At 61.8% G+C, this 43,407-nt stretch carries 43 protein-coding genes, 1 tRNA gene, 1 pseudogene and 1 riboswitch; of the genes and pseudogenes, 11 read left to right on the top strand and 34 right to left on the bottom strand.

Features of this window, described 5'->3' with window-relative positions; translation table 11 throughout:
• Positions 1–373: 373 nt before the first annotated feature.
• The 3 genes from J2Y41_RS22255 to J2Y41_RS22245 are packed head-to-tail and all read right to left on the bottom strand — an operon-like array spanning position 374 to position 2,517.
• Positions 374–814 (bottom strand): cupin domain-containing protein, encoded by a 441-nt coding sequence (locus J2Y41_RS22255; RefSeq protein ID WP_309931765.1) that lies wholly within the window; start codon positions 812–814, stop codon positions 374–376.
• Complete coding sequence (locus J2Y41_RS22250; protein ID WP_309931763.1) at positions 811–1,719, bottom strand: fumarylacetoacetate hydrolase family protein; 909 nt, start codon at positions 1,717–1,719, stop codon at positions 811–813. Before J2Y41_RS22250 ends, J2Y41_RS22255 begins: the two co-directional genes overlap by 4 nt.
• A 9-nt stretch (positions 1,720–1,728) precedes the next feature.
• Positions 1,729–2,517, bottom strand: coding sequence for a glucose 1-dehydrogenase (locus J2Y41_RS22245; RefSeq protein WP_309931761.1), 789 nt, complete (start codon positions 2,515–2,517; stop codon positions 1,729–1,731).
• A gap of 502 nt (positions 2,518–3,019) precedes the next feature.
• Between J2Y41_RS22245 and J2Y41_RS22240 the strand changes: the two genes are divergently transcribed.
• Positions 3,020–3,163 carry a hypothetical protein gene (locus J2Y41_RS22240; RefSeq protein ID WP_309931759.1) on the top strand — a complete coding sequence of 48 codons (144 nt, stop codon included), beginning with the start codon at positions 3,020–3,022 and terminating at the stop codon, positions 3,161–3,163.
• Positions 3,164–3,587: 424 nt separating this feature from the next.
• On the opposite strand, the gene J2Y41_RS22235 is transcribed toward J2Y41_RS22240, so the two are convergent.
• Together J2Y41_RS22235 and J2Y41_RS22230 are read right to left on the bottom strand one after the other, a co-directional pair.
• Positions 3,588–3,812: a hypothetical protein gene (locus J2Y41_RS22235; protein WP_309931757.1), complete on the bottom strand. Its 225-nt coding sequence runs from the start codon at positions 3,810–3,812 to the stop codon at positions 3,588–3,590.
• A gap of 9 nt (positions 3,813–3,821) precedes the next feature.
• Positions 3,822–4,025, bottom strand: coding sequence for an SOS response-associated peptidase family protein (locus tag J2Y41_RS22230; protein ID WP_309931771.1), 204 nt, complete (start codon positions 4,023–4,025; stop codon positions 3,822–3,824).
• On the opposite strand from J2Y41_RS22230, the gene J2Y41_RS22225 reads away from it, so the two are divergent.
• Positions 3,927–4,163 (top strand): hypothetical protein, encoded by a 237-nt coding sequence (locus tag J2Y41_RS22225; protein WP_309931772.1) that lies wholly within the window; start codon positions 3,927–3,929, stop codon positions 4,161–4,163. The genes J2Y41_RS22230 and J2Y41_RS22225 overlap by 99 nt on opposite strands.
• Here J2Y41_RS22225 and J2Y41_RS22220 read toward each other — a convergent pair.
• Both J2Y41_RS22220 and J2Y41_RS22215 read right to left on the bottom strand, forming a co-directional pair.
• Positions 4,061–4,339 (bottom strand): annotated as a pseudogene (locus J2Y41_RS22220) (SOS response-associated peptidase). The gene J2Y41_RS22225 and the pseudogene J2Y41_RS22220 overlap by 103 nt on opposite strands.
• A gap of 861 nt (positions 4,340–5,200) precedes the next feature.
• Positions 5,201–5,905, bottom strand: coding sequence for a helix-turn-helix domain-containing protein (locus J2Y41_RS22215; protein ID WP_309931755.1), 705 nt, complete (start codon positions 5,903–5,905; stop codon positions 5,201–5,203).
• Positions 5,906–6,084: 179 nt separating this feature from the next.
• Between J2Y41_RS22215 and J2Y41_RS22210 the strand changes: the two genes are divergently transcribed.
• The 7 genes from J2Y41_RS22210 to J2Y41_RS22180 all read left to right on the top strand — a co-directional run bounded on the left by J2Y41_RS22210 (position 6,085) and on the right by J2Y41_RS22180 (position 13,260).
• Positions 6,085–8,637, top strand: coding sequence for a hypothetical protein (locus J2Y41_RS22210; RefSeq protein WP_309931754.1), 2,553 nt, complete (start codon positions 6,085–6,087; stop codon positions 8,635–8,637).
• A 32-nt stretch (positions 8,638–8,669) separates the two neighbouring features.
• Entirely contained in the window at positions 8,670–9,653 is a 984-nt protein-coding gene (locus J2Y41_RS22205; RefSeq protein ID WP_309931752.1) for a membrane dipeptidase, read from the top strand.
• 26 nt (positions 9,654–9,679) lie between these two features.
• Positions 9,680–10,477, top strand: coding sequence for an amino acid ABC transporter ATP-binding protein (locus tag J2Y41_RS22200; RefSeq protein ID WP_309931750.1), 798 nt, complete (start codon positions 9,680–9,682; stop codon positions 10,475–10,477).
• A 1-nt stretch (position 10,478) separates the two neighbouring features.
• Positions 10,479–11,123, top strand: coding sequence for an ABC transporter permease subunit (locus J2Y41_RS22195; RefSeq protein WP_309931748.1), 645 nt, complete (start codon positions 10,479–10,481; stop codon positions 11,121–11,123).
• Positions 11,120–11,848, top strand: a complete 729-nt coding sequence (locus J2Y41_RS22190) for an amino acid ABC transporter permease (RefSeq protein WP_309931746.1) — start codon at positions 11,120–11,122, stop codon at positions 11,846–11,848. Before J2Y41_RS22195 ends, J2Y41_RS22190 begins: the two co-directional genes overlap by 4 nt.
• Positions 11,849–11,875: 27 nt before the next feature.
• Complete coding sequence (locus J2Y41_RS22185; RefSeq protein WP_309931744.1) at positions 11,876–12,733, top strand: transporter substrate-binding domain-containing protein; 858 nt, start codon at positions 11,876–11,878, stop codon at positions 12,731–12,733.
• 134 nt (positions 12,734–12,867) lie between these two features.
• The gene (locus tag J2Y41_RS22180; protein WP_309931743.1) at positions 12,868–13,260 is read left to right on the top strand and encodes a RidA family protein; all 393 of its coding nucleotides are present in this window, start codon (positions 12,868–12,870) and stop codon (positions 13,258–13,260) included.
• 848 nt (positions 13,261–14,108) lie between these two features.
• On the opposite strand, the gene J2Y41_RS22175 is transcribed toward J2Y41_RS22180, so the two are convergent.
• Positions 14,109–14,190: transfer RNA gene (locus J2Y41_RS22175), tRNA-Leu, on the bottom strand.
• A 198-nt stretch (positions 14,191–14,388) separates the two neighbouring features.
• On the opposite strand from J2Y41_RS22175, the gene J2Y41_RS22170 reads away from it, so the two are divergent.
• The gene (locus J2Y41_RS22170; protein ID WP_216923235.1) at positions 14,389–14,994 is read left to right on the top strand and encodes an ANTAR domain-containing response regulator; all 606 of its coding nucleotides are present in this window, start codon (positions 14,389–14,391) and stop codon (positions 14,992–14,994) included.
• 133 nt (positions 14,995–15,127) lie between these two features.
• Here J2Y41_RS22170 and pyk read toward each other — a convergent pair whose 3' ends face one another.
• The 11 genes from pyk to hisI all read right to left on the bottom strand — a co-directional run bounded on the left by pyk (position 15,128) and on the right by hisI (position 30,359).
• Entirely contained in the window at positions 15,128–16,618 is a 1,491-nt protein-coding gene (gene pyk / locus J2Y41_RS22165; protein ID WP_309931740.1) for a pyruvate kinase, read from the bottom strand.
• A 55-nt stretch (positions 16,619–16,673) separates the two neighbouring features.
• Entirely contained in the window at positions 16,674–18,131 is a 1,458-nt protein-coding gene (locus J2Y41_RS22160) for a glutamate synthase subunit beta (RefSeq protein WP_224089680.1), read from the bottom strand.
• Positions 18,124–22,737: a glutamate synthase large subunit gene (gene gltB, locus J2Y41_RS22155; protein ID WP_309931737.1), complete on the bottom strand. Its 4,614-nt coding sequence runs from the start codon at positions 22,735–22,737 to the stop codon at positions 18,124–18,126. Before gltB ends, J2Y41_RS22160 begins: the two co-directional genes overlap by 8 nt.
• Before the next feature lie 260 nt (positions 22,738–22,997).
• Positions 22,998–24,152: a prolipoprotein diacylglyceryl transferase gene (gene lgt / locus J2Y41_RS22150; RefSeq protein WP_309931735.1), complete on the bottom strand. Its 1,155-nt coding sequence runs from the start codon at positions 24,150–24,152 to the stop codon at positions 22,998–23,000.
• A 23-nt stretch (positions 24,153–24,175) separates the two neighbouring features.
• Positions 24,176–24,988: a tryptophan synthase subunit alpha gene (gene trpA, locus J2Y41_RS22145; RefSeq protein WP_216923226.1), complete on the bottom strand. Its 813-nt coding sequence runs from the start codon at positions 24,986–24,988 to the stop codon at positions 24,176–24,178.
• On the bottom strand, positions 24,988–26,364 hold the full coding sequence (gene trpB, locus J2Y41_RS22140) for a tryptophan synthase subunit beta (RefSeq protein ID WP_224089676.1): 1,377 nt from the start codon (positions 26,362–26,364) through the stop codon (positions 24,988–24,990). The genes trpA and trpB overlap by 1 nt, the downstream gene beginning before the upstream one ends.
• A gap of 113 nt (positions 26,365–26,477) precedes the next feature.
• Entirely contained in the window at positions 26,478–27,296 is an 819-nt protein-coding gene (trpC, locus tag J2Y41_RS22135) for an indole-3-glycerol phosphate synthase TrpC (RefSeq protein WP_224089674.1), read from the bottom strand.
• Between the two features lie 2 nt (positions 27,297–27,298).
• Positions 27,299–27,571, bottom strand: coding sequence for an HGxxPAAW family protein (locus J2Y41_RS22130; RefSeq protein WP_216923214.1), 273 nt, complete (start codon positions 27,569–27,571; stop codon positions 27,299–27,301).
• Between the two features lie 131 nt (positions 27,572–27,702).
• A complete protein-coding gene (locus tag J2Y41_RS22125; protein WP_224089672.1) occupies positions 27,703–28,305 on the bottom strand; it encodes a Trp biosynthesis-associated membrane protein in 603 nt (200 codons plus the stop codon).
• A complete protein-coding gene (locus J2Y41_RS22120; RefSeq protein WP_309931728.1) occupies positions 28,302–29,885 on the bottom strand; it encodes an anthranilate synthase component I in 1,584 nt (527 codons plus the stop codon). Before J2Y41_RS22120 ends, J2Y41_RS22125 begins: the two co-directional genes overlap by 4 nt.
• Before the next feature lie 57 nt (positions 29,886–29,942).
• Positions 29,943–30,359 (bottom strand): phosphoribosyl-AMP cyclohydrolase, encoded by a 417-nt coding sequence (gene hisI / locus J2Y41_RS22115; protein WP_224089670.1) that lies wholly within the window; start codon positions 30,357–30,359, stop codon positions 29,943–29,945.
• Between the two features lie 89 nt (positions 30,360–30,448).
• Here hisI and J2Y41_RS22110 point away from each other — a divergent pair, with 89 nt between their 5' ends.
• Positions 30,449–31,093 (top strand): TIGR03085 family metal-binding protein, encoded by a 645-nt coding sequence (locus J2Y41_RS22110; RefSeq protein WP_224090954.1) that lies wholly within the window; start codon positions 30,449–30,451, stop codon positions 31,091–31,093.
• An 84-nt stretch (positions 31,094–31,177) separates the two neighbouring features.
• Here J2Y41_RS22110 and hisF read toward each other — a convergent pair whose 3' ends face one another.
• The 15 genes from hisF to J2Y41_RS22035 all read right to left on the bottom strand — a co-directional run bounded on the left by hisF (position 31,178) and on the right by J2Y41_RS22035 (position 43,100).
• A complete protein-coding gene (hisF, locus tag J2Y41_RS22105) occupies positions 31,178–31,954 on the bottom strand; it encodes an imidazole glycerol phosphate synthase subunit HisF (RefSeq protein ID WP_309931726.1) in 777 nt (258 codons plus the stop codon).
• Between the two features lie 44 nt (positions 31,955–31,998).
• Positions 31,999–32,859: an ATP phosphoribosyltransferase gene (hisG, locus tag J2Y41_RS22100; RefSeq protein ID WP_224089667.1), complete on the bottom strand. Its 861-nt coding sequence runs from the start codon at positions 32,857–32,859 to the stop codon at positions 31,999–32,001.
• A gap of 84 nt (positions 32,860–32,943) precedes the next feature.
• Complete coding sequence (locus J2Y41_RS22095; RefSeq protein ID WP_018778638.1) at positions 32,944–33,207, bottom strand: phosphoribosyl-ATP diphosphatase; 264 nt, start codon at positions 33,205–33,207, stop codon at positions 32,944–32,946.
• A 131-nt stretch (positions 33,208–33,338) separates the two neighbouring features.
• Positions 33,339–33,824, bottom strand: coding sequence for a 6,7-dimethyl-8-ribityllumazine synthase (ribH, locus tag J2Y41_RS22090; protein WP_223948696.1), 486 nt, complete (start codon positions 33,822–33,824; stop codon positions 33,339–33,341).
• 18 nt (positions 33,825–33,842) lie between these two features.
• Positions 33,843–34,547, bottom strand: coding sequence for a GTP cyclohydrolase II (gene ribA / locus J2Y41_RS22085; protein WP_309931717.1), 705 nt, complete (start codon positions 34,545–34,547; stop codon positions 33,843–33,845).
• Positions 34,544–35,239 carry a 3,4-dihydroxy-2-butanone-4-phosphate synthase gene (ribB, locus tag J2Y41_RS22080; protein WP_309931716.1) on the bottom strand — a complete coding sequence of 232 codons (696 nt, stop codon included), beginning with the start codon at positions 35,237–35,239 and terminating at the stop codon, positions 34,544–34,546. The genes ribA and ribB overlap by 4 nt, the downstream gene beginning before the upstream one ends.
• Entirely contained in the window at positions 35,236–35,919 is a 684-nt protein-coding gene (locus J2Y41_RS22075) for a riboflavin synthase (protein ID WP_309931715.1), read from the bottom strand. The genes ribB and J2Y41_RS22075 overlap by 4 nt, the downstream gene beginning before the upstream one ends.
• Complete coding sequence (gene ribD, locus J2Y41_RS22070) at positions 35,919–37,010, bottom strand: bifunctional diaminohydroxyphosphoribosylaminopyrimidine deaminase/5-amino-6-(5-phosphoribosylamino)uracil reductase RibD (RefSeq protein ID WP_309931767.1); 1,092 nt, start codon at positions 37,008–37,010, stop codon at positions 35,919–35,921. The genes J2Y41_RS22075 and ribD overlap by 1 nt, the downstream gene beginning before the upstream one ends.
• Positions 37,011–37,051: 41 nt before the next feature.
• A complete protein-coding gene (gene pnuC, locus J2Y41_RS22065) occupies positions 37,052–37,744 on the bottom strand; it encodes a nicotinamide riboside transporter PnuC (protein WP_309931714.1) in 693 nt (230 codons plus the stop codon).
• 87 nt (positions 37,745–37,831) lie between these two features.
• A riboswitch (FMN riboswitch) is annotated at positions 37,832–37,986 on the bottom strand.
• 77 nt (positions 37,987–38,063) lie between these two features.
• Positions 38,064–38,750, bottom strand: coding sequence for a ribulose-phosphate 3-epimerase (gene rpe, locus J2Y41_RS22060; protein ID WP_224089664.1), 687 nt, complete (start codon positions 38,748–38,750; stop codon positions 38,064–38,066).
• A 92-nt stretch (positions 38,751–38,842) separates the two neighbouring features.
• Positions 38,843–40,393 (bottom strand): transcription antitermination factor NusB, encoded by a 1,551-nt coding sequence (locus J2Y41_RS22055; RefSeq protein ID WP_309931713.1) that lies wholly within the window; start codon positions 40,391–40,393, stop codon positions 38,843–38,845.
• Positions 40,390–41,310, bottom strand: a complete 921-nt coding sequence (gene fmt / locus J2Y41_RS22050) for a methionyl-tRNA formyltransferase (protein ID WP_309931712.1) — start codon at positions 41,308–41,310, stop codon at positions 40,390–40,392. The genes J2Y41_RS22055 and fmt overlap by 4 nt, the downstream gene beginning before the upstream one ends.
• A complete protein-coding gene (def, locus tag J2Y41_RS22045) occupies positions 41,307–41,879 on the bottom strand; it encodes a peptide deformylase (RefSeq protein ID WP_224089662.1) in 573 nt (190 codons plus the stop codon). Before def ends, fmt begins: the two co-directional genes overlap by 4 nt.
• A 50-nt stretch (positions 41,880–41,929) precedes the next feature.
• Positions 41,930–42,883, bottom strand: a complete 954-nt coding sequence (locus J2Y41_RS22040; RefSeq protein WP_309931711.1) for a cytochrome — start codon at positions 42,881–42,883, stop codon at positions 41,930–41,932.
• 37 nt (positions 42,884–42,920) lie between these two features.
• Positions 42,921–43,100 carry a hypothetical protein gene (locus tag J2Y41_RS22035; protein WP_309931710.1) on the bottom strand — a complete coding sequence of 60 codons (180 nt, stop codon included), beginning with the start codon at positions 43,098–43,100 and terminating at the stop codon, positions 42,921–42,923.
• Positions 43,101–43,407: the final 307 nt, after the last annotated feature.

Raw genomic sequence — 43,407 nt, 5'->3', positions numbered from 1 at the left:
GGCTCCATGCCTACAATCACCACCGAGCCCACACTGCCCTCAAGGGTCAGACACCGGCCAGCCGCGTCACCAACCTCTCAGGTCAATACACCTAGGTCGGGCCGGACCTGCAGGTCAAGCAAGCCTGGTATCCGGCCGCTCTCTAGTTTCCGCAGTTCTGCCTGAGCTAGTGTTGACTGCCGGCCTTTGCCCTCGGCGTCCTCCGCGCTCAAGCGGAACGCCACGACGTGCTGGATCATCAGTTTCTCCTAGTTTTCCAAGTGGGATGCTGCTTGGCTGCGCAGGCCCCGACGCGCGGGAGCCTGGCACTCATGGCAGCGCCCCCCTGCCTGGTTGCGAAGCCAGGCAGAGGGCGCGTGGACCGTCCAAGGGATCAGTCGCGGTAGTCGATTTTTATGTCGGCGACGTCTTGGTCTTTGAGGTTGACCACGATGTTGTCCGGCTGCCTGGTGGTGAGCCAGATCAGCTCCTTGGTCTTGCTGGCGTTTCCTTCGATGTGTGGCATGTGCGGGGGAACGAAGATGAAGTCTCCCTCGTCTGCGTAGATGATCTCCTCAAAGCGTTCGCCGAAACGGAGGAACGCGCTGCCCTGCAGAACGTAGCCGCCGGTTTCGGCGATGCCGTGGTGATGCGGATCCGATGCCTCGCCCACCGCTGTGTAGACCTTGCCGAACCAGAGGTGTTCGACTTCGGTGTTCCTGGGCGTGACACCGGCGAAACGGCGGGCTTGTGAGGTTTGATCCTGGTCCATGAATGGAAGAGCATCAGCCTTGGTTACGCTGGGGCGCTTGTATTCAATGCGCTGTTCGGTCATTGTCGTGATTCCTTTCGTGCTGTCCGCCGCAGAGCAGACATTTCAAGTTGTTTGGAGCTGTTTCTTGCGGGACCGTCCGACTGGTCGTTCCCGATTTGGATGGTGTTGCAAAGCTCGCCGATACCTTCGATGCGGGTACGAAGGACGTCGCCTGTTTGGAGGAAGCATGGAGGCTTCTGGACGAATCCGACGCCTCCCGGGGTGCCGGTCGCAATGATGTCGCCTGGTTCCAAGGTCAGAACCTGGCTGATGTAGCGCACGAGCTCCGTGACACTGAAGATGAGATCCGAAGTAGTACCGGATTGTTCGATCTGGTCGTTGACCAAAGTTTCAACCCTCAGCCCGGATTCAGGGTCGATTTCATCGGGACTGACGATGACAGGGCCCACTGGGGTGGAGTGGTCGAAGTTCTTGCCCTGGAACCACTCCGAGGTGCGGCGTTGCCAGTCTCTGATGCTCAGGTCGTTGATGATCGTGTAGCCGGCTACGGCTTCACGGGCCTGAGCCTCGTCAGCTCGGGTCGTACGTTTGCCAATAACGACCGCCAGTTCAGCTTCCCAGTCAACCTCCATACTTAGGCCCGGAAGGCGGATATCATTCCGTGGCCCGGTCAAGGCCGTGGATACCTTACTGAAGAGCGCTGGTACCTCCGGTGCTGCCTTCCCGACTTCCGCAGCATGGTCGAAATAGTTAAGACCCACGCAGATGGTTTTCCCGGGACGGGCAACGGGGGCCAGCAGGTCAGCGGGCGCAGGTGGTTCGCCTTCCCGGGAGGGCAGACGTTCCCAGTCCGGGATGTTGAGGAGGCTGCCTACATCTTCGAGGTCATAATAAAACGTCCTGCCGCTGCCGTCTTGCCGGAACGCGCGACTCTGCTCGCCGGACCGGACAGTGCCGAGCTTCATGGACTACTCCTAAACAAGGGTCATTCCGCCATCGATCATGATGCACTGTGCGGTCATGTAGTCGGAGTCACCCGATGCCAGGAACAGAGCAGTGCCCACGATGTCCTTCGGGTACGCTTTCCGGCCTCGGATAATGCCCTTTTCAAACTCGTTCAAAGCAGTGCCGGGCTTTTCGATGTCACCGATCGCGTACAGGTCTTCATCGAGCTTGTCCCACAGTGGTGTGGCGACGACACCTGGAGCGAACGCGTTAACGGTGATCTCGTGCTTGGCCAAGGCCTTTGCGCCGGACTGGGTCAGCGAAATCACGGCCGCCTTCGACGCGCTGTAAGGAGCGAAGGTGGGGAAGCCCTCGCGGCCTGCGATGGAGGACGTGTTAATGACCTTTCCACCGCGGCCTTGCTCAATCATCTGCTTGGCAGCCTCCTGGGTTCCGATCAGAATGCCCAATGCGTTGATGTCCAGCACCTTCCGGAAGTTGTCTTCCGTGATGTCCAAGAACTGCATCGGAGCATTGAAACCGGCGTTGTTGAACCACACGTCAAGGTGTCCAAACTCGGTTACAGCCGTCTGAATGGCCGCCTTCACCTGCACCCGGTCCACGACGTCCGCTACGGCATACGCGGCCGAACCGCCAGCATCGATGATGCCTTCGACAGCTTTTTTCGCCGCGTCTTCATTCAAGTCAACGACAAGAACCTTCGCGCCTTCCCGAGCGAATGCTTCACCGAAGGCCAACCCCATGCCGCTGGCCCCGCCCGTGATGCCAATTACCTTGCCTTCAAGCCTTCCAGCCATGAGAGCCCTTCCTCCTGCGCGTCGCTGCGCCGTTGTTCCGAACGTCAATTGATTGCTAACTAACGTTAGGCAGCAATGTAGCAAAGATCACGTCAAAAAGCAGCCCCATGCCTAAAAATTGGTCCCACCCACGAAGCTTGCAGGTTCCATCCACGGAAATGGGCGTCGAAGATGAGGCGCGGGCGGGTTGCGCCCTCTGGGGTCAGGTGCAGCGCTCCGCGCAGCTCAAGGCTGTCCCCTTTTGGTGTGCAAGGCGTCCATTCCGCCCGTCGGGCGGCCTATAGTGTCGCTCCACTGCAGTAGTCTTAGTGGAACATACATTCGAAAAATGTTTTGTGCGCGTGATAGTTGGCGGCCGCGTGATTGGTGCGGGACTGTCCTTGATGACAGTGCTGGTGGCACCGGTAGCGGTAGCTGCAGACGCCTCGTCTACCTGAGGGACTCCCGGGATCCGGCGCCGCTTCTGGCGGCCTTGGACCACGTGACGGCCTAGTGTGTCGGCGTGAAAGTGATCCTTACGTCGAGGCCAGCGACGGCCCACTACGCCATGTTGAGGCCGACGGCGATACCTACAACCCGGGCCAAAACAGCCGCCGAAGCACTCATCCCGGAAGGATCCAAGGCCACTACCATCCATACCGACTAACCGTCCCCGCAAACATTGAACGGCAGGCTACCGCGCCGTACAGCCTGGGAAGCCACGGAACGAGCCCTCGTCCCGTGGGTCGGACGAAGGGCGCATACCCTTACCGGATCAAGGGAATGAACGCGCGTCTGCCAAGACGGAACCGCGCGCTCTGGCTTACGACGACCTCAGCAGTGGGGCTTGATGGGATCGGGATAAGAATTCTCCCAAGATTGTGTCTACGCCACTCAAGAGGAATTGCCATGAGTCTTCGTTATCTGGCTAGCACTCCGTCAATCCATCGCTGCCAGTCCGCTGGCATGTCCTCTCCATCAGGCGGGCGGCTCTGCGAGAGGTTGCCCAATATTCCGGCGTAGTACGGGGGGTTTACGCGGCCCCCGTTAGGATAGACATTTTCCCATTTGGAGAGCTTCCAAGAGGTCAGCTAAGGATCAGCTCTGGGCGGCAGCCCTTGTCCCGCCAATGCCCTCACCTTGCCCAACGCTTTCTTGGCCGGCAGCCGAACCGGGTCATCGACTTTCAGTGGACCCGGGATATCGTAGGCGTGTTCCTCGATCCTTCCTGCGAAGATCACGATGTCTCCGGGGCCAGGCGCAACCGGGGAGAGGGTTCCGGATCTGACAGTTCGGACATGGCGGCCTTCCAACACGGGGGCTTCTTACTGCTCCGGCTCAATGAGTTCGGGTCCGTTGATGCGGACACTGTTTACGCGGGTGCTGACAATGCGGGGTGTCAGGGTCGACTCCGGCAAGGAATTGAGCAAGTGTTGGACGTCGGCCTTGGCGGTCAGGTCAGGGTCGAGCCATTCCTCGAACCGATCCTTGGGGATGATTACCGGGGACCGGTCGTGGACGTGTCCCAGCGCGTCCTGGGTGGTGGTAGTCAGGACGGTGCAGCTCAGCAGCCACCGTTCAGGTCGTCCTCCGGCAGATCCGGATCAGGCCAAAACTCATACAGGCTCGCGAACCCCAACAACGGCTCCTTCGCGGAGTACACGTAGTTCGGGATCTTCTTCCCGTCCTCAGTCTTCTGCCATTCGTAGTAGCCCTAGGCGGGAACAATAGCCCTGCGTTTGACTGCAGCTGACCGGAAAGAGGGCTTCTCCAGGATTGATTCACTCCTGGCATTTATAAGCTTGGACCCGATCTTGGCGTCCTTCGCCCAAGAAGGAATCAAACTCTAACGGGCGATGAGCAGGCGCCGGTCAATGGTGCCCAATACCTCCAGCCCGCTCACGACGACGACCCCGGCTACCGCTTCGCACGCCTCCCCGACCACATGCTCGGCGCAGGCATCATCGCAGGCTGGAACACCAACAAAACCACAACGCCCTGACTGCGGCCCTCGCAAGCCAGCTTGGCGGAACAAACGGTTATAAGCGGCTCTCTTGGTCCGCGCCTTGCTGGGCGAATCGGTGGCAACCCGCCGCCATGCCGGGCACAAAGACGTGGACGAAAACCGGCCGGATCGTGACGCAGATGGACGACGACGTCGAAGCCGAGTTCGCGCTGCAACAATTAGCCAGCCGAGGTCAGATTCAGGGCCAGCACACGAATGCAGACTGCCCCCTTCAACAGAGGCTGCCCCACGGCCGGCCGCCAACAGGGTCCGCCGTCACACCCGCGTGGGTTCCCCAAGCTGACCAAAGCTAAACAGGCCCAATCTTGAAGAGGCGCGACATGCCGGTAGCCCTTGTCGCGATTTCGAGGGAACCAGCATCGTCCGACCGCATATATCTAGTCGACCTCATAACCGTCTGACAAGGGAAAACCGATACGACGCTACGAGGGTCGCACTTTGCCCTACGGGGTGCTGAAGACTTGCGTGCCAACCAGGTTGGGCGCCCGAAAACCGCTCCTGCACTCTCAGTGAATGGCTGGACGCCCGCTTTCGGCGGCCGCTTTGGAGGACACCAAACGAGTCAGTTGAGCTGCGCCGGCGAGCCCGCCCTATCAAGGGACGAAGGTCGATGGCGGAGCCTTCAGCGCCGGGCACCTGTACGGTCATTTACCGGCTCCGGGCCCTTTTCGAAGCTCATCAGTCTTTGTTCAGTGCCGCCTCGATGTCCTTTCGTGCTTCGAGCAGTGTCTTGGCGGCGTCATCGACGTCCATGCGCCCGTCGGGGGCGACCGCGCTTAGTGCTCCAAGGCATTCGGTGCCCCGCATGATGGGAACGGCGACCGCTTCGACGATGTCGTCCATCCATTCTCCCCTGTGATAGGCAAAGCCTTTGCTGCGAATGGGTTCGAGTTGATCCGCGATTGCGCGGATAAGGTTCTCCGGTGCACGGGAGTCGAAGGCGATCAGCACGCGACCGGAAGCGGACTCGGTGACTTTCATGTGTCGTTCTGCATCCGGTTGAACGGCAAAGGACCGACGGGGTTCGTAACGCTCAATGATGACGGCTTCTTCGCCGTTCAGGACCGCGAAGGAGACGGCTTCGTTCAGCCGGTCCACCAGCGCCGGCATAGCGGAGAGGAGCTGGGTCGGCGCGCCCGCTCTTTCTATGGTGAACCGGCCGAAGAGGGAGGCGTTCCCCGTCAGGAGGTACTTTCGGTCGCTGTCCTGTTGCAACCAGCCGGCCTCGGCAAGGCTGGCCATGTATTGATGCGCAGCAGCCCGCGTCCAGCCGAGTTCCTGTGCGAGCCTGGACGGCCCGACGGCACGCTCATTTATCTGCACCAAGGCTTCCAATACCCGGATCGTCTTCACGACAGTCTGCAATGCGATGTCTCTGGCCATCGGCGCTTCCCTTCTCACTTAAGTCCTGACGCTACCTTCTTGGCCGATGATCCGGCCGTGAAGGCCGACGCGCAAATTAACCCCTTGGCACGTCCACGTCTCCACGCTATATTTGTGTCACACAATACACGACATGCGTCTAACAATGCATGACACGCAAGAATAGAGAACTCAAACTCATGGATGAACTCACTCTCGAGGAGTACTTCGCGCCCGAGCGGATGATGGACCCGCGGAACCTCGGGGCACTCCAGCCGACGCGTATCAGCGCCGCACGCAGTTTCCTGCGCACGATGTCCACTGAACGGTGGAGCATCCGGTGCGACTCACTGAAGCTGGATTCGAGCGGTAACGGAAGTGCCCGGTACACGGTGTCCACCCCCCGGGGTGCGCTGACTTTCGTGGCGTGGCTGCGGGAGCCGAGCGCGGAAAACCGCACCGGCCGGATCATTGGTACGTCTTGGGACATGCTCGGCTCCCTGATCGACGGGATCGCTACCGACGAACAGGTCCGGGTCACCGAGGAAGAGTTGCCGAAACTCTATGAAGGCCGCGCACCATCCGGCACTCTCATCTGGATGCGTTCAAACCAAAGCGTGCGTATGTTCCGCCAAGTCCGCGACAGCCTGGCAGCCGGAAACCAGCCGGACGCCGTTGCACTGAAGCGGGTGGGCTATCTCATGCGCAACACGGGCCTGGATGGAAACGGCACTTTTGGTTCAACACCCTTCGCAGCCCTTCCGGAAGACCACCCGTTGGGCGTGTCCTATCACGCACAGATGCTTTCGGCGTATCTGATGCGCGAACTTTCCGTTGACGTCGTTGAAGAACTGGCACGGATCGATGCGCCCGAAACGGCAGTACGACTCGCCCCCGCCGTGAAGCAGCTTATCGGCGTGGGCAACGGCTCCGCACTGGGCCTGGTCATGTTCGTTTACAACCGCCCATTCCTTATCAACGCCTACATCAACACCTATGTTGATGCGTTGAAGCACGTCCTGACCGCGCCCATTTCTGCCGGGGATCCACGATTCGAACAGCTCGAAAAACTCCTCGAAAGGACCATCCGCTACCGAACCCTCGAAGACACCCAGTACCGGGTATTTACTGGCAGTTACGAACTGGCATCGGACTTGCGGCGGGTCCGTGCAGTGATCCGTACCGCACGGCGCGGGACACTGCCCACCCAGGGCGATGAGACTCTACTCGCGGCCGCGCATCGGGCGGTACGCAGGAAAATCTCGCCGGAGGCCCTGAACTCGCTTCACACCTTGTTGCTCGAACTCGCCCCCGAGTACTGCGATCGGCTGGCTGCCACCCGTCTCAGGTTCGACGAATTTCTTTCCCTTGATCCCCGCACCCCCGTCTCAGCGGTCAGGCAAGCAGCCACAACGACTTTTGCCTGGACCCTTTCGATACCACTGAACGACGAGCACTACCGCGACAGGGTGTGGTACCAGTCGCGGGCAGCGGAAGAACCACGTTCAGGTCCCGGGGAAGAAGTTCCCGAAGCCCACGAAGTAGTACCCGACTACCCCACGGACGTCCGCACACTATTGGAGGCCATTGAGGGCCTGCCCGAAGAAACGCCCATCGGCGCAACCATCGCGGCGCATCCCCACCTTGAGCACACCACACGCCTTGTCCTGTCGTTGCGCGATCACCCCTATGCTGTTCCCCACGCCGATCCCCACGACATCGACTTCGTGCCGGTGTGGCTGGTACGCCTGATGAACGCCTTCGTCCATGGTCTGGACCGCACTGAAGACTACCTGAACCGTGCCGTACTCGGGCTCATCTATGAAGGCGCCCCCTACCGTGATGAACTCGAATCCGCAGACGCGACATCCTGGTGGTGGACCTACCACCCGGCACCATCCACCCCCGTCCCGGCTACAGACCCCGATGCAGCCAAGCATGACCCTGCCCTGACGCCGGGGGGCAAACCAGCCACTCTGACTCCGAAGCAGACCGTGATCCTACCCCCGCCCCACCCGGCCGAAGACCGGGTTACCGTGAAATACAGGGAAATGCGGCTGGCCGCCGGGCGGGCAATGCAAGCCCTGAACATACCGGCAGGTTCGTGGCAGGGCAGCAGGGACTTCTTCCTCACCGCTGTTCTCAGTGATCCGACGGTGATCGGCAGCTTTGGCCAGGTCCTGGCAAAGCTCCTTGACGCCGAGGGCAGCGCACCCTCCTGGAAAAAGCCTGTTCATTCGTTCGAGGGTCAAACCTTGGTGGTGGACTGCAAAGGACAAAGCCTCCTGGCGGTCGGCCATGTCGTTCTCAACCTCATTGCTGGAACGGCAACCCGTGAGGGTATACCGGTGCGACTCAGCGGAGTAAGCGAAGACGCTGCCGCTGGTGGCCTCGAACTCGGGTCGGCGCGATACGGCATCGCCCTTGACCGGCACCCTTCAACAGCAGGCGAATTGAACTTCACCGCAACCCTGGGCAACGGCGAAGCGAACTTGCCCGCAAAGTACCAGGAAGCGCTGGACCGCCTGATGCGCGACGGGGTGGAGGTTGCAGCCCAGGACTGGTGGTCCGTGTACTACCCAAGCAATGCCGGGCTGTACCCCGACACCCCGCTCTCACGCCAACACACCGGAACGGTGAAAGACGTATACGTCCCAGGCCAGCGGCTTACACGGCTTTTTGAAGCGGACGAACTCGAGAGTTTCTCAGACCCCGACCGGGACACTGACGTAGTCGTCGCGGCAGCAGTCTGAGCAGAACAGCAGAACCATCAAAGGACGCAATCATGATCTACGTAGACAGCCTCTTGTGCACACCACTCGAACGCGAACGACGCGACCATCGTCCGGCACTCGAGGAGCTCGCCGCCGGCAGGGTAGGCGCCGTGACCGTAACAGTTGGCTTCTGGGAGGACACCACTGAATCAATGGACCAACTGGTCAAGTGGCGCCACATGGCCGAGGATAACAGCGACCTTGTCGAGATCGCCTACACCGCGGGCGATATCCGACGCATCGCAGAATCCGGCCGCACGGCGATCATTCTGGGCTTCCAAAATGTGGCCTTCCTCAGCGGGCGCCTCGGTTACGTCGAACATTTCGCACGGATGGGAACACGCGTCGGCCAACTTACTTACAACATCCAAAGCGACATCGGAGGCAGCTGCTACGAGCCCACCGACTCCGGACTGTCCAGGTACGGCGCCTACGTCATCAGGGAAATGAACCGTTGCGGAATGGTCATCGACCTCTCACACGTTGGTGAGCAAACATCCCTCGACGCGATCAGCAAGTCGGAGGAACCTGTAGCTGTGACGCACGCCAACCCCTCCCAACTAGCACCCCATCCCCGCAACAAATCTCTGCAAGTACTCGATGCCCTGCGCGACACCGGAGGCATGATCGGTCTTTCGGTCTACACGAATATCGTCGGGGACTACAACACTCCCGAAAAGTGGTCGGAACTTGTGGCCTGGACCGTAGACCGCATCGGCATAGACAAGGTCGGAATCGGAACCGATTTCGACCAGACCGGCGGCAGCGCCTACCTGGAATGGATGAGGCAGGGGCGTTGGTCACGAGAAATCCAATTCGGCGCCGGAAACGCGTCCCACCAAGGGCCCACGGAGGCGGGCTGGTTCAAGACACCCGCTGATTTTCCGCTGGCCGAGCGCTGCCTGCGAGACCGCGGATTCTCGGATACGGAGATCGAGGGCATCATGGGCGCCAACTGGCTCCGCTACTACGACAAAGTTTTCCGAACGCTTTGACACCCCCAAGGAAGAGGCACAACGCCATGGCTACCATCGACACCCGCGTCACAACCTATACCGGGTCCACCACAAAACCATTTCTCCATGCAGATCACATCATCAAGCGCTTCGGCGCGCACCTCGCCATCGACGACGTATCGCTCGCCGTGGGGAAGGGCGAGGTAATCTCCCTTATCGGACCATCCGGGGCAGGCAAGAGCACGTTCCTGCGCTGCCTGAACCTCCTCGAAGTCCCCGAGTCCGGAGCACTCACCATCGGAGACCAAACACTGAACTTCGACGGCCAGACGCCCCGCGCAAACCAACTCATGGAAATGCGCCGCCGCGCCGGCATGGTCTTCCAATCATTCAACCTGTTTCCCCACCTCACAGCCCTGGGAAACGTCGAGTTGGCCCAGATGCGCGTACTGAAACGAACCAAAGACGAAGCCCGTGAACGGGCAATGGTGCTGCTGGACCGAGTGGGCCTCAAAAACAAGGCCAACTCATACCCCAGCCAATGCTCCGGCGGCCAGCAACAACGGATCGCGATCGCACGGGCACTGGCCATGGACCCGGAACTAATGCTCTTTGACGAACCCACTTCCGGACTGGACCCGGAAGTCGGAGCAGATGTCCTGGCAGTGATGCGCGAGCTCGCGGACACCGGCATGACCATGCTCATCGCAACGCACGAAATGGAATTCGCCCGGCGCGTATCAAACCGCGTCATCGTCATGGTCAACGGCGCCGTGATCGAGCAAGGGCAACCCGACCAGATCATGGCCGCACCGGAGCATGAACGAGTACGCACTTTCCTCTCAGCCGTCGTAGGACGCTGACATGGGCGACGCATTCATGGCCATCCTGCTGGCCACGGGAACCACACTGCTGCTCACCGTCTCATCCGCCCTTATCGGCATCATCCTGGGCGCTCCCGTCATGCTCCTGTCCCGGAGCAAAATACCGGTCCTGCGGTGGCTCTACAGCACATTCGTCCACCTTGTCCGGGGAGTTCCGGCCCTTGTATGGCTGTTCATCGCCTTCTTCGGCATTACCCAACTCGGTATCACCCTCAGCCCCATGGTCTCAGCCATAACGACACTAAGCGTGATCGCCGTAGCAAGCATGGCAGAGATCTACCGAGGCGGGATTGCAGCCATTGCAAAAGGGCAATGGGAAGCCAGTGCAGCCCTGGGCCTAGGCCCACTGAACACGGCCCTGGACGTCATCTTCCCGCAGCTCTTGCGGGCAGTAAGCCCCACAGGGGCAACGTTCGTCGTCGGCCTACTGAAAGAATCCGCATTAGCTTCAACAATCGGAGTCGCGGAGATCACCTTCGTTGCAGGCCTCCAGGTGCAGTACTTCGGTAACGGCCTGACGTTCTTCGCCTTTGCAGGACTTATCTACCTACTGCTGAGCCTTCCGTTGGGAATGTTCTCCCGGATGCTCCACACCCGCCTTACCAGGAGGTACGCGGTCCTATGAACAACTTCTCATGGCTGTGGGAATGGCCCACGCTCATCCCCGAACTCCTGCCAGGAGTTGGATCGGCCCTGCTGATTACCGTCGCCGCCTGCGGCATCGGCTACCCCATCGGGTTCGCACTTGCACTGCTAACAGACTCCAGGAACGCCCTGGCGAAGTGGATCTCCATCATTTACGTGGAACTCGGACGCGGCATACCAATCCTCGTGCTGCTCTACCTCGTCTACCGTGGTCTCCCACAGCTGAACATGCTCGTCGACGCGATCCCGTCAGCAATGTTGGCACTGACCATCTCCGCTTCGGCCTACTCCGCCGAAATGATCCGGGCCAGCATCGCAGCAGTGCCCAAGGGGCAGTTCGACGCCTCCGACGCTCTGGGCCTGACACGGGCGGATGCCTTCCGGTTCGTCGTTATCCCTCAAGCAGCAAAGATCTCACTGCCGCCTCTGGTCACGCTGACCATCACGATGTTCCACGTCACCTCACTGGCAAGCCTCATCACCGTCGCCGAGATCATGCACGACGCCTTCATCATAGGATCGGTCACCTTCCAGTACATGACCGCATATACGGCCGCCGCCGTCGTCTACGCAGGAATCGCCATCCCCGGCGCCATATTCGCCGGATGGCTGGAAAAGAAACTCGGGAACAAATCTGGCTCAACAACGACGAAGAAATCCCGTTTCCGCCAAGTCGGCAACCCAATAACACCCCACACCATCTAACCCCAGCATTTCGAACCAGGAGACACCATGAAAGCACTCAAGCGCACCGCGTGCGCGATCCTCGCCGCAGGCATGATCGCGTTGACAGGCTGCTCCTCAACCACCAGCGGGCATCAAACAAATGCAACAAACTGCAAACCAGCACACGACGGAATCCAGACCATCACACCAGGGGTCCTGACAGTTGCCCACTACGAATACCCGCCCTTCGCCTACGTCGAGGACGGCAAACTCAAAGGCCTCGAAGGCGAGGTCCTGCAGAAAATCGCCGACATGGAATGCCTAAAAATCAACGTTGTTCCCGGGGACAGCGCAGCGATGATCACCTCTGTGCAAACCGGACGCGCAGACACCACTCTCGGAAGCTGGTACCGCACCAAAGCCCGTTCCGAAGTTGTACGCCTCAGCGAACCTGTTGTGACCTCACCCCTGGCCCTCGTTTCAAAAACAGGCGCCACCACCGTAGACGACCTCACCAAACTCGGCTCAGTCGGCGCCGGGCAGGCCCTGGTCGGCGTCGGTGAACTCAAAAGCCTCCTCGGGGACCGCCTCAAGCTCTACCCCACGAACGATGCCGAATTTGCGGACTTCCAAGCCGGACGAATCCAAGCCATCGTCCTCGGCTACGGCGCCGCGATCACATCATTGAAAAAGCAACCCGTGGAAGGAGCCGAAATAAAGATCATCGAGGCCGACAGCCGCCTCTCATCCACAGTCAACGTCGGTCAAACCAACTTTCCAACAAAGCTCAACAACAACGGCCTCGGCCAAGCTATAGACGAAGACATCAAGACTCTTAGGAATGACGGTGCCATCGCCGACATCGCCAAAAAATATGGTTTCCAGGCAGAAATCGCTGACCCGGGCACCCCAAATCTTCTTTAGAAAAGCCGGCCCACCCCCACACAGGTGACCTTGGTTGGGTTCGTGTGCCGAATCTCCACCCGCATCCAACCAAGGCCTGTGTTCTTTGCAAGGCAGCAACATTCACCATCAGAGAAAAGGGTTACCCCATCCCAATGCAAGCCACCACGCCCACGGCGACCGTCCGTCGATACCCCCAGCATCCAACGCCAGGACAACTGTCTTCGTCGGTCTCTGGCGCAGGAAACATTCTGGTCACGACTCAAGTACCCATCGGCACCGACGGCGAGGTAGTTCCGGGCGGAATTGAACAGCAATCCCGCCAGGTTCTGCAGAACCTTCAAACCGAACTAGCGGCTGCCGGGTCGGACCTCCAACGCGTCCTGCACCTCACCATCTACCTTGTGAGCATGGATGACCGACCTGCCTTTAACGCCGCCTATTCAAGGTTCTTTTCCCCACCATTCCCCGTAAGAGCAGCGGTTGGAGTCAGAGAACTTGCCCGCCCGGACATGCTTATCGAAGTCACTGCCATAGCCGCCGCCTAGAGGCCCCTGACGTCCCTCGGAGCCGAATCCTGACCACTAACGACGCGACAGCCGTGCTCAGGGCTAAAGACGGTTACAGATCTCAAACCACCAATAGCTTCGGCGCAGGACGGACGAAAAGCCCGCAGCCCGGACCAGGGCTGACCTTTGACTGCGCGCGCAGTCGAAGGTCAGACTTGCTTACACCCCAAACTGACGTCAGAGCCGGCGAGGTTTAGCGTCAGATTTAGGGCCTGTTGAGCCTTTGTCTGACGGCAAACACCCGAGGTCATAGACCTCAACCGGACAGTCCGTCGGACTCGAGACAGCACAGCCCTGTCGCCCCGTCGCTGCAATGCGGCCAGCACCAGGAGAGAGACGAAGCGCCGGTACCGCACTATGGATTTCGCCTAGGTAATGTCGCCGCTGATTGCGGGCGGAATGAACACGTGGCGGCAAGAAAGAGAACAGACCGTGGTTAGAAACAAAACAGACTTAAGTGTGCACGCTGTACACACCCCCTTTGGCCCGACAAAGCGACTTCTCGGCGCCGTTACGGGAGGGAAATCTCTCGGCTCAACCCGACGAAACAGAAATCTCCCGAAGTCATGTCGTACCTAATCCCCTGGCCCATGAACATGTGTAGGCCACTCCAGACCTACCGGACAGAACAGAAAGCAGGAACTCGAATGACCCCAGCTCAGAGCAAGCGGAGCGCCCAACCGCCAGGACGCTGACCCCGCTTCCCTACCCAAATTGAACAGGCCGCACCCGGCGGCCAGGCACCAGCCGGGACTCCCAATCTGAGGGACTTGTCAACGTTTGTCAACAGTTAAAAGCAAAAACCCCTCCGAAGAGGGGTCATGCCGTGCCCGAGGTGGGACTCGAACCCACACACCTTTCGATACCGCATTTTGAGTGCGGCGCGTCTGCCAATTCCGCCACTCGGGCGCGGATTACCGGGAAGTTAATTCTCGCTGACTGCCCTCATTCCTGTGAGCAACGCGATCCTTTCCCAGCACGCGAAACTACTCTACATGCAGATAGGCTAAATCAAAGAACCGGGCACGCGAGTGCAACAAAATCATGTGCCGCAGCGGTCCACACTAAGATGGACATGAACCCGCCGAACCTTTTCAAGGAGATCCCGTGACCGAACAGACGGAGTCCACACCCGCAGCCCAGCCGGCCCGACGCGTCGTCGTAGCCGAGGATGAGACCCTCATCCGCTTGGACATTATTGAGATCCTGAAGGGCGAAGGTTACGACGTCGTCGGCGAGGCAGACAACGGCGAGAAGGCCGTGCAGCTGGCCGAAGAGCTGAAGCCGGACCTTGTCCTCATGGATGTGAAGATGCCCGTCATGGATGGCATCTCGGCGGCAGAGAAGATCGTCAAGGCCCGCATCGCCCCCGTAGTCCTGTTGACTGCTTTCAGCCAGAAGGAACTCGTGGAGCGCGCCCGCGACGCCGGTGCCATGGCCTACGTTGTGAAGCCGTTTACGCCGGCTGACCTCATCCCGGCCATTGAGATCGCGCTTTCCCGCCACGAGGAGATCAAGGCGCTCGAGAACGAGGTGTCCGACCTCCAGGAGCAGTTCGCCACGCGCAAGCTCGTAGAGCGTGCCAAGAGCCTCCTGACTACGAAGATGGGCCTCACCGAGCCGGAGGCCTTCCGCTGGATTCAGAAGACGTCCATGGACCGTCGCCTGAGCATGCGTGAGGTTGCTGAAACGATCATCAACCAGGTCAACTAGCACCAAGCAGCAAACGACGGCGGCCGGTCACCTACGCGAAAGGTGACCGGCCGCCGTTCGTGCCTGCTTAAGAGACGAAACAAGACAAAGCGGGCCCCGCCAACCGGCGGGGCCCGCTTTCAAACCGAGGGGACTATGCCCTGGTCTTGCTCTTCTTTTCGGGCCACGGACCCACAGGTTCCTTGCGCGACGCGTCAACCTTGGACGTGTCGGCGAGGTCGCCCACCTTGTGGACCTTCAGCGAGTTCGTGGAACCGGCCTGTCCGGGAGGGGAACCGGCAGCGATGACAACGAGGTCGCCTTCGTCGACGATCTTCATGTCCAGGAGGCTGCGGTCAACCTGTGCGGTCATTTCATCGGTGTGGCCGACGGAGGGAACCAGCACCGGCTGAATGCCCCAGGTGAGGGCAAGCTGGTTCCACACGTGCTCAACAGGCGTGAACGCGAAGACCGGCTTGACCGGGCGCAGACGCGACAAACGGCGTGCCGAGTCACCGGACTGGGTGAAAGTACAGATGTACTTTGCGTCCAGCTGGTCGGCGATTTCGACGGCGGCACGGGTGATGGCGCCACCACGGGTCTTGGGCTTGGTGCCCAGCGGGGGGACGCGCTCGAGGCCGTGTTCTTCGGTGGACTCGATGATCCGGGCCATGACCTTGACGGTTTCGATGGGGTACTGCCCCACTGAGGTTTCGCCGGACAGCATGACTGCATCGGCGCCGTCGAGAACTGCGTTGGCGCAGTCAGAAGCCTCTGCGCGCGTCGGACGCGGGTTGTCGATCATGGATTCCAGGACCTGCGTTGCCACGATGACGGGCTTGGCCCAGCGGCGTGCCAGTTCAATGGCGCGCTTCTGGACGATCGGCACCTCTTCGAGCGGGAGCTCAACGCCGAGGTCGCCACGGGCAACCATGATGGCGTCGAACGCATCGATGATTTCGTGGAGCTGGTCCACGGCCTGGGGCTTTTCGATTTTGGCGATCACCGGAACGCGGCGGCCTTCTTCGTCCATGATTTCGTGGACGCGCTTGATGTCGGAGGCATCCCGGACGAAGGACAAGGCAACCAGGTCCACGCCACGCTTGAGGGCCCAACGGAGGTCGTCCTCGTCCTTTTCGCTCAGTGCGGGGACGTTGACGGCAACACCGGGCAGGTTGATGCCCTTGTTGTTGGACACCTTGCCACCGACCGTAACGGTGGCGACGACCTTGACGTCGTCAACCTCGATGGCGCGAAGGGCGACCTTGCCGTCGTCGATCAGTAGGGCGTCGCCCACGTTGACGTCTTCGGTGAGGCTCTTCAGCGTGGTGGAGCAGATGTCCTTGGTGCCGGGGACGTCTTCAGTGGTGATGGTGAACGTGTCGCCAACGGCGAGCTCGTGCGGGCCGTCGACAAAACGGCCAAGGCGGATCTTGGGACCCTGGAGGTCAGCCATGATAGCCACGGGCTTGTGCAGTTGCGCCGCAGCCTTGCGGACATTCTCGTAGGTGTTGTCGTGCACGGAGTAGTCGCCGTGGCTCATGTTCATGCGGGCAACGTCAACGCCGGCTTCCAGCACTGCGAGAGTGTTGTCGTAGCTGGAGATTGCCGGGCCGAAAGTTGCCACAATTTTCGCGCGTCTCATATACCTACCCTAAGTAGTGTGCTGCTGATTGAGTTAAAGATCATTCCTACCGGCGTTATAAGACCGCGATTGCCCGGTCAGTGGGGGCGACCGGGGCCGGAAGGATTGTGCTTCCCATGAGGAACTTGTCCACTGCCGCCGCGCATGCACGGCCTTCGGCAATGGCCCACACAATCAGGGACTGGCCACGTCCGGCGTCACCGGCAACAAACACACCCTCGGTGTTCGTCATGTAGTAGCCGTCGCGGGCTACGTTGCCCCGACCGTCGAATTCTGCACTGACCTGCTCGGTGATACCGGACGGCTCAGCACCGGTGAAGCCGAGGCTCAGGAAGACGAGGTCAGCGGGAATGATTCGCTCGGTCCCCGCCTTCGGGAGGCGCTTGCCATCCACGAACTCCGTCTCGGCAACCTTGACTCCGGTGAGCTTGCCATTCTCGCCAACAAACTCCACGGTGGAGGCCAGGTAGGTACGCTCGCCACCTTCTTCGTGGGCGCTGGCGACCTCGAAGAGTGTGGGGAACGTCGGCCACGGCTGGTGCCCGGCGCGCTCAAGAGGCGGCTGCTTGCCGATCGCGAGCGTCGTAACTGAAGCCGCCTGGTGACGGTGCGCTGTACCGATGCAGTCCGCGCCGGTGTCGCCACCACCAAGGATGACTACATGCTTGCCACGGGCGTCGATGTGATTCTCCGGGCTCTCCCCCGCCACTACCCGGTTGGAAGGAACCAGGTAGTCCATGGCGAAGTGGACACCTTCAAGGTCACGGCCCGGAATGGGCAGGTCGCGCGGAACCGTTGCACCGGTGGCGATCACAACGGCGTCGTAACGGCGGCGCAGCTGTTCCCAGGTCACGTCCGTACCGACTGCGACGCCGGTGCGGAAGCGGGTGCCTTCGGCCTTCATCTGCTCCAGGCGGCGGTCAACCTGTTCCTTCTCCATTTTGAAGTCGGGGATGCCGTAGCGGAGCAAGCCGCCGATCTTGTCGTCACGCTCGTACACGGCAACCGTGTGACCAACTCGCGTCAGCTGCTGGGCAACTGCGAGACCTGCAGGACCGGAACCCACCACGGCAACCGTCTTGCCCGTGAGGCGCGTCGGCGGAAGGGGGTGGACCCAGTCGTTGTCGAAGGCTTCATCAATGATGGAAACCTCAACCTGCTTGATGGTCACGGCGGGCTGGTTGATACCGAGCACGCAGGACGCTTCGCAGGGTGCCGGGCACAGACGGCCGGTGAACTCCGGGAAGTTGTTCGTGGCGTGGAGGCGTTCAATCGCTTCCTCACCCTTGTCCCGCCAGACGAGGTCGTTCCACTCAGGAATGAGGTTGCCCAGCGGGCAGCCCTGGTGGCAGAACGGTACGCCACAGTCCATGCAGCGGCCGGCCTGGCTCTTCAGGACGCCCTTTTCCTGGGCTTCGTACACTTCCTTCCAGTCCATGATGCGGACCGGAACGGGACGGCGTGGCTGCGTTTCGCGCTGCCGGACTTTCAGAAATCCGCGTGGATCAGCCACCGGTTACCTCCAGGATTCGAGACCATACTTCTTCGCCGTCGGGGTCAAGGCCCTCTTCGATGGCGTCGAGACGGGTTTGCAGGACTGCGGCGTAGTCGCGCGGCAGTACTTTGGTGATGCGGGCGGCGGTGTCGTCGAAGTTCTCGAGCAGACGGCCGGCCAGGACGGATTCAGTTTCCTCGGCGTGCTTGGTGAGCAGGCCGTGGACGATGTCGCGGTCCTCGGCATCCAGCTCAAGGAGCTGAAGTTCGCCGGAGTCCAGCGCATCCTTGTTGACGCGCTCATGCTGCAGGTCCAGCACGTAAGCGGTACCACCGGACATGCCTGCACCGAAGTTGCGTCCGGTACGGCCAATGATCAGTGTTTGGCCACCGGTCATGTACTCGCATCCGTGATCGCCAATACCTTCGACGACGGCGGTTGCACCGGAGTTACGCACCAGGAAGCGTTCACCGACCTGGCCACGCAGGAACATCTCGCCGCTCGTTGCGCCGTAGCCGATGACGTTGCCGGCAATGACGTTTCGCTCTGCCTGGAACACGTTGGTGCGGTCCGGGCGGACGATGATGCGTCCACCGGAGAGGCCCTTGCCCACGTAGTCGTTGGAGTCACCGTACATGCGCAGCGTGATGCCGGCAGGCAGGAAGGCGCCAAGTGACTGGCCGGCCGTGCCGTTGAGCGTGATGTCGATCGTGTCCGTCGCCAGCACGTCGGTACCGAACGTCTTGGTCACCACATGGCCGAGCATCGTGCCCACGGAACGGTCCGTGTTGATGACGTCCAGGGTGATCTTGACGGGCATGCGGTCGCTGAGCGCTTCGGCGGCCATGGTGATGAGCCGCTGGTCGAAGTGCTTGTCCAGCTCGTGGTTCTGGGTTGTCATGTTGCGCAGCGGCACGTCGTCGTCAAACTCAAGACCGTGCAGGATCGGGTCCAGGTCCAGGCCTTCGGCCTTCCAGTGGTCGATCGCTTCGCGGGTGTCCAGTACCTCGGCGTGGCCGATCGCCTCTTCGAGGCTGCGGAAGCCAAGCTCGGCCAGGATTTCGCGGACTTCTTCTGCGAGGAACTCGAAGAAGTTGACCACGAATTCGGGCTTGCCGTTGAACCGCGCACGCAGTTCCGGGTTCTGGGTAGCAACACCAACGGGGCAGGTGTCCAAGTGGCAGACGCGCATCATGATGCAGCCCGAGACAACCAGCGGAGCCGTTGCGAAACCGAACTCTTCGCCACCCAGGAGGGCGGCAATGACCACGTCACGGCCGGTCTTGAGCTGGCCGTCAACCTGGACAACAACGCGGTCGCGGAGTCCGTTGAGCATGAGGGTCTGCTGGGTCTCGGCCAGGCCGAGTTCCCACGGCACACCCGCGTGCTTGAGCGAGTTCAGCGGCGAGGCGCCGGTACCGCCGTCGTGCCCTGAAACAAGCACGACGTCGGCCTTGGCCTTGGTCACGCCGGAGGCAACCGTGCCGATCCCGACTTCCGAAACCAGCTTCACATGTACACGGGCCGAAGGGTTGGCGCGCTTGGCATCGTAGATGAGCTGCGCGAGGTCTTCGATCGAGTAGATGTCGTGGTGCGGGGGCGGGGAAATGAGCCCGACGCCGGGCGTCGAGTGGCGCGTCCGGGCCACCCACGGGTAGACCTTCTGGGCCATCAACTGGCCACCCTCGCCGGGCTTGGCGCCCTGGGCCATCTTGATTTGGATGTCGTCGGCGTTGGTCAGGTACAGGCTGGTGACACCGAAGCGCCCGGAAGCGATCTGCTTGATGGCAGAGCGGCGCTCCGGATCCAGCAGGCGGTCAACGTCCTCGCCACCTTCACCGGTATTGGACTTGGCGCCCAATCGGTTCATGGCGATGGCGAGGGTCTCGTGGGCTTCCTTGGAGATGGAGCCGTAGCTCATGGCGCCGGTCGAGAAACGCTTGACGATGCTGGAGACGGGCTCCACTTCCTCCAGCGGCACGGCCGGACGGACGTCGCTCTTGAACTTGAGCAACCCACGCAGGGTCATAAGGTTCTCGGACTGATCGTCAACGCCCTTGGTGTAGGCCTTGAAGATGTCGTAGCGACGCTCACGGGTAGCGTGCTGCAGGCGGAACACAGTCTCCGGGTTGAAGAGGTGCGGTTCACCGTCACGGCGCCACTGGTACTCGCCGCCACCCAGGAGCGGACGGTGCGGGTGCTCGATGCCGCCCTCGGGGTACGCCATCTGGTGCCGTGCCGAAACTTCCGCAGCAATAACGTCAAGGCCCACGCCACCCAGTTGGGAGTGCGTACCCGAGAAGAATTCGTCAACGAGTTCCTGCGAAAGGCCCAGTGCCTCGAAAGTCTGGGCGCCGGTGTACGAAGCAACAGTGGAGATGCCCATCTTGGACATGATCTTCAGGACACCCTTGCCGAGGCCCTTGATGAGGTTGTAAACGCCGTCTTCCGGAGTCACGCCCTCGACGTCGCCGTTGGAGATCAGCTGTTCAACCGATTCCATGGCGAGGTAGGGGTTGACTGCCGATGCGCCATAGCCAATGAGCACGGCAACATGGTGCGTCTCACGGACGTCGCCGGCCTCAACCACGAGTGCCGTCTTGGTGCGGTTGGCACTGCGGAGCAAGTGGTGGTGGACAGCGCTGACCAGCAGGAGCGACGGAATGGGTGCCCATTGCGCGTTCGAGTCACGGTCGGACAACACAACGTACTGCACGCCACGGTTGATCGCGCCGGAAACCTGCTCACAGATCTCCGTCAGGCGGGCACGCAGTGCCGCTTCCCCACCCTCCGGGCGGTAAAGGCCGCGTACCTTCATGGCGATGCGGTCGCCGTCGGCGTTTTCGATGTTCGAGATCTTGGCCAGTTGATCGTTGTTGATCACGGGGAACGGCAGGGAGATCTGCGGTTGGCGGACCTGCTTGCCATCCAAGAGGTTGCCGTTGGGGCCGATGGCGCATTTAAGTGACGTCACCAGCTCTTCGCGGATGGCGTCCAGCGGCGGGTTGGTGACCTGGGCGAAGGACTGCACGAAGTAGTCAAACAGCAGGCGCGGACGCTTGGACAGCACGGCAACCGGAGTATCGGAACCCATGGCGCCCAAGGGCTCGGCGCCTGTACGGGCCATCGGGCCGAGCAGAATCTTCAGTTCTTCGGTGGTGTAGCCGAAGGTCCGCTGCCGGATGTTCACCGATGCAGCGGTGTGGCGTACGTGCTCACGCTCGGGGAGCTCGTTGATGTCGATCAGGTTGTCCTTGAGCCATTCGGCCCACGGGTTGGCTGCTGCTACCTCGGCCTTGACCTCGGCGTCGTCGATGATGCGGCCGGCTTCGGTGTCAACCAGGAACATCTTGCCCGGGGCAACGCGACCCTTCTTGACCACGTTGGAAGGCTCGACCTCGATGACGCCCACTTCCGAGGCAAAGACGATCAGGCCGTCTTCAGTGATCCAGTAGCGTCCCGGGCGCAGGCCATTGCGGTCCAGCGTTGCGCCAACGAGGTTGCCGTCAGTGAAGGAGACAGCGGCGGGACCATCCCACGGCTCCATGAGCAGCGAGTGGTACTCGTAGAAGGCGCGGCGTGCAGGATCCATGGTGGCGTGGTTCTCCCACGCCTCCGGGATCATCATCATGATCGAGTGCGTGATCGGCCGGCCGGAGAGCCAAAGGAGCTCGGCTACTTCATCGAAGGAGGCAGAGTCCGAGGCACCCGGGGTGCAGATCGGGTACAGCTCTTCAGGGGTGTCGCCAAGCAGCGGGCTGGCCAGCTGCGACTGGCGTGCACGCATCCAGTTGCGGTTGCCCTTGACCGTGTTGATTTCGCCGTTGTGGGCGATGGTGCGGAACGGCTGTGCCAGCGGCCACGACGGGAAGGTGTTCGTGGAAAAGCGTGAGTGGACGATGGCAAGCTTGGTCTTGAAGCGCTTGTCCGACAGGTCCGGGTAGAACGGCTCCAACTGGGCCGTCGTCAACATGCCCTTGTACACAATGGTGCGCGAGGACAGCGACGGGAAGTAGACGCCGTACTTGTTCTGGGCGCGCTTGCGGATCCGCCAGGCACGGGAGTCAAGTTCGTTGCGCTCAAGCTGCTCGCCGGTAGCGGATGCAAAGAAGGGCTGCGAAAAGTACGGCATACATGCACGCGCCATGGCACCCACCAGGTCTGCGACCACGGGAACCTCGCGCCAGCCAAGGACCGTGAGGCCCTCGTCCGCCGCCAGCGCTTCGATACCGGCCTTGGCCGTAGCTGCTTCGCGCGATTCAGCAGGAAGGAAGGCCGTGCCCACCACGTACTGGCCCGGAGCGGGCAATTCGAATTCGGTGACGGCCCGGAAGAACTCGTCCGGAACCTGCATCAGCAGGCCCGCGCCGTCGCCCGTACCTTCATCGGCGCCCACGGCGCCGCGGTGTTCGAGATTGCGGAGGGCAGTCAGAGCCGCTTCCACGATGTCGTATCCCGGTTCCCCGCGGAGCGTGGCAATAATTGCCAGGCCGCAGGCGTCCTTCTCCTTGTCCGGGTTGTAAAGACCCCGGGCCTCCGGAAGCGCAGCAAAGCGCTTGAATGGAGACATGGCACCCTGCGGTTCGATATTTTCGGACCAACCGGGGTTATGAAGATGGGTCATGGGAGACGTCCTTCCTCGTGATCGTGCGTATGGAAGGGACAACGTTGGCCCCACCTTGCATGCCCTTGTGATGGGCACAACAAAGCGCTAGTTATTGGAATTGTAGGCCAGCCAATCAAGCGCAACTAACAGTTACGCAGACCACTGGCCCCGGCTTGACCAGTGAACATCGGTATGCTGCGATCCGGTTTCCGGGGTGCCACGACGCTGTGGACTGGGCCCTACGAGCGGTGACTCTGTTGCCCCTTTGCCGGAAACGACTACTTGGTGTCGTCAGCTTCCAGCGAGGATCCGGGGGCCTTCCTTGCGGCAGTCGCAGCAGATTCGGACTCCGCCTTGGACGTGCCGTCCTTAAGGGAATCCCCTGCTGCATCCTGCGGCTCGTCAACGTGGCCCGGATCGCTTTGGTTATCTGGGAGATTACCACGGGAACCACTATCCGAGACAGATGGGTCCACATCATGACTGGTGACGCTCGTCACGGATGCCTCATCTTTGGCAGGTGTGGATTCCGGGTCGCGACCCGGCAAATAAGGGGTGTCCGGCTCTGGCCGGCCTCCCCTGCCGAGAACAACGAAGATAACCAGCGCCGCAACGAAGACGAAGATACTCGTCCATACATTCAGCCTGGTGGTGATTCCGAAGAGGCTGATTTGCTCGGCATCGTCAATCCGGAGGGCTTCGATCCACACCCGGCCAAGTGTGTAATACATCGCGTACAGCCAGAACAGGCGTCCCCGGCGGAAGTGGAACTTCCGGTCCAGAAGAAGAAGTATGGCGACGCCCAGGACGTTCCACAGGAATTCATAGAGGAACGTCGGGTGGAAGAGCGTGTCCGCAGGCATGCCCGCTGGGAAGTTGGCGTTGGCGGGGTCAATCTGGAGTCCCCACGGCAATGTGGTGGGGGCGCCGAAGAGTTCCTGGTTGAACCAGTTGCCCCAACGTCCGATCGCTTGGGCAAGCAGCAACCCGGGGGCTGCGGCATCCAGGAACGCGGTGAGCTTGACGCCCGCCCGACGGCAACCGATCCAGGCACCCACGGCACCAAGCAGCACGGCACCCCAAATACCGAGGCCGCCCCGCTGTATCTGCGGAATCAGGGAGAGGTCACCTGTGCCGTCGAACCCAGGACCAAAGTAGGCATCCGGCGACGAAAACACGTGGTACAGGCGTCCACCGATGATGCCGAAGGGAATCGCCCAAATAGCGATATCCCACAGGCTGCCCTCCGGGGCTCCCCGTCGCTTCCATCGGGAAGACGTCAGCCAGAGGCCGATGATGATTCCCGCCAGGATGCAGAGGGCGTAGGCGTGGATACGCAGCGTCCCCCACGGCAGCGGAATGTCGAAACCGGACCACGATGGGCTCGGGATGCTTAGTGGAACCATTGCCGCTGCGTGGAGGAGGGGCTGCATTGGGCTTCGCTGTTTCCTTTTTCCTAGGCGTCTGCAGCTGCGCGGCCCAAGCCGGCGCTGAGGTTCTTGGTGAGTTGGCCGACGGCGTCAACGCCGCCGTCGCGGAGGGCCGCCACGAGAGCGGTGCCGACGATCACGCCGTCCGCGTACTCAGCTATCTCGCGGACATGGTCCGGGTTGGAAACACCGAGGCCAACGCAAACCCGTTCTGCACCTGCAGCGTGGGCACGCGCCACGACGTCTTCGGCTGTGCTGCTGACAGACTGGCGCGTACCGGTCACGCCCATGATGGAGACGGCATACACGAAGCCGCGGCTGGCCTTGACAGTCATGTCCAAGCGTTCAGGCGTGGATGACGGGGCAACCAGGAAGACCCTGTCCAGTCCGTACTTGTCCGAAGCCTCGAACCACTCACTGGCCTCATCCGGAATAAGGTCCGGAGTAATAAGGCCGGCTCCGCCGGATTCAGCCAGGCGGCGGGAGAACTCATCCACGCCCATGCGCATGACCGGGTTCCAGTAGGTCATGACCAACACGGCGGCGTCAGTAGCGGCTGTGATCCCTGCAACGACGTCGAAGACATTGGCCACGCGGAAACCGTTGTTGATCGCTTCCGTGGTAGCAGCCTGGATTACAGGCCCATCCATTACGGGATCGGAGTAGGGAATGCCGATCTCAATGAGGTCCGCACCGTTCCGTGCCAGGGCAATCCCGGCATCGATGCTGTCCTGGACCGTGGGGTAGCCTGCCGGAAGGTATCCGACAAGGGCCGCCCGGCCCTCGGCCTTGGCGCGGTCGATGGCGGCAGCGGATTTGCTGGCGAATTGTTCAGTCATCAGTTCTGGTCCTCGTTTACGTCCACGGCTGCTTCGGAGGTGCGCTCTGCAGGACCCTTGGGCTTGCGGGTAGAAAGCGTGGTGCCCTTGACGTGGCCTTCCTCGTCCAGCATGTTGAACCACGCCGCTGCTGTTTCAACGTCCTTATCCCCGCGTCCGGACAGGTTCACGATCACGGAGATCTCGGACGGGTCCTCTTTACCCTCGGTGAGGCGCTTGCCCACTTTAATGGCACCGGCAAGCGCGTGCGCAGACTCGATAGCCGGGATGATGCCCTCCGTCCGGCACAGGAGGCTGAAGGCGTCCATGGCTTCGGTGTCTGTGATGGCCTCGTACGTCACGCGTCCGATGTCCGCCAGGTACGAGTGCTCGGGTCCCACGCTGGGGTAGTCAAGTCCGGCAGAGATCGAGTGGGATTCGATGGTCTGGCCGTCTTCGTCCTGCATCAGGTACGAACGTGCACCATGGAGCACACCGGGACGTCCCAGGGAGATTGCTGCGGCGTGACGCCCCGTCTCAACGCCATCGCCACCGGCTTCAAAGCCGTAGATCTTCACGGAAGCGTCGTCAAGGAAGCTGTGGAACAGGCCGATGGCGTTGGATCCACCACCAATGCAGGCACAGATGGCGTCGGGCAGCCTGCCGGTCTGATCCAGGATCTGGGCGCGGGCTTCCTCGCCAATCACTTCGTGGAAGAAGCGGACCATGGCAGGGAACGGGTGGGCTCCGGCAGCGGTACCCAACAGGTAGTGGGTGGTCTCCACGTTGGAAACCCAATCCCGCAGGGCGTCGTTGATGGCGTCCTTGAGGGTCTGCGAACCGTTGGTCACGGGAACCACGGTGGCGCCGAGCAGTTGCATGCGGGCAACGTTCAAAGCCTGGCGGCGGCAGTCCTCGGCACCCATGTAGACAACGCACTCCAAGCCAAGGAGGGCGGCTGCCGTGGCACTGGCAACGCCGTGCTGGCCTGCGCCGGTTTCAGCAATGACCCGGGTCTTGCCCATGCGCTTGGCCAGGAGGGCTTGTCCCAGGACGTTGTTGATCTTGTGGGAACCCGTGTGGTTGAGGTCTTCACGCTTGAGGAAAATCCTGGCTCCACCGGCGTGCCGCGAGAAGCGCTTGGCCTCTGTCAGCAGCGAGGGGCGCCCGGAGTAGTTCTTGTTGAGGTCCTTCAACTCCGCGAGGAAATCGGGATCGGCTTTCGCTTTCTCGAACGTGTCCTGGACTTCGTCGAGTGCGGCGATAAGTGACTCGGGCATCCAACGGCCACCGTAGTTGCCGAAGTACGGCCCGCTTGCGTTGCGCAGCGAATGGCCACCTTGCAGGAATGCGTCGGCCGCATTCTCTTCCGAGCTGGCTGTTGGCGCGTCCACCATCAGTCTCACCGTCCTGTTCCAGTTAGTTCATCGGGTAGTTCCACGTGCCACAAGGCAGCCGCAGGCACAAGCCCGGGCTGCCTCATGGCTGTCGCCTTGCTTCAGGTACTGCCTCAGTTCCTGACGGCGATGGCGGCAGCTCCAGCTGCCTTGAATTCGGTGATGCGTTCGCGCGGGGTTGAGTCGCTGACCAGCGCCTCCCCCACCAAAATGGCGTTGGCGCCACTAGCGGCATAGTGTGTGACGTCCTCGGCCGTCCGTACGCCGGACTCCGCCACAATCACTGCCTCAGCCGGAATCAAACCGGCCAGTGAACCGAAAACTGAGCGGTCGACGCCGAGCGTCTTCAGGTTGCGGACGTTGATACCGATGATTTTGGCCTGCGCAGCGACGGCACGCTCAATTTCCTCTTCGGTATGCGTTTCCACCAGCACGTTCATGCCAAGCTCATGGCTGAGGGCGTTGAAGTCGGCCAGCTCCGAATCAGACAAGGCCGCAACGATCAGCAGAATGAGGTCCGCACCATGGGCGCGGGCTTCCCAGATCTGGTACTCGTCCACCGTGAAGTCCTTGCGCAGCAAGGGAATATCGACGGCGGCACGTACGGCATCGAGATCCGCCAGCGATCCACCAAAACGTCGCTTTTCGGTAAGGACGCTGATGACCGAAGCTCCGCCATCTTCGTACTGCACCGCAAGCGAGGCGGGGTCATCAATGGGTGCAAGGTCGCCTTTGGACGGGCTTCGACGCTTGATTTCAGCGATGACCTTGAGATCGTCACGATTCGAGGCGGGACCACCCAGGGCAGCCCAAGCGTCACGCGCGGGTGCTGCGGCTGCAACGCGGTCCTTCAGCTCAACGAGGGACACAAGCCGGCGGCGGGCCTCCATGTCCTCCTTGACGCCGACGATGATGTCGTCAAGAACGGTCACGATTAGTGACCGTTGTTCTGCAGCTTGCTGCCACCCACTCCGTAGCCGGCCTTGCGCATGGCCCAACCTACGATGAGGCCGGCCACCATGACCACAACTCCACCGATGAAGATCGGGGTGCTGGCGATGACGAAAGCAATGGAGGAAATCAGGGCGCCGACCAGCATCACAATCACGCAGGTCCAGGCAGCCGGGCTGTTACCGTGGCCGATGGCATCAGCGTGGCTGGCCATGGTGGAGGTAGCTTGGTTTGCGGACACTGTGGTTTTGCTCATGTGGAATCTCCTCAGGATGAATACTGCTTACATTCTGCCATTTATTGACGGCGGCCGGGACATCGTCCGACGTCAGGACCAGCGCCGGCGCTTATGTTGCGCCAGACCGGCCCGAAAGATTGCTGGACCGCCTACGTTGGGTCTTCGCCGCGGGAAAGACTGTCCCAGCTGTCGATCTCGTCCACGGGTCCGCTACCGCGTTCCTTGACGGCAGCGACGTCGTACTTGGTCCGGGTTTTCCAATGCCGTCCTGCCAGCGGCAAGACCACTGCACAGACGGCAAGCAGGGCACCGGCCACGATAGCCAGGACGGGGAAGACCGTTGTGGCCACGTTCGCCTGACCTCCCGAAATGCCCGTTGCCGCAGCGATGGAGCCCTGGGCAGCGCCGAGAGGATCCGACAGGACCGTAGCGGCTGCCAGGATTATCCCGGCAGCGGACAGGGCAAGGAGGGCCGCGATGATCCAGCGGGCGATCCGCCCCGCGATGGAAGCCGCCAACCCACCGGCAAGCGCTACGAGCGCCAGAGCGGTAACGGCCGTGGCTGCCTTGCTGCCCTGAACGTGAAGGTCGCTGTTGGAGGCAGCTGTGGGATCAAGCCGGACCTCGATCCAGGTCTGCGTGGTGGTTCCAAAGACAGCTAGTGCCAGGAGTGCCGTTGCAAGAACAAGCGTTGACTTCCGTGCCCAACGCGGCGGTGTGGTCGCCGCGTGTCCCGTTGCTTCAGCGGTCATGAGGCGGGCGTCCCGCCGTCGACGATTCCTGCGTCCCGGACTGTCTCGGCGGAAATGTTCTGCAAAGAACCGGCCGTGTGCACGGCCCGAAGCGGCGCAGCGGCCTTGTTCACGGTTTCAAGGGCTTCCGATGGCTTGTGGGAATCGGCAACGATCCCGCCGCCGGCTTGCACGTAGGCACGGCCTTCCCGCAGCAACGCAGAACGGATGGCAATCGCCATGTCCATGTCACCGGCGAAGTCCAGGTAGCCCACCACGCCACCGTAGATACCACGGCGGTGCGGTTCGAGTTCGTCCAGGAGGCGCAACGCCCGCGGCTTCGGGGCTCCGGATAGCGTGCCCGCGGGGAAAGTTGCCTTGAGGACGTCGTAGGCCTTGGCGTGGGGAGCCAACTCTCCCACCACGGTGGACACCAGGTGCATGATATGGCTGAACCGCTCCACCTCCATGAACTGGGTGACGTCAACCGTGCCGGCCACGCACACCTTGGAGAGGTCGTTGCGTGAAAGGTCAACCAGCATAAGGTGCTCGGCGCGCTCCTTCTGGTCGGCCAGCAGTTCCGTGGCCAGGGCTTTGTCGGCTTCAACAGTCTTGCCACGCGGACGCGATCCGGCGATGGGGTGCGTAATGACTTCGCCGCCGGTTACCGTCACCAATGCCTCCGGTGAGGAACCTACGATCGAGTACTCGCGGCCGTCAGCATCCTCGAGGCTGAAGATGTACATGTAGGGGCTCGGGTTGGTGTTGCGCAGTACGCGGTAAACGTCCAGGGGGTCGGCCTTGCACTCCATTTCGAAGCGACGCGAAATGACGACCTGGAAGACCTCGCCATCGACGATCGCTTCCTTGCCGCGATCGATGGCTTCCAGGTACTTGGCCTCGTCCCAGCGTTCCTGCACGCTCGACGCAAAATCCAGTGCGGCTGGCTCCAGCACAGAAACCGGCTGGGCGACAGGTGTACTGACCTGGTCCAGTAGCGCTTTAACCCGCGCCACGGCGTCGTGCCATGCGTCGTCCACACGCTCGGAACTGTTGTCGAAGTTGATCGCGTTGGCGATCAGGAGGACAGTGCCATCCACGTTGTCGTGCACTGCCATGTCTGTGACCAGGTTCAGGGCCATCTCAGGCAGCTGCAGGTCGTCTTCCGGCGGTGCCGTCAGCTTCTCCCAATGGCGCACGGCTTCCCACCCCAGGAACCCAACGAGCCCTGACGTAAAGGGCGGCAGCCCTTCAAAACGATCAGTTTGCAGGGCGGCGATGGTGTCACGGACTGCCTCCACCGGATTGCCTGCCACGGGCACGCCGACCGGTGGCTCACCGATCCAGTGTGCCTGGCCATCCTTGGTGGTCAGGGTGGCGCGGGACTTGGCACCAATGAAGGAATAGCGGGACCAGGCCCCGCCAACGGCTGCCGACTCCAGGAGGAAAGTACCGGGCTGGCCCTTGGCGAGCTTACGGTACAGGCCGATGGGGGTCTCGGCGTCGGCCAGGACTTTGAGTCGGACAGGGATGACACGGCTGTGGACGGCGAGTTCGCGGAACTCTTCCAGGCCCGGGCTGATGATTCCAAGGTCCTGCATGGCTATTGTTCTCCGCCTTTGGTCTTAGGTGGTGCGTCAGGGAAACTAGGGGATGCCTTAATCGCGGTGGCCCGTTACAACCGAAAAGTCGCGCCCGTCGAAGCAGGTCCGGGTACCGGTGTGGCAGGCTGCGCCGATCTGGTCAACGCGGACCAGGAGGGCATCGCCGTCGCAGTCAAGGGCGACTGACTTCACGAACTGTACGTGCCCGGAAGTGTCGCCCTTGCGCCAGTATTCCTGGCGGGAGCGCGAGTAGAAGGTCACGCGTCCCGTGGTCATGGTGCGGCGAAGTGCCTCGTCATCCATCCAGCCCAGCATGAGGACCTCATGGGTATCGTGCTGCTGGATGATGGCGGCTACAAGGCCTGCGGAATCGCGCTTAAGGGCGCTGGCGATCTCCTGCGGCAGGGTGTCCGCGGGGTCGCTGGAGAGCTCCACGGCAGGAGTTGGACTGGGGGCGGACTGCTCTGACATCAGATCAAGTCTAGTGCCTTTGATGGGAGCCGTATTCTGCGGCGGTTCCACTGCGCAACCTTGCCCTGATCGTGCTAGTTTCACAAGTGATGCATTTCGTCGATCCTTCCCGAGAAGTACTGGCCGAAACCCTGCTGGCGGCCGGACCTGACTCCCCCACGCTCTGCCAAGGGTGGCTCACCCGGGATCTTGCGGCGCACCTCTACCTGCGGGAGCGCAAAGCGGCCGTGGGCATTGGGCTCCTGATCCCCAGCCTCGGCAAGGCTTCGGACAAAGCGACGGCCAAACTTGCCGCCAAGCTCAAGACCACCGACGACTACGCGGAACTCGTCAAGACGTTCCGTGCAGGACCGCCGGCCCTTTCCCCTTTGAAGATCAAGGCGCTGGACGAAACGTCGAATCTCATCGAATATTTCGTCCACACCGAGGACATCCGCCGCGCAAGTGACCGCTGGGCGCCCAGGGCCCTCGACGAAGCGTACTCGGATGCCTTGTGGGATGAACTGATCAAGCGGGCGGCTTTCCTTTACCGCGGTGTGGACCTCGGCATCGTTCTGGTGCGGCCCTCGGGCCCCCGGCACGTTGCCAAACGCGCACCGGTGTCGGTTGCGATTGTTGGTGAACCCGGGGAACTGCTGATGCATGCCCACGGCCGCACCAGCCAGGCCCTCGTCACCTTTGAAGGCCAGCCGGACGCCGTCGCGCTTCTACAAACCGCAGATATCGGCCTTTAAGACAAGCAACGCGGGGTCACTTAGGGCCCATCATCCTTGCGGAGATGGGCCGGAAGTGACCCCGCGTTGCTTTTGGCGATAGAGCTACCTGACTTCGAAGCCAGCCTCGCGAATTGCTGCTTTGACTTGGGCGATCATGTCATCCGGACCGAAGTGGAACACCGAAGCTGCCAGCACCGCATCGGCTCCGGCTTGCACGGCTGGAGGGAAATGCGCAGGCTTCCCGGCACCACCGGAGGCGATGATCGGTATGTTGACTGCCCCACGGACAAGACGGATCAGTTCAAGGTCAAATCCGTCCTTGGTGCCGTCAGCGTCGATCGAGTTCAGCAGGATTTCTCCCACGCCCCGGTCCGCGGCTTCCTTGGCCCAGACGATGGCGTCGATCCCCGTCCCGGTTCGGCCACCGTGGGTGGTGACTTCAAAACCGGACGACGTCGGGGCGTCGCCTTCGCGGGTCCGGCGCGCATCCACGGAGAGCACCAGGACCTGGGAGCCGAAGTGGCGCGTGATCTCATCGATGACCTCAGGCCGGGCCACAGCGGCGGTGTTGATCGATGCCTTGTCAGCGCCGAAGCGCAGGAGCTTATCCACCTCAGCCACGCCACGCACGCCGCCACCGACGGTCAGCGGAATGAAGACTTCCTCGGCCGTGCGGCGAACGACATCGAACGTGGTTTCGCGGTTGCCCGATGATGCGGTGACATCCAGGAACGTCAGTTCATCCGCACCGCCATTGTCATAACGGTGCGCCAGTTCCACCGGATCTCCGGCGTCCCGCAAGCCCTCGAAGTTGACGCCTTTGACCACGCGGCCGGCATCGACGTCCAGGCAGGGAATGACGCGTACGGCTACAGCCATGTGCTTACTCCTAGAATACTGCTCTGCTCGATGGTGATGCTGGATCAGATACGGCAGGCGTGGATGCTGCTGACCAGGATGGCGCGGGCGCCCAGATCGTACAGCTCGTCCATGATGCGGTTGGTTTCCTTCTTGGGGACCATCGAACGCACCGCCACCCATTCCGAATCCCGCAACGGGGAAACGGTGGGTGATTCAAGGCCAGGGGTGAGTGCGGCAGCATCCTCCACCAGATCCTTGCGGATGTCGTAGTCCATCAACACGTACTGCCGCGCCACAAGGACGCCCTGCAGACGGCGGATGAGGACGTCGATTTCCTTGGCGGTGCCATTCGCGGCACCACCGGGACCTGTGCGCCTGATGAGCACGGCCTCGGACTTAAGAATGGGATCACCGAAGATTTCCATTCCGGCTGCCTTGAGGGTGTTGCCCGTCTCGACCACATCGGCAATGGCGTCCGCGACGCCGAGCCGCACCGATGACTCGACGGCCCCGTCCAGTCGGACCACCTTGGCGTTCACGCCACGATCCGCCAGATAGTCGCGCAGGAGCCCGTCGTAACTGGTAGCGAGGCGCTTGCCTTCGAGCTGCTCGACGCCGGTGAAGTCACCTACGGGGCCGGCGAAACGGAAAGTAGAAGGGGCAAAGCCCAAGGGAAGGAGTTCTTCGGCTTCCACCTTTGCGTCCAGCAAGAGGTCGCGTCCGGTGATTCCGACGTCCAGGGTTCCCTGGCCCACATACACCGCAATGTCGCGGGGACGCAGGAAGAAGAACTCAATGTCATTGTCGGGATCAACCATGACCAGTTCGCGGGTGTCGCGGCGTTGGCGGTAACCGGCCTCGGACAACATCGCAGAGGCGGCTTCTGACAGGGATCCCTTGTTGGGGACTGCTACACGGAGCATGGGGAGACTTTCTGTTTGGAATGGAGGTTTTCAGGCACTTCGGCCACGCAGCTGGCTCCGCCTATTGAAGACGGAGTGGCGTGGCTAGAGATGCTTGTAAACGTCTTCCAGGCTGAGGCCCTTGGCGAGCATGAGGACCTGCAGGTGGTACAGCAACTGGGAGATTTCCTCGGCAGCAGCTTCATCGGATTCGTACTCGGCGGCCATCCACACTTCGGCGGCCTCTTCGACCACTTTCTTACCGATGCCGTGGATTCCGGAGTCCAGTTCGGCAACCGTGCGCGAGCCTGCCGGGCGGGTCGCTGCTTTCTCACTCAGTTCTGCGAACAGCGTCTCGAAATTCTTCACGCCCTACAGACTACTTGCTTAGGGGCTGGCACCGCTTGTTGGGGCGTTGCATGACGAAGGGGATGTGAGTGAAGACACACGCACATCCCCTTCAACGCCTGCTGACCAGTGTCAGCTGGACTGCTTCCGCGTCAGCTGTACTGCTTCAGCGTCACTGCCGTGGCAAGGGCCGCGGTCACTGCCTCGTGCCCCTTGTCTTCATTGGAGCCCGGGAGGCCCGCCCGGTCCAAGCCCTGCTGTTCCGTATCGCAGGTCAGTACGCCGAACCCGACCGGAACGCCGGTGCGGACGCTGACATCGGTGAGTCCCGACGTCGCGGCCTGGCATACGTACTCGAAGTGCGGCGTACCGCCGCGGATAACAACACCGAGGGCCACGACGGCGTCGAAGTGCGGTGCGAGCCGGGCCGCGGCAACCGGGAGTTCGAAGCTGCCGGGGACGCGCAGCAGGGTGGGCTCGGCGATGCCGGCTTCCTTCGCCGCGCGGAGGGCACCATCAACCAGTCCATCCATGATCTGGGTATGCCAGCTGGCTGCCACAATGGCGAGCTTGAGCTGCGAGGTTTCCTCGGGCTTGAGGGTGGTGAGGTCGATAGTGGGGGCGCCGTGTCCGCTCATTGTTTGATGGAATTCCGTTCAGTCTTGTTCGTTGTCAAAGGGGCTTCGGGACGGGGTCTTTCCGTTGCCGACGGGCTCGGTTTCGAGCGTCAGACGGTGATCCATCCGGTCTTTCTTGGTCTGCAAATAGCGAACGTTCTGTTCACGCGAAGGGACCTCGGTGGGAACCATTTCCACCACCGAGACGCCAGCCTGGGCCAGGCGGTTTTGCTTGTCCGGATTGTTGCTGAGCAAGCGGACTTCATGCAGGCCCATCTCGGCCAGGATCTGACCCGCGGCACTGTAAGAGCGCGCGTCTACGGGCAATCCCAGCTGTTCGTTGGCTTCGACGGTATCGAAACCGGCTTCCTGCAGAGCGTAGGCCTTGATCTTGTTGGCCAGGCCAATGCCTCGCCCTTCCTGGCCCCGCAAGTACAGCAGCGTCCCACCTTCAGCGTGGATGAGCTCCAGGGCAAACGCCAATTGCTCGCCGCAATCGCAACGATAAGATCCGAAGACGTCACCGGTGAGGCATTCGGAATGCAGGCGCACCAGTGGCGCCTGGCCATCCTTGGGCGCGTTGGGGGAACTCACGGCAAGGTGTTCCACACCCGTAACGTGGTCCGTCCAGGCCCGGGCTACAAAGTCACCAAAGGCGGTGGGCAGCTGGACAATCGGGCCGCCGCTCACCGGGTGGGGCGTGGGCTCGGTGTCGTCGCTGCTGCGCGTTGTCGGTGCGGTCATCGCTTCTCCTCGTCTGCCACTGAAACGTGTGCCGTCTGGGACTCTACCGCGTCAACGTATGCCACCAGATCCTCAATTGAGATGAGGGGGCATCCGTGTTCGGCGGCGAAATCGCGCAAGCTGTCAAGGCGCATCATTTCACCATCGTCATGTACCAACTCAGCGATCACGCCCACCGGAGCAAGCCCGGCAAGCCGACACAGGTCCACGGCTGCTTCCGTGTGTCCCGGACGTTCACGCACTCCCCCCTTAACCGCCCGCAGCGGGAAAATATGCCCGGGGCGTGTAATCGCCGCCGGAGTGCTCTGCGGGTCGGCGAGGATCCGGGCCGTCAATGCGCGGTCCGTGGCCGAAATACCAGTGCTCACTCCGATCGCCGCATCGCAGGAAACGGTGTAGGCGGTGCCTTTGGCGTCCTCATTGACTGCCACCATGGGCGGAAGCGCCAGGGCGTCCGCCCGTTCCGCTTCAAGCGGAACGCAAATGACGCCCGATGAATACCGGATGGTCCACCCCATGAGGGCGGGCGTGGCATGTTCGGCAGCGAAAATGATGTCGCCTTCGTTCTCGCGGTCTTCGTTGTCCACCACGATGACTGCCTGGCCGGCAGCCATCGCCGCGATTGCAGATTCCACGGGATCCAGGCCTGTACGACCCGACGCCGTCGAGACCGTCTTGGTCGGGGTGCTCATCGCGCAGCCTCCTGATCTTCGGCAGACTCGCTGGCTGTTTCCGCGCTGGCGCGATGCGCCGGGGAGCCCTGTGGAGCAAAGGACAGGAGCCGCTCGGTGTATTTAGCGAGCACATCCACCTCCAGGTTTACCCGTGCGCCAACCGGCTTGGCCCCCAGACCTGTCTCCTCCAAGGTCGTAGGAATGAGCCCTACCTCGAACCACGGAGCCGCTTCAGCAGCGGCGCTCACTGCCGTTACGGTCAGTGAAACACCGTCGACGGCGATCGAACCTTTCTCGGCAATGTACCGTGCCAGCGGCCCAGGGACGCCAAACCGCAAACGATCCCAGTTGCCCAGCGGCTCCCGTTCCAGCAGCTCACCCACGCCGTCAACATGTCCTTGGACCACATGGCCGTCCAGACGCCCGCCAGCAGGGACGCAGCGCTCGAGGTTCACGGTGTCGCCCGCGGCCAACTCGCCGATGGTGGTGCGGACCAGGGTCTCCCCCATGACGTCGACGCTGAAATCCTGCCCGTCAATCCGGGTTGCGGTGAGGCAGACTCCGTTGACTGCGATGGAACCTCCCAGGGCCAGGCCCTCGGTGCTGGTCGGGGCTTTCAGCCGCAACGTCGCGCTGGCATCGCCGTCGCGGTCAATACCCAGGACGGTGCCCTGTTCGGCAACGATTCCGGTAAACATCAGTGTCCTCCTGTGACGTATTCCGCAGCTTCACTGCGCGGAATGGAATTCTTGGTTGTGCTGGCCGCTGCTGTAGCGACCGCTGATCTCATTGACCGCAGATGCAGCCGGAGGTCGTTGCCGAGGGTCTGTACCGCCCCGCCACCGGCATCGTCCCAGGCCCAGTGTTGGGCATCGGCCAGCGTGGTGATGCCGAGGTCGTTCAGCGCAGGCGTTCCAGATCCTAAAAGGGTTGGAGCAAGATAGACGATCAGTTCGTCCACCAATCCAGCAGCAAGGAACGTACTGAGGATGCTGGAACCGCCTTCCACCATGAGGTGCCTGACACCTTGATGGAACAGTTGGCTGAGCGCTTCCGCCGGATCCCTGGTCTGCAGGTGCACGAAACGGCCATCGGTTCCGCGTACTGCAGCGTCTTCGGGAACGTCCCGCAAACCCATGACGGCGCGGAGTGGCTGGCGCTGCGCGAGGCTGCCGTCGGATGCCCTGGCCGTCAGACGTGGATTGTCGATAAGTACCGTGCCAGTGCCCACCAGGATCGCATCGATGAGGCCCCGCAATCCGTGGTTGTCCGCGAGGGACTCAGGACTGGAGATCCATTGGCTGGTACCGTCCACAGCGGCGATGCGGCTGTCCAGCGTCTGGGCGATGTGCAAGGTGACGAACGGACGTTGGGTTGCGACGGCGTCGAACCATTCCCGATTGAGGTCAAAGGCCTCGTCGGCACCGAGGCCGGATTCGACGTCGACACCCGCGGCTTGCAGCGTGCGGGCACCGCCCGCGGCGGGATCGTGGGGATCATCGACGGCGTAAATCACCTTGGAGATCCCGGCCTCAATGATCGCCTGTGCGCAGGGACCAGTGCGGCCCACGTGGTTGCAGGGCTCCAGGGTGACCACCATGGTGGTTCCTGCAAGATCCACGCCCTGACGGCGTGCCTCAAGAATGGCATCTGCCTCGGCGTGGGCTGTGCCGGCTCCCCGATGGTAGCCAACGGCGAGCTGTTCTCCTCCGGGGCTGAGCACAACGGCGCCCACCAACGGGTTTGCTCCACGCGGCCCGCCCAAGGCAGCTGCAAGGGCCACATCCATAGCCGCAGTTTCGGCGGTATTGAAGAGTTTAGGGTTCAGAGTCACGGAGCGACTCCTACAACAGCAGGAGCTGTGGCGGTCGTGGCACGTTCGCGCTTCTCTGCCCGCCACCACACGAAGAATCCGGTCAACGTAAAGAATCCATAGAAGAGATACATCACGGCACTGGCGTAGTATCCGGCGCTGAAGAGCAACGGGACGCCGACTATGTCAACGGCCACCCAGATGAGCCAGAACTCGGTCCACCCCCGGGCCATACCATATGTGGCCAGCAGGGAACCCATGAAGGTCCAGGCATCAGCCCACACGGGCGGGTAGGAGCCCAGCGCGTCGAAGAGGGGTGTCAGGGCGGCCGTTCCGGCCACCATTGCCCCAAGGAGGGCGATGCGGACTTTGTTACTGGCCCAGCCTGGGACGATTGCGCGTCCCTGGTTGCTGGCCTGCCGCCCTTGCTGCCAGCGGTACCAACCGTAGACGGCCACCGCTATGAACATGATCTGCCGTGCAGCCTGTCCCCATAGGGTTGCCGGGGTGGCTGCGCCGAAAACGTTGCCGAGGAAGACCGTCAGCAGGAGGATATTTCCCAGAATGCCTACAGGCCACGCCCAGACTTTGCGGCGCATTCCGCCGAGGGCGCTGGCGAGCCCAAAGATGTTGCCAAGCACTTCGCGTAAAACAAGCGCAGATCCTCCAACGGGAATCTGTGCTTCGAAGAGCCATCGCAGAAAGTCCATGCCGTTCCTTCCCAGTAAGCCGCGATGGCTCCGGGGGTGTACGACAGCGCACTGCGCGGCGTCCCTAAGGACGCACACAGCATGACTGTACGTGCTTCTCCCATCCAGACTTTAACTGTCGGTACCGGAATTCCACCGGTTCAACCGTTTGCCAGCGGGATTCCAATGACTTGGATCCCAAGGCGCGCGGGTCGCGGACTATAACCGCCGGTTCGGACTTACACCGACCCCGGAGCACGTATGTGTGTTGCTATTCTGCCACAACTGCGGAGATGCCTGAGCTATTCCCCGCAATCTTCGTAACATCTGATGACGGTCGTCACGGTTTCGCCGAGCCGCCCGCCATTGCGGCCTTGGACCCGGCCGCTCGGAGCCGATCGATTGCCGCGGCAGGGTCTTCATCCCCGTACACAGCTGAGCCTGCCACGAAGACGTTCGCCCCTGCTTCAGCTGCGCGAAGGATGGTTTCCTCGGTGATCCCGCCATCCACCTGAATGGCCACGCCGATTCCGGATCCGTCAATGGCTGCGCGGGCGCGGCGGATCTTGGGCAAGGTGATATCCAGGAAGGACTGGCCACCAAAGCCCGGTTCAACCGTCATGATCAGGAGCATGTCCAGTTCGCTGAGCATGTCCAAATACGGCTCAACCGGAGTGGCGGGCCGCAATGCCATACCCGCTTTTGAACCACGGGCCCGCAGTTCACGGGCAAGCTTGACAGGCGCCATGGCAGCCTCGACATGGAACGTCACCGACGCGAGGCCCGCGTCCGCATAGGCAGGTGCCCACCTGTCAGCATCTGAAATCATCAGGTGTGCGTCCAAGGGAACCGGGCTGACGGCTTGGATCCGCTGTACCACCGGCAGGCCAAGCGTCAGGTTGGGAACGAAGTGGTTGTCCATGACATCCACGTGCACGGCATCGGCGTTGCCGATCCGCTGCAGCTCCGCCTCAAGGTTAACGAAGTCTGCGGACAGGATGCTCGGGTTGATACAGCACTGAGACAAGGCAGCCCCTTTGGGTCAGGTGTTTTATCGATTTGTGTTCAAGCGGGGGTGGCGGAGCCAGGACTTTTGCGGAGCCAGGGCTTTTTGCGGAGCTAGGACTTTTTGCGGATGAGCGCCATGAACATGGCATCCGTGTGGTGAACGTGCGGCCAAAGCTGGGCCGTAAGCTCGTGCCCGGCCCCAAGGCTTCCGGTGAGGCTTACAGCGTCCAGTGCCTTGCCGGCGTCGAGCAGCTCAAGGTCATCACGCTTTCCGAGGACATCACCCACGACGGCTGTGGTTTCCGCCGGGTGGGGTGAACACGTCACATAGGCCACAACGCCTCCTGGCTTGACGGCGTCGATAGCCGAAACCAGGAGTTCACGCTGCAGCGGACCAAGGTCCGCGATGTCCTTGGGTGCACGGCGCCACCGTGATTCGGGACGCCTGCGCAAGGCACCAAGACCACTGCAGGGAACGTCCACCAATACCCGGTCAAAGGAGTCGGGCTGTTCGTCGCCGACCTCACGTCCATCACCGGTCCGCACCGTCCAGGATTCCGCAGGTACCGCAGACAGCGCCTGCTGGACCAGCTTGGCGCGGTGCGGTGCAGGCTCGTTGGCGAGCAAGGTGGCGCCATCACGGTGAGCCAGGGCGGCAAGCAATGCAGCTTTGCCTCCCGGCCCTGCGCACAAGTCCAGCCAGCGCTCTCCTTCGCTGGCAGGGGCTCCCAGATCGACGCTTGCAACTGCGCGGGCTACGAGTTGTGAGCCGACATCCTGAACGCGGGTAGTTCCCCTCCGGACCGACTCGAGCCGGCCAAGATCACCTCCGGCCGACAGCGCGGAGTCCTCTACCAACTCTCCGGCCGCAGCCCCGTTTTCGAATGCTTCCTCAAGGTTCCCCAGCCCTGGCAGAGCAACCAGATTAACCACGGGCGCCGCGTTGTCTGCCTCCAGCAGGGCTTCAATTTCGGTTTTGGATCTTCCATGGTTCACCAACGACTGGCGAAGTGCGCGGACGATCCATTCCGGGTGTGCGTGACGCAGTGCAGCAATCCTGGTCTCGTCAGTCTCCTGCTCCAGCAGGACGTCCATCCACTCGGCCATGGTGTGGGCGGTGACTTTCCGCAGGACGGCGTTGATGAGCGCAGACGGCCCGGCGCCGATGACCGCGCGGGCAAGGCCCACGGTTTGGTCCAGCGCAGCATGGGCAGGAACGCGCATGGAAAGCAGCTGATGTGCGCCGATGCGCAAGGCATCAAGGATCGCTGGGTCGAGTTGTTCGAGGGGCCGGTCCACGCAGCGGGCCAGGATGGCATCGTAGGTGCCCTGTCCCCGCAATGCACCGTAGCTCAGCTCGGTTGCAAAACCAGCGTCGCGGCGGTCCAGCCGATGTTCCCGGATTCTGGCAGGCAGGACAAGATTGGCATACGCGTCTTCCGACGCAACGGCGCGGAGGACTTCGTAAGCTACCAAACGCGCAGGATCAGCACGACGCGTGCGCTGCGACGGGGCGTTATTGGAGTAACCCCGCTGGGGCCCCCTGTTTCGTTCCCTGCCCTGGGCATTGCGCTTGCTGTCGCTACGGCCTCCACGATTGGCGTGTCCGCCACCGTCCCGGCTCCCGCTGTTGTTGGGGCCTCGCCGGCCGGACTCGCTCATTGGAATACCACTTTCTCAGGTGCAGCCAAGCCGCGGGCCCAGTCGGCCGGCGACATCATCTTTTTGCCGGCGGGTTGAATCCGCCCCAATTCCACTGCATGGGAACCAGTGCCTACCAGCACTGACTTTCCATCGACCCGGACGGCTCCGGGAGCAATGTCCTTGACGTCGGGCCGGAGCCCCACGGGTTCAAGCTTGATCCTTTGACCCTCCAATGTTGTCCACGCGCCGGGCTCAGGCGTAACGCCACGTGCCCTTCGAGTCAGGGCAAGGGCCGGCTGTTGCCAGTCCAACCGTCCGTCCTCGAGCGAGAGTTTGGGGGCCAGGGAAACCTCGCCGGTCTGCGGCTGCGGCGCCGCCTGACCGGCGTCGATGGCGGACAGCGTCTGGCTGAGGAGGACGGCGCCACTCACGGAAAGGCGCTGAAGAAGATCACCAGCAGTGTCAGCCGGGCGCACGGTTTCGGTTAACGTCCCAAACACCGGGCCGGTATCCAGCCCTTCTTCCAACTGGAAGGTAGCCGCCCCAGTGACGTCGTCACCGGCGATGATGGAGCGCTGCACGGGAGCAGCACCACGCCATGCGGGCAGGAGCGAGAAGTGGAGATTGACCCAGCCGTGTCGGGGAACGCCCAAGGCAGCGCGAGGCACGATTCCCCCATAAGCCACGATGGCGGCTACGTCTGGAGCAATTTCAGCAATTCGTGCCGTAGTGTCAGCGTCCACCTTGGCAGCGCGAATGACCTCGATGCCAAGTTCCTCGGCCCGGGCGGCAACCGGTGACGGCGTCAGAACCCGCTTGCGTCCCAACGGTGCATCCGGGCGGGTCAGGACAGCAACGACGTCAAAGCCAGCCTTGACCAAGGCATCCAAGGATGGGACGGCGACTGCCGGAGTACCTGCAAAGAGGACCCTCACTCGGGAGCCCCGAAACTGCCGCCACCAAAGCTGGAACCAACAGAGCTTGCCCGCTTGGATGTGGTTTGCTCCGTCACAGCGTGGTAGTTGGCGTTTCGGATGGCACGCAGCGCGGCTTTTCGGTCTTCGCCCTCCAGCCTGTCCGTGTAAAGGACGCCATCCAGGTGATCGGTCTCGTGCTGGAAGCAACGTGCCAACATACCTTCGGCCTCAACCTCTACGGGATTGCCATTGAGATCCACACCCGTGACACGCGTTGCGCGGTGACGGCGCACGGGAAAACCAAGGCCGGGTATGGAGAGGCAGCCCTCAACTTCATCCGGTTGGAAATCTTCGCTGTTTTCCAGGACCGGGTTGATGATGTGTCCCTCTACACCGCCAATGCGATAGGTGAAGACCCGCTTACTAACGCCCACCTGGGGTGCGGCGAGGCCTGCGCCTTCCACGTCCTCCATGGTTTCCATCATGTCTGCTACCAGCTTGGCGAGCTCCGGACCGAATTCAGTAACGGGATCGGCTACGGTGCGCAACACCGGATCCCCAATGATTCGGATACTCAAAATTGCCATCTGCTGTCAGTCCTCACGATCGTCACACTCTGGTCCGGCTGTTGCGGAGCCTAAGCCAGTTTAGTTGAGTGCAAGCTGCTGCCGCTGTCCCTGGTCCCAGCGCCTGCAGGCACCAGCGAGGCGGACTCCGACGACGGCGACGCGGGCTCCAACGAGGGCGAGACGAACGACGGCGGCGGGACGGGCATGAGTGCCTGCCCAGCCGCAGTTACATCGGCAGACATCTCCCACACCCGTCTCAGGGCACAGAACTTCCACCAATGGTGCTTAAGGACATCCGGGTTGGCTCGTTGAGGCCTTACTTCCGTTTCTCCGATAGCCACGGCCAGCAGCATTGGATTCGCACCAAACTTCCACGGCTCCCACTCCCCCGCTACCGGGTCAACGAGGCTCTCTTCCGCCTTCATTCCCGCTACCAGTTGCATGACGACTTTGTCGTCGAGTGCTTTGACAGTGCCATCGCGGGTGGTGCCCTTGGTCTTGTAATCGATCAGGCAGATGCGCCCGTTAATCCTCGCAACGAGGTCCAGCGTGCCGGCATAGCCAACAGTCTTGTTCCAGACAGTGATTTCCGGAGCCAGCGGCTCCACCCTGTACAGCTCCCACCATTCGTCAAAGCGGGCTGCAAAGGCCTGCTCACCGTGGGAGGCAAGCTCATCACGGCACTCCTGCATCCGATGCGGACGACCCAGCGCGCGCAAGGCCACCTGCTCACAGTAATTGTGGACGCGATCGCCTCTTGCCGCAGCTTGGTCCCTGTAGACCTCAGCTGCCTTGGAAGCTTTGTTGACCGCCTGCCGGATCCTCGCCGGGCTGCCAAGCAAGGCTGGAAGTTCGGGATCTGCGGCCAAGCTGCTTGCCCCCATATAACTGAACCAACCGTCCAGGGAGTGCGCCTGCTGCCCTATCACCGTGGTGATGGAGGGGACAGAGAATTGCTCCGTTGTGGAGCGGGCGTACATTCGTCCGTAGTCGGTTGCGTGGGCAAGAAGTGGAACAGTCATACAAAGACTCTGACACAGAGCACCGACAGAATTCCCCTCAGCTGCCAGGCGCGCCCGCTCTTGCTGGGCGAATTCCGCCTTCGACGGGCCGTTTCCCAAAGATCATGGCCGCCTGTTCAGCCGGCAGGCGGGCGAGCTTTGCCGCAAGGATGGGCGACGTCGTGGCCAAGTCCTTCAGGAGTGCCTCGGAGTCTTCAGGTTCCGTTGTTCCATTCATGTTGATGCTGTGCACTGGCCGGCATTTTTGTGACGCCGGAATGCTCCGTATGTGGCTCGGTATCGCAGCAGTTGACCATCAACAGGGCTGCGGCGGTTTTGAGGTGCGGCAGTTATGGAGACTGCAGAAGGGAATGCAAGTGGGGAAGAGCGCGTGGTTGGCGTTCTTCCCCACTTGGGGTTGCTGCGGGGGCCGCGGTAGCGGCGCCCTGTAGTGGGTGTTAGTTGTTGTTGGTGCGGCGGTTGCGGACGAGCATCAGGGCTGCGCCGGCGACGAGGAGGGCTCCTGCTGCGTAGAGGATGCCGGT

This window comes from Arthrobacter sp. 1088 (genome assembly GCF_031455315.1).
In the GTDB taxonomy this organism is placed as follows: Bacteria; Actinomycetota; Actinomycetes; order Actinomycetales; family Micrococcaceae; genus Arthrobacter.
The sequence above is the reverse complement of the archived record's forward strand: the minus strand, read 5'-3'. Positions and strand labels throughout refer to the sequence as shown.

Coding starts and splice junctions, on each gene's coding strand:
- J2Y41_RS22195 (WP_309931748.1), top strand. CDS start 10,479: ATGGGCGACGCATTCATGGCCATCCTGCTGGCCACGGGAACCACACTG.
- ribB (WP_309931716.1), bottom strand. CDS start 35,239: ATGAGCACCCCGACCAAGACGGTCTCGACGGCGTCGGGTCGTACAGGC.
- J2Y41_RS22245 (WP_309931761.1), bottom strand. CDS start 2,517: ATGGCTGGAAGGCTTGAAGGCAAGGTAATTGGCATCACGGGCGGGGCC.
- def (WP_224089662.1), bottom strand. CDS start 41,879: ATGGCAATTTTGAGTATCCGAATCATTGGGGATCCGGTGTTGCGCACC.
- trpA (WP_216923226.1), bottom strand. CDS start 24,988: ATGACTGAACAATTCGCCAGCAAATCCGCTGCCGCCATCGACCGCGCC.
- J2Y41_RS22215 (WP_309931755.1), bottom strand. CDS start 5,905: ATGGCCAGAGACATCGCATTGCAGACTGTCGTGAAGACGATCCGGGTA.
- J2Y41_RS22190 (WP_309931746.1), top strand. CDS start 11,120: ATGAACAACTTCTCATGGCTGTGGGAATGGCCCACGCTCATCCCCGAA.
- J2Y41_RS22205 (WP_309931752.1), top strand. CDS start 8,670: ATGATCTACGTAGACAGCCTCTTGTGCACACCACTCGAACGCGAACGA.
- lgt (WP_309931735.1), bottom strand. CDS start 24,152: ATGCAGCCCCTCCTCCACGCAGCGGCAATGGTTCCACTAAGCATCCCG.
- J2Y41_RS22055 (WP_309931713.1), bottom strand. CDS start 40,393: ATGAGCGAGTCCGGCCGGCGAGGCCCCAACAACAGCGGGAGCCGGGAC.
- ribD (WP_309931767.1), bottom strand. CDS start 37,010: ATGGATGTGGCCCTTGCAGCTGCCTTGGGCGGGCCGCGTGGAGCAAAC.
- pyk (WP_309931740.1), bottom strand. CDS start 16,618: ATGAGACGCGCGAAAATTGTGGCAACTTTCGGCCCGGCAATCTCCAGC.
- J2Y41_RS22040 (WP_309931711.1), bottom strand. CDS start 42,883: ATGACTGTTCCACTTCTTGCCCACGCAACCGACTACGGACGAATGTAC.
- J2Y41_RS22255 (WP_309931765.1), bottom strand. CDS start 814: ATGACCGAACAGCGCATTGAATACAAGCGCCCCAGCGTAACCAAGGCT.
- J2Y41_RS22250 (WP_309931763.1), bottom strand. CDS start 1,719: ATGAAGCTCGGCACTGTCCGGTCCGGCGAGCAGAGTCGCGCGTTCCGG.
- J2Y41_RS22075 (WP_309931715.1), bottom strand. CDS start 35,919: ATGTTTACCGGAATCGTTGCCGAACAGGGCACCGTCCTGGGTATTGAC.
- hisF (WP_309931726.1), bottom strand. CDS start 31,954: ATGGCTGTAGCCGTACGCGTCATTCCCTGCCTGGACGTCGATGCCGGC.
- J2Y41_RS22035 (WP_309931710.1), bottom strand. CDS start 43,100: ATGAATGGAACAACGGAACCTGAAGACTCCGAGGCACTCCTGAAGGAC.
- J2Y41_RS22130 (WP_216923214.1), bottom strand. CDS start 27,571: ATGAGCAAAACCACAGTGTCCGCAAACCAAGCTACCTCCACCATGGCC.
- J2Y41_RS22200 (WP_309931750.1), top strand. CDS start 9,680: ATGGCTACCATCGACACCCGCGTCACAACCTATACCGGGTCCACCACA.
- ribH (WP_223948696.1), bottom strand. CDS start 33,824: ATGAGCGGACACGGCGCCCCCACTATCGACCTCACCACCCTCAAGCCC.
- ribA (WP_309931717.1), bottom strand. CDS start 34,547: ATGACCGCACCGACAACGCGCAGCAGCGACGACACCGAGCCCACGCCC.
- J2Y41_RS22125 (WP_224089672.1), bottom strand. CDS start 28,305: ATGACCGCTGAAGCAACGGGACACGCGGCGACCACACCGCCGCGTTGG.
- gltB (WP_309931737.1), bottom strand. CDS start 22,737: ATGACCCATCTTCATAACCCCGGTTGGTCCGAAAATATCGAACCGCAG.
- hisG (WP_224089667.1), bottom strand. CDS start 32,859: ATGCTCCGTGTAGCAGTCCCCAACAAGGGATCCCTGTCAGAAGCCGCC.
- J2Y41_RS22120 (WP_309931728.1), bottom strand. CDS start 29,885: ATGCAGGACCTTGGAATCATCAGCCCGGGCCTGGAAGAGTTCCGCGAA.
- J2Y41_RS22185 (WP_309931744.1), top strand. CDS start 11,876: ATGAAAGCACTCAAGCGCACCGCGTGCGCGATCCTCGCCGCAGGCATG.
- pnuC (WP_309931714.1), bottom strand. CDS start 37,744: ATGGACTTTCTGCGATGGCTCTTCGAAGCACAGATTCCCGTTGGAGGA.
- J2Y41_RS22110 (WP_224090954.1), top strand. CDS start 30,449: ATGCATTTCGTCGATCCTTCCCGAGAAGTACTGGCCGAAACCCTGCTG.
- J2Y41_RS22210 (WP_309931754.1), top strand. CDS start 6,085: ATGGATGAACTCACTCTCGAGGAGTACTTCGCGCCCGAGCGGATGATG.
- trpB (WP_224089676.1), bottom strand. CDS start 26,364: ATGGTGGACGCGCCAACAGCCAGCTCGGAAGAGAATGCGGCCGACGCA.
- hisI (WP_224089670.1), bottom strand. CDS start 30,359: ATGTCAGAGCAGTCCGCCCCCAGTCCAACTCCTGCCGTGGAGCTCTCC.
- J2Y41_RS22180 (WP_309931743.1), top strand. CDS start 12,868: ATGCAAGCCACCACGCCCACGGCGACCGTCCGTCGATACCCCCAGCAT.